General features: G+C 63.3%; 57 protein-coding genes (1 of these 57 only partly in view). 32 read left to right on the forward strand and 25 right to left on the reverse strand.

The features are described 5' to 3' along the window. From AB4Z53_RS12365 to AB4Z53_RS12375, 3 genes are all read left to right on the forward strand, one after another. Positions 1-258 (forward strand): sugar phosphate isomerase/epimerase family protein (locus AB4Z53_RS12365; protein WP_441596124.1); only part of this gene is annotated, 258 nt, incomplete at its 5' end. A gap of 177 nt (positions 259-435) precedes the next feature. After that, positions 436-1,617, forward strand: coding sequence for a Gfo/Idh/MocA family protein (locus AB4Z53_RS12370; protein WP_113541116.1), 1,182 nt, complete (start codon positions 436-438; stop codon positions 1,615-1,617). 149 nt (positions 1,618-1,766) lie between these two features. Continuing rightward, complete coding sequence (locus tag AB4Z53_RS12375; RefSeq protein WP_441596126.1) at positions 1,767-3,134, forward strand: GH1 family beta-glucosidase; 1,368 nt, start codon at positions 1,767-1,769, stop codon at positions 3,132-3,134. A gap of 54 nt (positions 3,135-3,188) precedes the next feature. On the opposite strand, the gene AB4Z53_RS12380 is transcribed toward AB4Z53_RS12375, so the two are convergent. After that, the gene (locus AB4Z53_RS12380) at positions 3,189-4,061 is read right to left on the reverse strand and encodes an NAD-dependent epimerase/dehydratase family protein (RefSeq protein ID WP_441596128.1); all 873 of its coding nucleotides are present in this window, start codon (positions 4,059-4,061) and stop codon (positions 3,189-3,191) included. Between the two features lie 414 nt (positions 4,062-4,475). Here AB4Z53_RS12380 and AB4Z53_RS12385 point away from each other — a divergent pair, with 414 nt between their 5' ends. The 4 genes from AB4Z53_RS12385 to AB4Z53_RS12400 all read left to right on the forward strand — a co-directional run bounded on the left by AB4Z53_RS12385 (position 4,476) and on the right by AB4Z53_RS12400 (position 7,547). After that, a complete protein-coding gene (locus tag AB4Z53_RS12385; protein WP_113541119.1) occupies positions 4,476-5,558 on the forward strand; it encodes a methionine ABC transporter ATP-binding protein in 1,083 nt (360 codons plus the stop codon). Then, complete coding sequence (locus AB4Z53_RS12390; protein ID WP_113541120.1) at positions 5,548-6,213, forward strand: methionine ABC transporter permease; 666 nt, start codon at positions 5,548-5,550, stop codon at positions 6,211-6,213. The genes AB4Z53_RS12385 and AB4Z53_RS12390 overlap by 11 nt, the downstream gene beginning before the upstream one ends. A gap of 38 nt (positions 6,214-6,251) precedes the next feature. Then, positions 6,252-7,028 (forward strand): MetQ/NlpA family ABC transporter substrate-binding protein, encoded by a 777-nt coding sequence (locus AB4Z53_RS12395; protein ID WP_113541121.1) that lies wholly within the window; start codon positions 6,252-6,254, stop codon positions 7,026-7,028. A 111-nt stretch (positions 7,029-7,139) separates the two neighbouring features. Beyond that, on the forward strand, positions 7,140-7,547 hold the full coding sequence (locus AB4Z53_RS12400) for a GFA family protein (RefSeq protein WP_291150759.1): 408 nt from the start codon (positions 7,140-7,142) through the stop codon (positions 7,545-7,547). 226 nt (positions 7,548-7,773) lie between these two features. Here AB4Z53_RS12400 and trhO read toward each other — a convergent pair whose 3' ends face one another. The 3 genes from trhO to AB4Z53_RS12415 all read right to left on the reverse strand — a co-directional run bounded on the left by trhO (position 7,774) and on the right by AB4Z53_RS12415 (position 10,205). Then, positions 7,774-8,730 (reverse strand): oxygen-dependent tRNA uridine(34) hydroxylase TrhO, encoded by a 957-nt coding sequence (gene trhO / locus AB4Z53_RS12405; RefSeq protein WP_441596131.1) that lies wholly within the window; start codon positions 8,728-8,730, stop codon positions 7,774-7,776. 96 nt (positions 8,731-8,826) lie between these two features. Then, on the reverse strand, positions 8,827-9,735 hold the full coding sequence (locus AB4Z53_RS12410) for a CHAD domain-containing protein (RefSeq protein ID WP_441596133.1): 909 nt from the start codon (positions 9,733-9,735) through the stop codon (positions 8,827-8,829). Next, entirely contained in the window at positions 9,732-10,205 is a 474-nt protein-coding gene (locus AB4Z53_RS12415) for a CYTH domain-containing protein (protein ID WP_113541124.1), read from the reverse strand. The genes AB4Z53_RS12410 and AB4Z53_RS12415 overlap by 4 nt, the downstream gene beginning before the upstream one ends. A gap of 202 nt (positions 10,206-10,407) precedes the next feature. Here AB4Z53_RS12415 and AB4Z53_RS12420 point away from each other — a divergent pair, with 202 nt between their 5' ends. The 4 genes from AB4Z53_RS12420 to AB4Z53_RS12435 all read left to right on the forward strand — a co-directional run bounded on the left by AB4Z53_RS12420 (position 10,408) and on the right by AB4Z53_RS12435 (position 13,018). Next, positions 10,408-11,046: a 2-dehydro-3-deoxy-phosphogluconate aldolase gene (locus AB4Z53_RS12420; protein WP_113541125.1), complete on the forward strand. Its 639-nt coding sequence runs from the start codon at positions 10,408-10,410 to the stop codon at positions 11,044-11,046. A 194-nt stretch (positions 11,047-11,240) separates the two neighbouring features. Next, a complete protein-coding gene (locus tag AB4Z53_RS12425; protein WP_113541126.1) occupies positions 11,241-11,954 on the forward strand; it encodes a tellurite resistance TerB family protein in 714 nt (237 codons plus the stop codon). 120 nt (positions 11,955-12,074) lie between these two features. Continuing rightward, positions 12,075-12,770, forward strand: coding sequence for a GNAT family N-acetyltransferase (locus AB4Z53_RS12430; protein WP_291150751.1), 696 nt, complete (start codon positions 12,075-12,077; stop codon positions 12,768-12,770). A 41-nt stretch (positions 12,771-12,811) separates the two neighbouring features. Continuing rightward, positions 12,812-13,018: a hypothetical protein gene (locus tag AB4Z53_RS12435; RefSeq protein ID WP_034786975.1), complete on the forward strand. Its 207-nt coding sequence runs from the start codon at positions 12,812-12,814 to the stop codon at positions 13,016-13,018. Positions 13,019-13,047: 29 nt separating this feature from the next. Here the strand turns inward: AB4Z53_RS12435 and AB4Z53_RS12440 are convergent, their stop codons facing one another. From AB4Z53_RS12440 to AB4Z53_RS12450, 3 genes are all read right to left on the reverse strand, one after another. Then, on the reverse strand, positions 13,048-14,088 hold the full coding sequence (locus tag AB4Z53_RS12440; RefSeq protein WP_113541128.1) for a nickel/cobalt transporter: 1,041 nt from the start codon (positions 14,086-14,088) through the stop codon (positions 13,048-13,050). Beyond that, positions 14,082-14,726, reverse strand: a complete 645-nt coding sequence (locus tag AB4Z53_RS12445; RefSeq protein ID WP_113541129.1) for a DUF1007 family protein — start codon at positions 14,724-14,726, stop codon at positions 14,082-14,084. Before AB4Z53_RS12445 ends, AB4Z53_RS12440 begins: the two co-directional genes overlap by 7 nt. 92 nt (positions 14,727-14,818) lie before the next feature. Continuing rightward, the gene (locus AB4Z53_RS12450) at positions 14,819-15,712 is read right to left on the reverse strand and encodes a LysR family transcriptional regulator (RefSeq protein WP_113541130.1); all 894 of its coding nucleotides are present in this window, start codon (positions 15,710-15,712) and stop codon (positions 14,819-14,821) included. Between AB4Z53_RS12450 and AB4Z53_RS12455 the strand changes: the two genes are divergently transcribed. The 4 genes from AB4Z53_RS12455 (at position 15,711) to AB4Z53_RS12470 (ending at position 19,049) form a co-directional block, all read left to right on the forward strand. Then, positions 15,711-15,944, forward strand: coding sequence for a hypothetical protein (locus tag AB4Z53_RS12455; protein ID WP_162768965.1), 234 nt, complete (start codon positions 15,711-15,713; stop codon positions 15,942-15,944). The two genes, AB4Z53_RS12450 and AB4Z53_RS12455, sit on opposite strands and share 2 nt — an antisense overlap. 462 nt (positions 15,945-16,406) lie before the next feature. Beyond that, on the forward strand, positions 16,407-17,546 hold the full coding sequence (gene odc2 / locus AB4Z53_RS12460; RefSeq protein WP_291150743.1) for an ornithine/lysine decarboxylase: 1,140 nt from the start codon (positions 16,407-16,409) through the stop codon (positions 17,544-17,546). A gap of 88 nt (positions 17,547-17,634) precedes the next feature. Further along, the gene (locus tag AB4Z53_RS12465) at positions 17,635-18,225 is read left to right on the forward strand and encodes a GNAT family N-acetyltransferase (protein WP_113541131.1); all 591 of its coding nucleotides are present in this window, start codon (positions 17,635-17,637) and stop codon (positions 18,223-18,225) included. A 197-nt stretch (positions 18,226-18,422) separates the two neighbouring features. Next, a complete protein-coding gene (locus tag AB4Z53_RS12470) occupies positions 18,423-19,049 on the forward strand; it encodes a LysE family translocator (RefSeq protein WP_113541132.1) in 627 nt (208 codons plus the stop codon). 20 nt (positions 19,050-19,069) lie between these two features. On the opposite strand, the gene AB4Z53_RS12475 is transcribed toward AB4Z53_RS12470, so the two are convergent. The 3 genes from AB4Z53_RS12475 to AB4Z53_RS12485 form a co-directional block, all read right to left on the reverse strand. After that, positions 19,070-19,477 (reverse strand): VOC family protein, encoded by a 408-nt coding sequence (locus AB4Z53_RS12475; protein ID WP_223725622.1) that lies wholly within the window; start codon positions 19,475-19,477, stop codon positions 19,070-19,072. 95 nt (positions 19,478-19,572) lie between these two features. Beyond that, positions 19,573-20,145: a hypothetical protein gene (locus tag AB4Z53_RS12480; RefSeq protein WP_441596139.1), complete on the reverse strand. Its 573-nt coding sequence runs from the start codon at positions 20,143-20,145 to the stop codon at positions 19,573-19,575. Position 20,146: 1 nt separating this feature from the next. After that, complete coding sequence (locus AB4Z53_RS12485) at positions 20,147-20,782, reverse strand: LysE family translocator (protein WP_441596140.1); 636 nt, start codon at positions 20,780-20,782, stop codon at positions 20,147-20,149. A gap of 276 nt (positions 20,783-21,058) precedes the next feature. Between AB4Z53_RS12485 and AB4Z53_RS12490 the strand changes: the two genes are divergently transcribed. The 3 genes from AB4Z53_RS12490 (at position 21,059) to AB4Z53_RS12500 (ending at position 24,117) form a co-directional block, all read left to right on the forward strand. Then, on the forward strand, positions 21,059-21,505 hold the full coding sequence (locus AB4Z53_RS12490; RefSeq protein WP_441596142.1) for a glyoxalase superfamily protein: 447 nt from the start codon (positions 21,059-21,061) through the stop codon (positions 21,503-21,505). Between the two features lie 300 nt (positions 21,506-21,805). Next, positions 21,806-22,933: a multicopper oxidase domain-containing protein gene (locus AB4Z53_RS12495; RefSeq protein ID WP_113541135.1), complete on the forward strand. Its 1,128-nt coding sequence runs from the start codon at positions 21,806-21,808 to the stop codon at positions 22,931-22,933. Next, positions 22,930-24,117: a metal transporter gene (locus tag AB4Z53_RS12500; protein ID WP_441596144.1), complete on the forward strand. Its 1,188-nt coding sequence runs from the start codon at positions 22,930-22,932 to the stop codon at positions 24,115-24,117. The genes AB4Z53_RS12495 and AB4Z53_RS12500 overlap by 4 nt, the downstream gene beginning before the upstream one ends. A 16-nt stretch (positions 24,118-24,133) precedes the next feature. Here the strand turns inward: AB4Z53_RS12500 and cysE are convergent, their stop codons facing one another. Genes cysE through AB4Z53_RS12515 form a run of 3 tightly spaced genes read right to left on the reverse strand, consistent with a single transcriptional unit; the run spans position 24,134 to position 27,076 of the window. Next, positions 24,134-24,961 (reverse strand): serine O-acetyltransferase, encoded by an 828-nt coding sequence (gene cysE / locus AB4Z53_RS12505; protein ID WP_441596146.1) that lies wholly within the window; start codon positions 24,959-24,961, stop codon positions 24,134-24,136. Positions 24,962-24,971: 10 nt separating this feature from the next. Continuing rightward, positions 24,972-25,961, reverse strand: a complete 990-nt coding sequence (locus tag AB4Z53_RS12510) for a WD40 repeat domain-containing protein (protein ID WP_441596147.1) — start codon at positions 25,959-25,961, stop codon at positions 24,972-24,974. Then, on the reverse strand, positions 25,961-27,076 hold the full coding sequence (locus tag AB4Z53_RS12515) for a CobW family GTP-binding protein (RefSeq protein ID WP_441596149.1): 1,116 nt from the start codon (positions 27,074-27,076) through the stop codon (positions 25,961-25,963). The genes AB4Z53_RS12510 and AB4Z53_RS12515 overlap by 1 nt, the downstream gene beginning before the upstream one ends. 188 nt (positions 27,077-27,264) lie before the next feature. Here AB4Z53_RS12515 and AB4Z53_RS12520 point away from each other — a divergent pair, with 188 nt between their 5' ends. Then, positions 27,265-28,356, forward strand: coding sequence for a glycosyltransferase family 4 protein (locus tag AB4Z53_RS12520; protein ID WP_441596151.1), 1,092 nt, complete (start codon positions 27,265-27,267; stop codon positions 28,354-28,356). 29 nt (positions 28,357-28,385) lie between these two features. Here AB4Z53_RS12520 and AB4Z53_RS12525 read toward each other — a convergent pair whose 3' ends face one another. From AB4Z53_RS12525 to AB4Z53_RS12535, 3 genes are all read right to left on the reverse strand, one after another. After that, on the reverse strand, positions 28,386-29,264 hold the full coding sequence (locus AB4Z53_RS12525) for a glycosyltransferase family 2 protein (RefSeq protein WP_113541141.1): 879 nt from the start codon (positions 29,262-29,264) through the stop codon (positions 28,386-28,388). A gap of 67 nt (positions 29,265-29,331) precedes the next feature. Beyond that, a complete protein-coding gene (locus tag AB4Z53_RS12530) occupies positions 29,332-30,735 on the reverse strand; it encodes a lipopolysaccharide biosynthesis protein (RefSeq protein WP_441596153.1) in 1,404 nt (467 codons plus the stop codon). A 75-nt stretch (positions 30,736-30,810) separates the two neighbouring features. Next, complete coding sequence (locus tag AB4Z53_RS12535) at positions 30,811-31,602, reverse strand: creatininase family protein (RefSeq protein WP_441596155.1); 792 nt, start codon at positions 31,600-31,602, stop codon at positions 30,811-30,813. A 114-nt stretch (positions 31,603-31,716) separates the two neighbouring features. On the opposite strand from AB4Z53_RS12535, the gene AB4Z53_RS12540 reads away from it, so the two are divergent. From AB4Z53_RS12540 to AB4Z53_RS12550, 3 genes are all read left to right on the forward strand, one after another. Further along, the gene (locus AB4Z53_RS12540) at positions 31,717-32,214 is read left to right on the forward strand and encodes a MarR family winged helix-turn-helix transcriptional regulator (protein WP_113541144.1); all 498 of its coding nucleotides are present in this window, start codon (positions 31,717-31,719) and stop codon (positions 32,212-32,214) included. 168 nt (positions 32,215-32,382) lie between these two features. Further along, the gene (locus tag AB4Z53_RS12545) at positions 32,383-33,405 is read left to right on the forward strand and encodes a LacI family DNA-binding transcriptional regulator (protein WP_057254582.1); all 1,023 of its coding nucleotides are present in this window, start codon (positions 32,383-32,385) and stop codon (positions 33,403-33,405) included. A 32-nt stretch (positions 33,406-33,437) separates the two neighbouring features. Beyond that, positions 33,438-34,400 (forward strand): 2-hydroxyacid dehydrogenase, encoded by a 963-nt coding sequence (locus tag AB4Z53_RS12550; protein ID WP_441596323.1) that lies wholly within the window; start codon positions 33,438-33,440, stop codon positions 34,398-34,400. A 41-nt stretch (positions 34,401-34,441) separates the two neighbouring features. On the opposite strand, the gene AB4Z53_RS12555 is transcribed toward AB4Z53_RS12550, so the two are convergent. Continuing rightward, positions 34,442-35,200, reverse strand: coding sequence for a gamma-glutamyl-gamma-aminobutyrate hydrolase family protein (locus AB4Z53_RS12555; protein WP_291150707.1), 759 nt, complete (start codon positions 35,198-35,200; stop codon positions 34,442-34,444). 431 nt (positions 35,201-35,631) lie between these two features. On the opposite strand from AB4Z53_RS12555, the gene AB4Z53_RS12560 reads away from it, so the two are divergent. The 6 genes from AB4Z53_RS12560 (at position 35,632) to AB4Z53_RS12585 (ending at position 42,761) form a co-directional block, all read left to right on the forward strand. Beyond that, positions 35,632-37,941 (forward strand): putative bifunctional diguanylate cyclase/phosphodiesterase, encoded by a 2,310-nt coding sequence (locus tag AB4Z53_RS12560; protein WP_441596158.1) that lies wholly within the window; start codon positions 35,632-35,634, stop codon positions 37,939-37,941. Between the two features lie 229 nt (positions 37,942-38,170). Continuing rightward, the gene (locus AB4Z53_RS12565; RefSeq protein ID WP_113541147.1) at positions 38,171-38,944 is read left to right on the forward strand and encodes an N-acyl amino acid synthase FeeM domain-containing protein; all 774 of its coding nucleotides are present in this window, start codon (positions 38,171-38,173) and stop codon (positions 38,942-38,944) included. A 235-nt stretch (positions 38,945-39,179) separates the two neighbouring features. Next, entirely contained in the window at positions 39,180-39,404 is a 225-nt protein-coding gene (locus tag AB4Z53_RS12570) for an aa3-type cytochrome c oxidase subunit IV (RefSeq protein ID WP_113541148.1), read from the forward strand. Positions 39,405-39,794: 390 nt separating this feature from the next. Further along, on the forward strand, positions 39,795-40,940 hold the full coding sequence (locus tag AB4Z53_RS12575; protein ID WP_441596159.1) for a Re/Si-specific NAD(P)(+) transhydrogenase subunit alpha: 1,146 nt from the start codon (positions 39,795-39,797) through the stop codon (positions 40,938-40,940). Continuing rightward, positions 40,940-41,350, forward strand: a complete 411-nt coding sequence (locus AB4Z53_RS12580; RefSeq protein WP_441596161.1) for a proton-translocating transhydrogenase family protein — start codon at positions 40,940-40,942, stop codon at positions 41,348-41,350. Before AB4Z53_RS12575 ends, AB4Z53_RS12580 begins: the two co-directional genes overlap by 1 nt. Positions 41,351-41,360: 10 nt before the next feature. Continuing rightward, positions 41,361-42,761 carry an NAD(P)(+) transhydrogenase (Re/Si-specific) subunit beta gene (locus AB4Z53_RS12585; RefSeq protein WP_441596162.1) on the forward strand — a complete coding sequence of 467 codons (1,401 nt, stop codon included), beginning with the start codon at positions 41,361-41,363 and terminating at the stop codon, positions 42,759-42,761. A gap of 104 nt (positions 42,762-42,865) precedes the next feature. Here AB4Z53_RS12585 and AB4Z53_RS12590 read toward each other — a convergent pair whose 3' ends face one another. From AB4Z53_RS12590 to rpsU, 3 genes are all read right to left on the reverse strand, one after another. Beyond that, a complete protein-coding gene (locus tag AB4Z53_RS12590) occupies positions 42,866-43,342 on the reverse strand; it encodes a DUF992 domain-containing protein (protein ID WP_223725604.1) in 477 nt (158 codons plus the stop codon). A 250-nt stretch (positions 43,343-43,592) separates the two neighbouring features. Continuing rightward, a complete protein-coding gene (locus AB4Z53_RS12595; protein WP_113541153.1) occupies positions 43,593-44,480 on the reverse strand; it encodes a tetratricopeptide repeat protein in 888 nt (295 codons plus the stop codon). Positions 44,481-44,846: 366 nt separating this feature from the next. Next, positions 44,847-45,059 (reverse strand): 30S ribosomal protein S21, encoded by a 213-nt coding sequence (rpsU, locus tag AB4Z53_RS12600; RefSeq protein ID WP_034786884.1) that lies wholly within the window; start codon positions 45,057-45,059, stop codon positions 44,847-44,849. Between the two features lie 325 nt (positions 45,060-45,384). Here rpsU and AB4Z53_RS12605 point away from each other — a divergent pair, with 325 nt between their 5' ends. From AB4Z53_RS12605 to AB4Z53_RS12620, 4 genes are read left to right on the forward strand one after another with little or no spacing between them, the layout of a single operon-like run. Next, entirely contained in the window at positions 45,385-46,638 is a 1,254-nt protein-coding gene (locus AB4Z53_RS12605) for a sarcosine oxidase subunit beta family protein (protein ID WP_113541154.1), read from the forward strand. Positions 46,639-46,648: 10 nt separating this feature from the next. Next, positions 46,649-46,969 (forward strand): sarcosine oxidase subunit delta, encoded by a 321-nt coding sequence (locus tag AB4Z53_RS12610; RefSeq protein ID WP_113541155.1) that lies wholly within the window; start codon positions 46,649-46,651, stop codon positions 46,967-46,969. Further along, the gene (locus AB4Z53_RS12615) at positions 46,966-49,959 is read left to right on the forward strand and encodes a sarcosine oxidase subunit alpha (protein ID WP_291150662.1); all 2,994 of its coding nucleotides are present in this window, start codon (positions 46,966-46,968) and stop codon (positions 49,957-49,959) included. Before AB4Z53_RS12610 ends, AB4Z53_RS12615 begins: the two co-directional genes overlap by 4 nt. Beyond that, the gene (locus tag AB4Z53_RS12620; protein WP_291150660.1) at positions 49,952-50,503 is read left to right on the forward strand and encodes a sarcosine oxidase subunit gamma; all 552 of its coding nucleotides are present in this window, start codon (positions 49,952-49,954) and stop codon (positions 50,501-50,503) included. The genes AB4Z53_RS12615 and AB4Z53_RS12620 overlap by 8 nt, the downstream gene beginning before the upstream one ends. 54 nt (positions 50,504-50,557) lie before the next feature. On the opposite strand, the gene nudI is transcribed toward AB4Z53_RS12620, so the two are convergent. The 5 genes from nudI to AB4Z53_RS12645 all read right to left on the reverse strand — a co-directional run. Continuing rightward, the gene (nudI, locus tag AB4Z53_RS12625) at positions 50,558-50,995 is read right to left on the reverse strand and encodes a nucleoside triphosphatase NudI (RefSeq protein ID WP_113541158.1); all 438 of its coding nucleotides are present in this window, start codon (positions 50,993-50,995) and stop codon (positions 50,558-50,560) included. A 143-nt stretch (positions 50,996-51,138) separates the two neighbouring features. After that, a complete protein-coding gene (locus AB4Z53_RS12630) occupies positions 51,139-51,678 on the reverse strand; it encodes a GNAT family N-acetyltransferase (protein ID WP_441596166.1) in 540 nt (179 codons plus the stop codon). A gap of 23 nt (positions 51,679-51,701) precedes the next feature. Continuing rightward, positions 51,702-52,190 carry a MaoC family dehydratase gene (locus AB4Z53_RS12635; protein ID WP_113541160.1) on the reverse strand — a complete coding sequence of 163 codons (489 nt, stop codon included), beginning with the start codon at positions 52,188-52,190 and terminating at the stop codon, positions 51,702-51,704. Between the two features lie 74 nt (positions 52,191-52,264). Then, positions 52,265-54,229, reverse strand: coding sequence for a glycogen debranching protein GlgX (gene glgX, locus AB4Z53_RS12640; RefSeq protein WP_441596168.1), 1,965 nt, complete (start codon positions 54,227-54,229; stop codon positions 52,265-52,267). Positions 54,230-54,512: 283 nt separating this feature from the next. After that, on the reverse strand, positions 54,513-55,275 hold the end of the coding sequence (locus AB4Z53_RS12645) for an alpha-D-glucose phosphate-specific phosphoglucomutase (RefSeq protein WP_113541162.1). It continues 866 nt past the right edge of the window; only the last 763 of its 1,629 coding nucleotides appear in the window; the start codon falls outside the window, past its right edge; its stop codon occupies positions 54,513-54,515.

The following is a 55,275-nucleotide window of genomic DNA, read 5'->3' on the forward strand; positions in this document are numbered from 1 at the left end:
AACCGCGCCGGCCGCTTCCGTTCGCTCGGCGATGGCCAGGTGGATTTCGGCGCGGTGTTTTCGAAGATGGCCGCCAATGATTTCGCCGGTTGGGCGGTGGTCGAATGGGAGTGCGCGCTGAAGCATCCCGAAGACGGTGCGCGCGAGGGTGCCGACTTCGTCAAGCACCACATCATCCGCGTCACCGAGAAGGCGTTCGACGATTTCGCCGGTGCAGGTACGGACGATGCCGCCAACCGGCGGATGCTGGGGATTTGAGGCAAGGTTGAGCCCTCACGGGGTTCGTGGCTAGCACCTCACTCTAACCTTCTCCCCGCAAGCGGGAAGAAGGTGCCGGCAGGCGCATGAGGGGCTAGGCCCTTACCGCGCGGATGAGGGGCGGCCCTTGCGCCAAGAAACAAACAAGCGAACGACACGGAAACAGGGGAGAATATTATGGCAATCGAAGGAACGAGCGAGAAGCGCGAGCGCCGCATCCGACTTGGCATGGTAGGCGGCGGCTCTGGCGCCTTCATCGGCGCGGTGCACCGCATCGCAGCCCGGCTCGACGATCACTATGAGCTGGTGGCCGGCGCGCTGTCGTCGACGCCGGAAAAGGCGGAAAGCTCGGGCCGCGAACTCGGGCTCGACCCGTCGCGGGTCTATTCCGACTTCAAGCAGATGGCGATCCGCGAGGCGAAGCTGAAGGACGGTATCGAGGCGGTGGCGATCGTCACGCCGAACCACGTGCACTACGCCGCGGCCAAGGAATTCCTGAAGCGCGGCATCCACGTGATCTGCGACAAGCCGCTGACCTCGACGCTTGGCGATGCCAAGAAGCTGAAGAAGGCGGCGGACGACAGCGATGCGCTGTTCGTGCTGACGCACAACTACACCGGCTATCCGATGGTACGGCAGGCGCGCGAGATGGTCGCCAATGGCGAGATCGGCGCGGTGCGGCTGGTGCAGATGGAATATCCGCAGGACTGGCTGACGGAAAACATCGAACAGTCCGGCCAGAAGCAGGCGGCCTGGCGCACCGATCCGGCGCGCTCGGGTGCCGGCGGCTCGACCGGCGATATCGGCACGCATGCCTACAATCTCGGTGCCTTCGTGTCCGGCCTCGAACTCGAAGAACTCGCTGCTGATCTCGACAGCTTCGTTGGCGGTCGCCAGCTCGACGACAATGCTCATGTGATGATGCGCTTCAAGGCAAAGGACGGTGAGCGCGCCAAGGGTCTGCTGTGGTGCAGCCAGGTGGCGCCCGGTCACGAAAACGGTCTGATGGTGCGCGTCTACGGCACCAAGGGCGGGCTCGAATGGACGCAGAAGGATCCGAACTATCTCTGGTACACGCCATTCGGCGAACCGAAGCGTCTCTTGACTCGGGCGGGTGCCGGAGCGGGGGCTGCCGCCAACCGCGTCAGCCGCATTCCGTCCGGTCATCCGGAAGGTTATCTCGAAGGCTTCGCCAACATCTACACGGAAGCAGCGCGTGCCATCTTTGCCAAGCGCAAGGGCGAAAAGATCGATCCGGCCGTCACCTATCCGACCATCGATGATGGCATGAAGGGCATGGTCTTCGTCGATGCCTGCGTCCAGTCATCCAAACGAAATGGGGCATGGGTAAAAGTATAGCCACAGGCCGATACCGGCGAAAGGGCGGGGCTTTCCCGCCCTTTTTCGCGAGTTGACATTTGCCGGCATGGTTCTAGGTCGGCCGATGACAAGACTGAAAACGAAAAGGCCCCACTGCCGGTGGGGCCGGAACGAGACGAGACAGAGAGATGACCGATCCCAAGATCCTGGCACAGCGCTTCCCGGGCGATTTCGTATTCGGGGTGGCGACGGCCTCCTTCCAGATCGAAGGCGCCACCAAGGCCGACGGGCGCAAGCCGTCGATCTGGGACGCCTTTTCCAACATGCCGGGGCGTGTCTTCGGGCGTCACAATGGCGACGTCGCCTGCGACCACTACAACAGGCTGGAAGACGATCTGGACCTGATCAAGAGCCTCGGGGTCGATGCCTATCGGTTCTCCATTGCCTGGCCGCGGATCATTCCGGAAGGGACCGGTCCGATCAACGAAAAGGGTCTCGACTTCTACGACCGCCTCGTCGACGGGCTGAAGGCGCGCAACATCAAGGCCTTCGCGACGCTCTATCACTGGGATCTGCCGCTGGCGCTGATGGGTGATGGCGGCTGGACGGCGCGCACGACGGCCTATGCCTTCCAGCGCTACGCCAAGACCGTGATCGCCCGCCTCGGCGACCGGCTCGATGCAGTTGCGACCTTCAACGAGCCCTGGTGCTCGGTTTGGCTCAGCCATCTCTACGGCATCCATGCGCCGGGCGAGCGCAACATGGACGCAGCCCTGCACGCGCTGCACTTTACCAATCTGGCGCATGGCCTCGGCGTCGACGCCATCCGCTCCGAGCGGGCCAACCTGACCGCAGGCATCGTCATCAATGCCCATTCGGTCTATCCGGGCAGCGACAGCAAGGCCGACAAGGCAGCCGCCGATCGTGCCTTCGACTTCCACAATGGCGTCTTCTTCGGCCCGATCTTTAAGGGGGAGTACCCCGACAGCTTCATGAGCGCGCTCGGGCACCGCATGCCGGCGATCGAAGACGGTGACATGGAGACGATCTCCCGGCCGCTCGACTGGTGGGGGCTCAACTACTACACGCCGATGCGGGTCAGCAACGATCCGGCCAAGGGCGCAGAGTACCCGGCGACCATCAATGCGAAGCCGGTGAGCGAGGTGAAGACGGATATCGGCTGGGAAGTCTATGCTCCAGCGCTCGGCAGCCTCGTCAAGACGCTGAACGCAAGGTACGAGCTGCCCGATTGCTACATCACCGAGAACGGCGCCTGCTACAACATGGGCGTCGAGAACGGTGTCGTCGACGATCAGCCGCGGCTCGACTACATCGCCGATCATCTGTCGGTGACCGCAGATCTGATCGCCGAGGGTTATCCGATGCGCGGCTATTTCGCCTGGAGCCTAATGGACAATTTCGAATGGGCCGAAGGTTACAAGATGCGCTTCGGCATCGTGCATGTCGACTACGACACCCAGGTGCGCACCATCAAGAAGAGCGGCCACTGGTACCAGGCGCTGGCCGAAGAGTTTCCCAAGGGTAACCACGTCTGACGATCGGGCGAGCGGGTTCAGCCCGCCCGGTGCTGCCCCCGGTGCTGTGCCATCTCACCGACGAACCGGCAGCACCTCAAGGCTCTGCCGGTCGAGCTGGGCCAGCACTTCCTTGAAGCCGTAACGCGGCTTCCATTCGAGTTTTTCGATCGCCGCGCTCGGGTCGTACACCCGGTCGATGGTTGCCGGCAGCGGCCAGTCGCGATAGGCGAAGGCTTGCGACAATCTTGGCGCGCGTTCACGCAAGAGCCCCGCCGCGTCCTCCGCCAGGCGGCGGCAATCGGTCGGAAGGAAGGGCGTCTCACCCGAAATGATGTAGCGCTGAAAGGCCGGGCCGCCATTGTCGAGCGCGGCCGCATGGGCGGCCGCGACGTCACGGACATCGATGCCGCGGTGCAGGCGGTAGCCCGCGACGCGATCGGCGGCCTCCGGGAAAGAGCGCGACATGCGCAGCACACGCACATGCAAAGCACGATCGGCGGCGTTTTCCAGCAGGGCTTCGGCCGCAAGCTTAGTGTGATGGTAGATGGTATGCGGCTTCGGCGGCGTTTCTTCGGTGATCCAGGCGCAGCCGCCTTCGGTGACCGCATGGCCGTAGAGTGCCGTCGTGCTGGTGAAGACGATGCGACCGACGCCGGCGGCCTGGGCTGCGGCGATTACCAGATGCGTGCCCATCACGTTGACGCGCTCGAATTCCTGGTCGGCAACCGCATCCACATGCGGCGCGTGCAGCGCAGCGGTATGGATCACCGCATCTGCACCCTCCATGACACGCTCCAGCAACTCGCCGTCGACGAGATCGCCGACAATTGCCGTCGTGCCGAAGGGCGCGCGGTCGATGCCGATGACATCATGGTCGGCAGCGGCGAGTGCGTTATAGATGGCCCGGCCGATGCGGCCGGAACTCCCGGTCAAGACGATGCGCATTTCTTACCTCGTAACCCTGTTGCTGCCCGTTAGCATGAAATTCGGTCGGGTGCAGTCGGTTCGAACAAGGATATCCAAGCTGACGATCTGCCGGATCTTGGCACGCCGGAGAGCAAAAGAGCATGGTTTTGCCAATCCTCTGCCTATTGCGGAAAATCATGCCTGTGAAATCCACCGGTAGTTCTCCATAAGAGCCGTAGATTATGTCGCATGCGGGCCATGCGGCGCAAAAGTTGAACTGACTGGTTGCTTGATGCTAGAGAAGTGCTCCCTGTTCCGAATGCGTTGTCGAATGTCGGCCTGACCGGACGCGCCTTCCATCCCGGCTTCCCCCGGGATCATGAGATTTGAACACCCGAGAGCACCTATGTACCCGCACATTCCGACTGCGCCTCTTTCGGGGGCACCCGAACGATGAGCGTTTCAGCCTTGAAAGCCACGCCATCGGCTGACGCGGCCGTCGTTTTCGACGGCGTTTCCAAACATTTTCCCGCCTCCGGCAACAGCGGCGCCTTCACCGCGCTCGATACCGTTTCGCTGACTGTCGATCGGGGCTCTATCACCGGCATCATCGGCCGGTCCGGCGCCGGCAAGTCGACGCTGATCCGGCTGGTCAACGGGCTTGAGAAACCGAGCAGCGGCAAGGTTCTGGTCGATGGCGTTGATGTCGGCGCACTCGACGAGGCGTCGCTGCGCACGCTTCGCCGCTCCGTCGGCATGATCTTCCAGCATTTCAACCTGCTCTCCTCGCGCACCGTGTTCGGCAATGTTGCACTGCCGCTCGAAATCGCGGGCATGGACAAGCGCGCCATCGAACAGCGCGTGCTGCCGCTGCTCGATCTCGTCGGCCTCGCCGACAAGCACGGGCGCTATCCGGCTGAGCTGTCGGGCGGCCAGAAGCAGCGCATCGGCATCGCCCGCGCGCTTGCGACCGAGCCGAAGCTCTTGCTCTCCGACGAGGCGACCTCGGCGCTCGATCCGGAAACGACGCAGTCGATCCTGGAGCTCCTGAAGCGCATCAATGCGGACCTCGGCCTGACGGTGCTGCTCATCACCCATGAGATGGAAGTGGTGAAGGCGGTGACCTCCGACGTCGCGGTCATCGATCACGGCCGCATCGTCGAGCGCGGCCACACCTTCGATGTCTTCACTCATCCGAAGCACGAAACGACGCGGGCGCTGCTTTCCGGCCTGCCGGGCTCGAAGCTTCCCGACGCGGTCGCCCGCGCCTTGAAGCCGGCGCCGGCTGCCGGCGATCGCGCCGTCGTGCGGCTCACCTTCTTCGGTGCGGCTGCAGAAAAGCCGTTGATCTCGCAGCTGATCAAGTCTGTCGGTGCTGAGGTCAACATCATCGCCGGCACGATCGACGAGATCGGCGGCGCGCCCTATGGCTCGCTGGTCGTCGCCTATGGTGCGGATCCGGAGACCTCCGGCCGTGCCGAACGCTTCTTTACCGAAAATGGTCTGGTCACGGAGGTGCTCGGCTATGTCGCCTGATCTTCTCCTGCGCATCGGCGGCGCGACCGTCGACACGATCTACATGGTCGCCATCGCCGGCTTGATCGGCTCGCTGATCGGCGGGCCAATCGGCATCTTCCTCGCCACCAGCGGCAAGGGCGAGCTTTTCCCGGCGCCGACGCTGAACCGCATCATCGGGCTGATCGTCAACGCCACGCGCTCGACGCCGTTCATCATCCTCGTCGTCGCGATCATCCCCTTCACCCGGCTCTTGACCGGCACGTCGATCGGCACAAAGGCCGCGATCGTGCCCTTGACGATCGCGACCATTCCCTTCGTTGCGCGTCTGGTGGAAGCGGCGATCCGCGAGATCGACAAGGGGCTGATCGAGGCAGCGCGCGCCATGGGCGCGACCCCGATGCAGATCGTCTTCAAGGTGCTGCTTGCCGAAGCGCGGCCGGCGCTGACGCTGGCGCTCACCATGACTGCCGTCAGCCTCATTGGCTATTCGGCCATGGTCGGCGCCGTCGGCGGCGGCGGGCTCGGCGACCTCGGTATCCGCTACGGCTACCAGCGCTTCATGCCCGACGTGATGCTCGTCGTCGTCATCGTGCTGATCGTGCTGGTGCAGCTCGTCCAGAGCGCCGGCGACGGGCTGGCGCGACGCTTCGACAAGAAGAACCGCAAGACCTGACTTCCTCCCAAGACTGAACGTGAACCAAGGAGACATCCATGAAGAAGCTCATCATCGCAGCGGCGATTGCCGCTCTTTCCGCCGGCACGGCGCTCGCTGAGACCATCAAGGTCGGCGTAACGCCGGGCGAACATGCCCAGATCATGGAGAAGGTGAAGGAAATCGCGGCACCCAAGGGTCTCGACATCGAGATCCTCGAGTTCTCCGACTACGTTGTTCCGAACCAGGCCCTGGCCGATGGCGACCTCAACGCCAACTCGTTCCAGCACCAGCCCTATCTCGACAACCAGATCGCCGATCGTGGCTTCGACATCGTCAGCGTTGGCACCACCATCACCACGCCGATGGGCGTCTATTCACAGAAGGTGAAGAGCCTCGACGAACTCCAGGACGGCGCCACGATCGCCATCCCGAACGACCCGACCAATGGCGGCCGCGCGCTGCTCGTTCTCGCGTCGAAGGGCCTGATCAAGGTCAAGGAAGAGGTTGGCCTCAAGGTGACGCCGGCCGACATCACCGAGAACCCGAAGAACATCACCTTCGCCGAGCTCGATGCGGCGCAGCTGCCGCGCTCGCTCCAGGACGTTGATGCGGCTGTCATCAACACCAACTACGCGATGGAAGCCGGCCTGCATCCGAAGAAGGATGCAATCGCGATCGAAAGCGAGAAGTCGCCCTACGCCAACGTCATTGCCGTCCGCAAGGCCGACAAGGATGCACCGTGGGTGAAGACGCTGGTCGAATCCTACCACGACGAAAAGGTGCGTGCGTTCATCAACGACACCTTCAAGGGCGCGCTGATCCCGAGCTGGTAAGCATCTCTGCCTAAGCAATCCATCGACCGCGCGCCGCACCCCGGCGCGCGGTTTTTCTTTGACCGCAAGACCCGCTTGGCTATCCTCCTGTCACTTCGAGGAGGATGGAACATGAGTGCGATGAAGGGCGGGTGTCTCTGCGGTGCGATCCGGTATGAGCTGAAGTCTCAACCTCTCTATTCCGGCTTCTGCCATTGCCGCGATTGCCAGCGCGCGACCGGAACCGGTCATTGCTGCTACATGATCTTCGACCGCGCCGATGTGACGATGTCGGGGGCGGGCCGCGGTTATGAGACGCGCGCCGAAAACGGCAATCCATCCGTTCGCTATTTCTGCGAAACCTGCGGCAGCCAGGTCTACGGCTCCGGCCCGCCAGAGGATCCACGCCTGTCGGTCTATGCCGGGACGCTCGACGACCCCTCGGTGTTTCGTCCGACCGATGCGATCTTCACCCGCAGTCGCCATGAATGGGACCGCAGTGCATTGGCACTTGAGGAATGCGAAGCGTTGCCGGGTTGAGCTTGGCCCTCATCCTAGCCCTCTCCCCGCAAGCGGGGCGAGGGGACGTGCCTTCGAGCGGCCGTCACGAGCGGGCCTTCGAGCCCGTCTGATGCGGTATTCCGCGAACTGGAGCTTGGTCACTGGCTGGGGCGGCGCTGCAGGCGGACGAGGGGCGCTTCCCTCACGGCACGGAAGAGGGGAGCTCACTCACCGCGTCAATGAGGGGCTTTCTCGGCGAAAAAAGTCAGCTTCCGAGGTGGCGCTCGCCGCGCTTCTTGGCCAGCAGGATCTGGCGCTGGCGCTGGCGGTAGCGTTCCCGGTCCTCGTCGGTGCGGACCTCGTGGCAATGGATGCAGGAGACGCCGTCCTCGTGGTGCGGCGACAGGAGGTCGGCCGGGGTCAGCGGCTGGCGGCAGGCGTGGCAGAGCGTGTGCTCGCCTTCTTCGAGGCCATGGGTGACGGAGACACGATCGTCGAAGACGAAGCAGGCGCCTTCCCACAGGCTTTCTTCCTGCGGCACTTCCTCGAGATATTTCAGGATGCCGCCCTTGAGGTGGTAGACCTCGTCGAAGCCCTGCTCCTTCATGAAGGCGGTCGCCTTCTCGCAGCGGATGCCGCCGGTGCAGTACATGGCGATCTTCGGCTTGTTGTGCAGGCCGGTGTTGTTGCGCACCCAGTCCGGGAACTCGCGGAAGGTCTTGGTCTGCGGATCGACCGCACCCTTGAAGATGCCGATGGCCGTCTCGTAGTCGTTGCGCGTGTCTATGACGATCGTCTCGGGATCGGAGATCAGCGCGTTCCAATCCTTCGGATCGACATAGGTGCCGACGATCTTGTTGGGGTCGATGTTCTCGACGCCCATGGTGACGATTTCCTTCTTCAGCCGCACTTTCATGCGCAGGAACGGCATGGAGGACGCCCGGCTCTCCTTGTGCTCCAAGGCCGCCAACTCCGGCTGCGCCCGCAAGTAGTCCAGCACGACGGCGATGCCGGCGTCGGTGCCGGCGATCGTGCCGTTGATGCCCTCATGGGCAAGCAGCAATGTGCCCTTGACGCCGTTTTCGTCGCAGACGGCCTGCAGCGGTTCGCGGAATTCGGCGAAGCGCGGGAAGCTTGCGAAATGATAGAGCGCGGCGACCAGAAACTGGCCATGCGTCTCGCCATGGGTCTGGGCGCGCGGGGTGGTGGAAATGTCGGTCATGGCCGCTGCAAATACAGCTTTCGCGGCGCAAGCGCAATCGCGGCGGGCGAGAGGGGCACTCTGTCGCGCTTTGGGTCGTTAGGCTGAGCCGCCTCGTCAGCGGGTGGCGTCGAGCCAGAGCAGCCGGATCGTCCGGCTTTCCTCGTCGGGCCGCTCCTGGAAGACCGTCGCTGCCAGCGCCAACGCTTCGTCCCGCAAGGTTTCCTGCCGCGCAATGACGGCGGCGATGAGATGGGCCTGATCCTGGCTGTTGCCGGCCAGTGCCGGATCTTCGTTGACGAGCTGGATCATGACGGCGAGATCGTTGAGGTGGCCGAGCGTGTCGACCAGCATCTTGGCCTCGTTCCGCTTGGCCTGCATGGCAGACGGCCAGGTCTCGCGCATCAGCCCCAGATGCATGCGGTAATCCTGTGCCCGCTTGCGCAATTCGTGGAAGGGATCCGCATCCGTGCTCGCGCCGCAAGCCTCCTTGGCGCGGGCGGCGCGCTTGAGTGTCCGTCGCCAGCCTTTCGTCAGCCGCGCTGCGGTCTTGCTGCGTCGATCGTCGAACGACACATGCGCCAGTGCCTGCAGCGCCTGTTCGCAATTGACGATGGTGCCGGCGACGCGATCCTCGATATCGGTCTCGCGGGCGGCGATGCCGTCGCGACGGGTCGTCAGCCGTTCGCAGACATGGGTGAGGGCGCGTTCTTCCTCTTCGTTGCATGCTGCTGCCCTGAGATAATGGGCGTTTTCGACGAGAGCGGCGGCATCGCGGACGATCGAGAGATTGCGGGCCATCTCTCGAATGCGGGCGTTCTCTTGCTTCTGGAACTGCGGCGCGTCGGCGGCGACAAATCGATAGAGCGAGCGCAGACGCTTGAAGTTCTTGCGGGCCTCATGGATGGCCTCGTGCAGGCCGCCAGGGCGGTCCTCGAGGGTCATGACCGCCTGGGTGAGCTGCTCGGCTGCGATGGCGCGAAAGTCGTCGGTGAACGGCCGTCCGGGCCGGAAGGCATAGGTCATGATTGGGGTTCCATCAGCCCCTCTGTGGCCAGCGACTGATTGGAGTAGCGGCGGTCGCCGGTCACTTCGCGGCCGATCCAGTTGGGGAGTGCCGGCATATCCGTTTCGCGCTTCATCTCCACTTCGGCGACGATCAGGCCCTTCAGCGCACCCTCGTAGACATCCACTTCCCAGACGAAGCCCTTGTGCGGCACGCGGTAGCGCCGCTTTTCGATGACGATGCCGACCGCCTGTGTCAGCATCTCGCGGGCATCATCCAGCGGTACGTCGTATTCATATTCGTTTCTGACGAGCGCCGACTTACCGATTTTGATGGTAAGACGCGCCCACTTGTTGCCATGGATACGCACGCGCAGCGAGCGGTCGTCCATGGTCACGACATAGGCCTGCCGGAGGTCTATGCCCTTGTCCGCATGCTCTCGCCACCCGTCGGAAGCGACCAGAAACTTGCGTTCTATTTCCTTCGCCATGGATAATCCGCCATTTCGATAGGCTTGCGGTCATCAAACTATCGCTTTCGTGTGAAGGCTCAAGTCATCTCTTTGTTGTAGGTAATATTTTATCTTCGACTTACATGAGAATGCCGCACACTTGCGCCCTTGGGTCTCGACAACCGGTGACCGGCGGAGTATGCGGAGGGCATATTCAATCGTTTTAAAAAGGACGATCGGCATGAGCGCGAAAACCGACAGGCTTCTTTCCACCCTCAAATTGCAGCCGGTCGTTCCGGTCCTCGTGATCGACGACGTCGCGACCGCCGTGCCGCTGGCGCGCGCTCTGGTTGCCGGTGGGTTGAGGGCGATCGAGATCACGCTGCGCACGCCTGCAGCACTCGAAGCGATCAGTGCGGTTGCCAACGAAGTCGAAGGTGCCGTTGCCGGTGCCGGCACGATCCTCAACGCCGCGCAGTTCGAAGCGGCGATCGAGGCCGGCTCGAAGTTCATCGTCAGCCCCGGCACGACGCAGGAACTGATCGACGTCGCCAACGACCACGAAGTGCCGCTGCTGCCGGGCGCTGCAACGGCCAGCGAAGTCATGGGACTGCGTGAAGAAGGCTACGAGGTCATGAAGTTCTTTCCGGCGGAACAGGCCGGAGGCGCAGCCTATCTCAAATCGTTGTCCTCTCCGCTCGCCGGCACGCTCTTCTGCCCGACCGGCGGGATCTCACTGTCCAACGCGCGCGACTATCTGACGCTGCCGAACGTCGTCTGCGTCGGCGGCTCCTGGGTCGCGCCGAAGGAACTGGTCGCCAAGGGAGACTGGGCCGGCATCACAAAGCTTGCGGCCGAAGCCTTCGCGCTCAAGGGCTGAGCAGGAAGAAACGGCTGCATTCATTTAGAGGCCGGGCCAAAGCCCGGCCTTTTTTGTTGGTCGCTCGTCTCCCGCGCGAGTTTGTATTTCCGCTGCAACGTTCCTATGTCTCATTCCATTCGACGGCGCGGTCGCGGGCGGCGCGCCGCTTCGTTCGTCCTCATACGCCCGGTACCGACAAGGAGCGAAACCCGATGTTCGACGCGAAGAAATTGCTGGATCAGTTTCTGGGATCGCAGGTGCCCGGTGCCGGCGGCACGGTGCGCGACCGCGCGACCCAGGCGACGCAGCTTGCCAAGGACAACCCGCTGGCGACCGGCGCCATCGCTGCTGTCCTGCTCGGCACCAAGTCGGGTCGCCAGCTTGCCGGTAATGCAGCCGTGCTCGGCGGTCTCGCTGCGATCGCGGGGCTCGGTTACCAGGCCTACAAGAACTATCAGGCCGGCAACACGCCGGGCGGCGCAACGGTCGCCAAGGGCGAACCGGAACTCCTGCCGCCCCCGGCCGATTCCGGCTTCGCCTCGGCTCCGGAGGCCGTCAGCCACGATTTCGCGCTGACGCTGGTGCGGGCGATGATCGCCGCCTCGCGCGCCGACGGCCATATCGACGAGACCGAGCGCCAGCACATCATGGACAAGCTGTCGGTTTCCGGCCTTTCGGCCGATGCCGCCGCCTTCCTGGAGAGCGAGCTTGCCAACCCTGTCGATATCGACGCGATCGTCGGCGCGGCAAAGACGGAGGAAGAGCGTGTCGAGGTCTATACCGCCTCGCGCCTGACGATCGAGCCGGAAACACGCGCCGAGCGCGGCTATCTCGACCTGCTCGCCGGCCGCCTCGGCCTTCCGGACGCACTGGTCGATCATATCGAGGCGACGGTCTCGGCTGCGAAGGTGCCGACCACGGCCTGACAAACCGTGCGACCCCGGATGGGGTCATCACCGATTTGAACTGAGTTCATAACCAGTTTGAATTTGTGTCGGCCGTTTCTCTGGCCTATGCCGGTGTAGCGAGGATTGGAGGAGCGGCCGATGCGTGATCTGAAGAACTGGAAAGGATGCCCGGCACCGAAGGGCGTCGCGCTCGAAGGACGTTTCGTCAAGCTCGAGGCCTATGAACGCGACCGGCACCTGCAGGACCTGTGGGACGGCCTCGGCGGCATGGCGATCAATCCGCTGCTGAAGTATTTCACGCAGCCCGATTTCAAAGGTATCGAAGATTTCGATGTCTGGCTGACCGCCGCGCAGGAGAAATCCGGCTGGGTCACTGAAGTGTTCCGCGATCAGGCGACCGGCATCGTCGTCGGCATGGCCAATTACATGCGTGCCGATCCTGCCAACGGTGTCGTCGAGGTCGGTGCCGTCGCCCATGGTGCCGCCATGGCGCGCTCGCCGCTGTCGACCGAGGTCCATTATCTGATGGCGAAACACGTCTTTGAGGATCTCGGTTATCGCCGCTACGAGTGGAAATGCCACAGCGAGAACATGGCCAGCCGCAACACGGCGGCGCGCCTCGGCTTCACCTTCGAGGGCATCTTCCGCCAACATATGATTTCCAAGGGCGAAAACCGCGATACGGCGTGGTTCTCGATGATCGACAGCGAATGGCCGCTGCTCAATGCCGCATTCGAAACCTGGCTCGCAGCTGATAATTTCGACGCGGATGGTCGCCAGAAACGGCGGCTTGAAGATATACGTGCGGACTTGGAGCGTCAGCCGTCCAGGTAAGTGCCGGACGCTCCGTCGCACCAGACAACAGCAGGGAAATCATGCAGAACAAGGAAAAGTCACCGGCGATCGCCGCTGCGATCATTCTCGTCGTCGCCGGCCTCGGCTTCTTCGTGCTGCCGTCGATCATGCTGAAGCTTGGCGACATCTCGCCCTGGCTTGCTGCCGCCTTTGGCGTGATCTTCGTGCTGGGCTTCTTCCTGCTCTTCTGGCTCAGGGCTCGCTACCAGCGCAAGCGCGGGCTGTAGCGGTCGCTACTTCTCAGGGCAGGCAAGCCTCAGCTCTGCAGCGCCGCGCCGAGCAGCACCAATCCAAGCAACAGAACCAGGGCCGCACCGGCGATCTCGATGCCGTTCGAGATACGGGCGGCGGCAGAGCCGCTTGACGCATAGCGCAGCGCAAAGCCTTTGGCGCTTACAGCCATGGTCGCGAGGATCGAGACGGTGATCGCGGTACCGATCGACATCGCAAAGACCGAGAGTACGCCGCCAAGATAGAGCCCGTTCAGGAGCGCGAAGGAAAGCACGATGAGCGCGCCGGAGCAGGGGCGCAGGCCGACGGCGATGACGGCCGACCAGGCTTCCCGGAGCGCGAAACGATCACCCCGAAGCATCGACGGATCGGGGGCGTGCGCATGCCCGCAGCTGGCGCAGACTTCGCCCGGGCCATGGCTGTGCCCATGGTGTCCACCGTGGTCGTGGTGATGATGGTGATCGTGATCGTGCGCGAGATGGATATGGCCGCCACCGGCGCCCGAGGCCACGGCGACCGGCCGCATCATGGAGCGCAGCTTGCGCAGCAACAGCCATCCGCCGAAAGCAGCGATCAGCGCGTAGCTGGCGATTTCCAGCCAGCGCGTTGCCGTGGTCATGTTGATCGACGTACCGCGCAGCAGCAGGTAGACGGCGCCGATCAGAAGGATCGCGACGATGCCCTGCAGGATCGACGAAAGGAACGACAGCATGACGCCGCGCTTGAGTTCCGTCTCGTTGGCGATCATGTAGGAGGAGATGACGGCCTTGCCATGGCCAGGGCCTGCGGCGTGAAGCACGCCATAGGTGAAGGAGAGCCCGACCAGCGACCAGAGCTGCCAGGGGTTTTCCCGCATGCCCTTCAGCGCGTTGGTCATCAGCCGGTAGAAACCCTGCTGCTCCATGTTCACCCAGGCAAAGAAACCGCCGAGGAAACCGGTCGTCTTGAACGAAGGCTCGGCCGTGCCGATGCCGAGCGGCGATTGGGCGGCGGCGAGCGTTGCGGAGAGCGCCGTAACGATGAGCGCTGCYGTGACCAGACGTCCGATCCTGCGGGTGTTCAGCATGTGATCTCTATCCTGGTTGCAAAGAGCTTCGACATGTCCGTGCCGGTCGGGTCGCTCCAGAAGGCATCGGTCAGCGTGTCCTTGTTCTCGGCGAGAACCTCGTCGGCATCAGGGCGGACGACCTTGTGTTCGCAGGCGCTGATCTTGTCGCCGACGACGGTCAGGTCGTTGTCGGTCGGGAAATCCATCGCCGTATACATGGTCGGATCGTAGACGCCGAAGGAGAGTTTGCCCTTGAGCGGCATCGGCTCAGCCGGCTTGACGGCGAACATCATCAGGAGCTGGCCGTCCTTGTAGTCGACGGTGATGCTCTCCGGCTTGTTGACCTTGATGGTTTTGCCGTTGTCGAAGATCGTCGTGTAGTAATTGTACTCCGCGAGCGACTCCAGCACGGTCTGGCCGACTTCCGCCAGTTCATCCGGATCGAGCGTCGCATTCGAGTTCTTGTCGAAATCGAGCACGACGCTGGATGAAAACAGCTCGTCGAAGCGCCAGACGTTCCGGAGTTCGCTGACTTCGGCCTTGTCGTCTGAAACCACCTCGAGGCGCGCTTCCGCGAAGATGTGCGGATGGGCAAAGGCCAGCGACGGCGCAAGCAGGGTGGCAAGGCCGGCCATGACGAGGCGCTTGATTCTCATGAGGCGGCAATCCTTTCGGCCGGGGACGATCTCCCCGCGATTCGTTTCCGGGAATGTACCGGAAATGGGACGGAATTGGGACTTGGCCGATGTCAGCGCGGCTTGCGGAACCAGGCGTGCAGGAAGTCGACGAGGGTTCTGACCTTGGCCGGCAGGTAGCGGCGGTGCGGATAGATCGCGTAGATGCCGCGGTCGCGCGGTAGGAAATCGTCGAAAAGCGTGACGAGTTCGCCCGTCGCAATCTTCGGGCGGGCGATAAAGTCCGGAATGATCGAGACGCCGATGCCGGAAACGGCGGCCCTGAGAGCGGCAAGGGGGCTGTTGACCTCGATCGGACCGCTGACAGGCACGGTGAAGGCCGAGCCGTCGGGCTCGACGAAACGCCAGTTGGAATAGGAGCGGCCGTTGGTGTCGAGAATGCAGGGGATCTTGGACAGGTCGGTCGGGTGTTCGATCGGTCCGGATCTTTCCAGGAACTCCGGGGCGGCGCAGATCAGCACCTGGAAGTCGTCGAGTTTGCGGGCGATCAGCGTCGAATCTTCCAGTCGGGTGATACGGATGGCGACGTCGAAGCCTTCTTCGACAAGATCGACGAAGCGGTCGTCGGAGACGATCTCGAGCGAGAGTTCCGGGTGCTGCTTGCCGAAATCCACGAGCGACTGGCCGATCTCGGCGTCGACGAAGGTGCGCGGCGCGGTGATGCGCAGCCGTCCCTTCAGGTCGGAGTTGTTGGCGCGTACGAGATCGGCGAGGTTATCGATCTCCTTCAGGATTTCCGACGCGGTGCGATAATAGGTGTGACCGGCTTCCGTCAGCGAGAACTGCCGCGTGGTGCGGTTGAGAAGCAGCGCACCGAGCTCGTCTTCGAGCTCGCGCACATATTTGGAAAGCAGTGCCTTCGACTTGCCGACGCGCCTGGCGGCGGCCGAGAACCCCTCGGCGTCCACGACATCGATAAAGGCGCGGATGCGGGTGAGTGTGTCCATGGCGATCTTTCTTTCGTGCTCTCAATTGCGTTCAGCCGATTCGCAGGCGAACGCCTCTTTTGCGTCCATGATACCGACGGCGGATTGTCCGTTGCTTGCGCCTGTCGCCCGGTTTCGAGGGGCGGCGGCGCATTCTCAAGATAATCGCATTTTTTCAAATACTTGCGGCGGTGATCGATCCGGCATTGATCGTTCAATGTTTGTGAACACCGCCAGTTTTGCCCGCCTGTAAAAAAATTCAACTGCTGGTGCGAAAAAACTCTTGATTACGACAGGCTTTTTTCTTACCTACGCCCTTGCCCAAAGTCGCACGTGCCTGTGGGTGTCCGCCGACCCTCGATTAGGTGAGGGTATCGGTAAGGTACCTGGAACTAACCCCTCCAGTCGCTATTCCGGCCAACCGGGAAATGCGAGGACATCTTGAAGCAACGACGGTGCGGGCCTTTCTGGTGTCTGCCGGCTTTCCAACAGCCGGGGTTACTGAAGAGGCACACCTTCATTGCCGGAAGTGCGGTTGGGTTACCCCCTCCAATCCATGGCAGACAAAGCCGAATTGAAGCCTAGGCGGGCTTTGATTCACCGTTCGCGCATCGAGCGCATGCTTGGTTCCGGGGTCTCCACCGGCTGGTTCCATCGCATGTGCGCGTATGCCCTTTGTCCTCCGCGAAAGCGGGGCATCTTGGATCAGGGGAATATGGCCATGACCACGGCTCGCATCATCGACTTCATCAACACCCGACGACCCGACGGCCCATGCCTCGTTGTCGACCTCGACGTCGTGCGCAACAATTTCAAGGCCTTCCGCCACGCGCTGCCCGACAGCTCGATCTACTACGCCGTCAAGGCAAACCCGGCGCCGGAAATCCTGCGCCTGCTCGCCGGCATGGGCTCCTCCTTCGATTGCGCGTCCGTCGCTGAAATCGAAATGGCGCTGGATGCTGGTGCGACCGCCAGCCGCATTTCCTATGGCAACACCATCAAGAAGGAGCGCGACATTGCCCGCGCTCATGCGCTTGGGATCAACCTGTTTGCCGTCGACAGCCACGAGGAAGTCGAGAAGATCGCCCGCGCCGCTCCCGGCGCCCGCGTGTTCTGCCGCGTCCTGACCGATGGCGAAGGTGCCGAATGGCCGCTGTCGCGCAAGTTCGGCTGCGTTCCGCAGATGGCCGTCGACGTGCTCGTCTATGCGCATCAGCACGGTCTCGTCTCCTACGGCGTCTCGTTCCATGTCGGTTCGCAGATGACGAAGCTCGACGCCTGGGACGCTGCCCTTGCCGATGCCAAGCGCGTCTTCGTGCAGCTGGCCAAGCAGGGCATCGAGCTCAAGATGGTCAACATGGGTGGTGGCTTCCCGACGAAGTACCTGAAGGACGTCCCGACGGCGGAAGCCTACGGCCAGGCGATCTTCGGCGCGCTGAAGAAGCACTTCGGCAACCACATCCCGGAAACGATCATCGAGCCGGGCCGCGGCATGGTCGGCAATGCCGGCGTGATCAAGGCGGAAGTCGTGCTCGTGTCGAAGAAGTCGGACAACGACGCCCATCGCTGGGTGTTCCTCGACATCGGCAAGTTCGGCGGTCTCGCCGAAACCATGGACGAGGCGATCCGCTACCCGATCCGCACGGCGCGCGATGCCGACGAAATGGAGCCTTGCGTGCTCGCCGGCCCGACCTGCGATTCGGCCGACGTGCTCTATGAGAAGAACATGTATCCGCTGCCGATCACGCTCTCGATCGGTGACGAGGTTCTGATCGAAGGCACCGGCGCCTATACGACGACCTACTCGGCCGTCGCCTTCAACGGCTTCGAGCCGCTGAAGGCCTATGTGATCTGATCCGGTCTGCTCCCGTCCTCGGGCGGGAGCGCCACTTCACAATTTTCGTTTGGTCCGCCTGAAGCGGTTTTGATGACGGGAGGCCCCGATGGCCGCTGTTGTTGACGCCCTGCGCGCGTTTTTCGCGCCCACTACATTTGTAATCGATGCCGAAAATCCGGGCGACGTCGTCGCTCGCGAGAACCTGCTCGACCGTGCCATGGGGCCGGAGCGCCGCCGCAAGTCTTCGGAAAAGCTGCGCAGCGGCCGGCTGCCGGCCGAAGGTCTCGCCTTCGTCGCACGGGATATCGACGGTCACGTGATCGGCACCGTGCGCCTCTGGAGCGTCGAAGCCGGCGTCAGCCGCGAAGGCCATGCCGTGCCGGCGCTGCTGCTCGGCCCGCTCGCCGTCGACCCGGCCCATGAGGGCAAGGGCATCGGCGCCATGCTGATGCGCGCTGCCATCGAAGAGGCCAAGAACCGTGGCCATGGGGCTGTCCTGCTCGTCGGCGACGCCGCCTATTACGAGCGCTTCGGCTTCTTTGCGAGCCGCACCCAGCACCTCGTCATGCCTGGTCCGTTCGAGCGCAACCGGTTCCTGGCGCTCGAGCTTCGCGACAACTGGCTTGAAGGCGCTGCCGGCCTGATCGTCGCCAGCGGCCGCAAGCTTGCCATGCCGCCGGTTCGCCGCGCCGCCTGAGACCGCTTTCCGCCTCCAACCCTGCGGGGGCGGATGTTTCGCTGCTCCCTCGCTGGTCCGATGCGATCGGTGAGGGGGCAGACACCGGTAAGCAGGGCGCTCTTTGCCGATGATCTCGTGATCTTCCTTGACAACGTCGCGCCGCTGACCTGTCCTTGCGGACAAGGCCTCGTTGCACGTGCATGGAAATCTCCCGCATGGATCCGTTCATTCTCGGGGCAGCGACCCTGCTGCCCTTTCTGCTGACATCCTTCATCATCGAACTGACACCCGGGCCGAATATGGCCTACCTCGCCATGGTTGCAGCCTCCGAGGGGCGGCGGCCCGGCATGGCGACCGTGGCCGGCGTGGCGCTCGGCCTGGCACTGGTGGGCTTTGCCGCCTCTTTCGGGGTTGCCGAGTTCGTCGGTCAGTCGGACATGCTTTATGGAGCGCTTCGCTGGGCAGGTGTCGGCTTCCTGCTCTATCTTGCCTTCGACGCCTGGAACGGCGATGGCGAAGAGGCCGGTCCAAGCGGCAAGCCCGCGTCCTTCTATTTCCGGCGCGGGCTGATCACCAATCTGCTCAATCCGAAAGCGGCCCTGTTTTTCGTCACCGTGTTGCCGACCTTTGTCGACGATGCCCGGCCGCTGCTGCCCCAGAACCTGACGCTTGCGGCGGTCTATGTGGGCGTCGCGACTGCGGTGCATGCCGCTATCGTGCTTCTGGCAGGCGCATTGCAGCCGGTCCTCAGCTCGCCGTCACGCGAACGGATGGTTCGGCGCGTGCTGGCGCTGATGCTTGCGGCGGTGGCGATCTGGTTCGGTTGGTCGACGCGCCGTTAGGCGCGCCGATGGAGGGCCAGCTAGGCTGGGACCTCGGCTGTCCGGGCGTCGTAGCAGACGAAGGCAAGCTTGTTGCCATCCGGATCACGCACGTAGGCGGCGTAAAAGCCTTCTCCGTACTGCGGGCGGAAACCGGGTTTCCCCTCCTCGTTACCTCCGCGCTCCATTGCGATCTCGAACAACCGGTCGATCAGCCCGGCGCTTTCCACCAGGAAAGCCGTCATCGCGCCGTTGCCGACCGAGGCGGGGCGCGTGTCGAAGGGATAGCAGGCGAAGAAACGCGGCGCCTTTCCGTCGTCCTTTCGGCCCCATGAGGAAACCTGCTCGTCGCAGTAACAGCGCTCCTGGCCGATCAGCGTCATCAACGGATCGTAGAAATGCTCCGCGCGCCTCAGGTCCGTTGTCCCAACCATCGTATAGCCGATCATGTCCTGTGTCCTCGTGTCTAAGGTTCGTCTTCAGGTGCGGATGATGCTCCTGCTGACATCCGCCGTGCTTGCCTATGGCGTTTCCGCTTGTCCCGCTATCGGTGCTCAAGATAGGCGTGGCCGCGCGCGGACAGGCGATAGCCGACCGTCAGGCTCTCCGTGAGGCCGAGTTCCTTCAGTTTTCGGATGCGCGCCTTGAGCTTCAGCTTTTCCATGCCGACGGCAGCACTCAGTTCGGCGGCGGTCGTGCCGTCGCGGGCAGCGATCAGTCGCAGGACCTGAAGCGTCCAGGCCATGCCCGCGCTGCGGTCGAAGCCCGCAAGCTTGCGCTCGATTTCCGTGCGCTCGTCGTTGTCGAGATCGGATGCTTGACGCAGCGCGATGCGTGGATCGTCGCCCTCACGGTGAAAGGCGGTGCGAAAGCAGCGGCCGTCCGGCCGTACGGCAAGCTCGTGCAAGAGGGCGTCGCGATCGGCGTAGCCGGCCTCTCGGGCGTCGTCTTCGGTAATCGCGGCTTCCTCAATTTCATCGACGGCATCGATCGCAAGCACACCGATTGCGGTGCGCAGCGTGCCGCCGGGCTTGACCGTCGGTTTTGTCCAGCGACGGAAGGCCAGGGTCACGCGGCCTTCGGCGATGCCCTCGAGAACCGCTTGTCGAAACAACATCTCAGGCAGTGGCGCGGCGGTAGAGGGCGAGCGAACCGGCGAGCGCCAGCAGCGCCCCGCCGCAGAGCCAGTCGAGCCAGACGGCGCCGGAGCGTTTGAGGAAGGCGGCTGCCTGTGCGCCGAGCAGCGCGTAACCGAACATCACGACCAAGTCGACCGAGGCGAAGACGAGCGCCAGGATGGCATACTGCGACGCTTGCGGTGCGGTCGCATCGATGAACTGGGGCAGGAAGGCGGTAAAGAACAGGTAGCCCTTGGGGTTTGTGACGGCGACCAGGAAGCTTTTGAGGAAGATCGCGGCGGAGGAAACGGAAGCCCCGGAACCGTTCTCATCGGCTGCGACCTGGATCGTTCCTTTCGACCGCAACAGCATGATGCCGAGGAAGGCGAGATAGGCAGCGCCCATCCATTTGACGACGGTGAACCAGAATTCGGAAGCGGCAAGCAACGCGCCGAGACCGAGGGCGACAGCACCGATCAGCACGAAATCGGAGAGCACGGCGCCGAGCATGCCGGCACTTGCGCGCTTCACGCCATAGCGCGAACCGTTGGTGAGCGCGAGCAGGACCGTCGGGCCTGGTGTCGCGATGCCGATGAAGGCAACCAGTGCGAATGCGAGTATCGTCATGTCGGTCATGAGGTCCTCCCTTCCGTCTTTCGTGCGGTAGTCGTCCCACAGCTTTTGCGCGTGTGCAATCACTTCTGCGCCCGTTCGAACGCCGTTTGCCCGCGAATTTGACAGTGCCGGCGGCATCCCCTATGGAAACGGCAGGGTGAAGGTCCCTGCCGTCCGCGAGCGTGATGCTTTGGTGAAATCCTTCTTCGAGACACGGTCAGCCGAAACGGCATGCGAACCGGTGGCAATGCGGGCTCCCATCTCTAATAAATGCATGCCGCTGCAGGAGACCCTCTCATGACGCGCGGATCAACCACGCTTCCCTCACTCGATGCCCTGAAGGATCAGGCCAAGCGCCTACGCACTCGCCTTGCTTCCGAAGGCGAAACCATCGGCCATTCCCGTTCGCTCGAACTGATCGCCGCCCAATACGGCTATCGCGACTGGAACACGCTGCACGCCGCCGTTGGCAATCGGCCCCCCTTCAATCCCTGGATGCTCGGCTCAAGGGTGAAGGGTCAATATCTCGGCCAACCGTTCGAGGGCGAGATATTGTCGGTGCAGGCGCTGACGGCGCAGCCGGGGCGCTATCGCCTGACGATGAAGTTCGACGAACCGGTGGATGTCGTTACCTTCGAGAGCTTCTCTGCCTTCCGTCAGCGGGTCACCGCGACGGTGGACGAGACCGGGCGGACGATCGAGAAGACCTCGAACGGCCTTCCGCAACTCGAACTCGAATGGTGAGATTGCCGCTGCCGGCCCTGGCGATATGGATGAGCCCACTTCCGCGGCCAGTGCGCCCGGTCCCGATAGACGTCCTCGATGCGAAAGCGTGCGGGGACGTTTCTTCTTCACGACCAATGTTCGAGTGTCGCGGACCGAGTGGGCTCGAACCATCGTTCGATTTGCGATCTAGTTGCGAATGAGATGCATTTGCATTATTGATGCAGTTGCGAATGATTCGCAAGGCGACCCATGACCTGCTGTCTGCAGCCGTCTAGCGCCGGATCGGTGCGTGTAATCCGATCGAATGAGGGGCCGACGATGGACAAGCCGACGAGACCGGATCTCATGCGAAGGCGGAGCTTGCTGATGGGCGGGCTGGCTGCAGCAGGTGGGACTGCAATCTGCACCAGCGCTGCTTTGGGACAACAGCCGGCGAGCCATACCGGTCATGCGGTTCCGGCCGGGACTGTTGTCGCGGACCCGATGCCCGATATGGGCCATGGCGCGATGATGACGGTCGGCGACGTCGACAGCGCCGTCAACGGTTTCGACCCGACGGATATGCTGACCGATTGGGATACGGGAACGGTTTCGACACTGCCGGACGGGCGGACACTGCGCACCTTCGAGATGACGGCGGAGGATCGGGAGATCGAGATCGCGCCCGGCATCAGGTTTCCCGCCTGGACGTATAACGGCCGCGTGCCCGGGCCAGCGCTCCGGGCCAAGGAGGGCGAGCGTTTGAGGATCGTTTTTCGCAACTACGCTTCGCACCCGCATTCGATCCATTTCCATGGCATCCATGCCGCGCGCATGGATGGCGTGCCGGGTGCCGGCATGGTCGATCCCGGCGACGAGTTCGTCTATGAATTCGATGCCAAGCCCTTCGGTTGCCACCTCTACCATTGCCATGCGATGCCGCTGCGTCGGCACATCCACAAGGGCATGTATGGCGCCTTCGTCATCGACCCGGATCCGGAGCGCCGGCCGGAACATGCGGAGGTCGCCCGCTCCAGGCTGCTCGGCACACCGGAAAATGCCGGCTGGCAGGAACTGGTGATGGTGATGAACGCTTTCGACACCAATTTCGATGCGGAAAACGAGTTCTATGCGGTCAACACTGTCGCTCACGCCTTCATGAAGCGGCCGATCCGGATCGTGAAGGACAAGCCGGTGCGCATCTACCTGATCAACGTCATCGAATTCGACCCGATCAACTCGTTCCACCTGCACGCCAATTTCTTCGACTATTACGACCAGGGCACGACGTTGACGCCGACCTTGAAAACCGTCGATCTCATCACCCAGTGCCAGGCGCAGCGCGGCATTCTCGAATTCACCTTCGCCGAGCACGAGCCTGGGCTTTACATGTTCCACCCGCACCAGACGGAATTTACCGAACTCGGCTGGGTCGGCATGTTCGATGTGGTGGAGGCGCTGGCATGAACGAAACCCTGCCGAGAGCTGCTATCCGCGCGGCAAAGACCAACCTGGTGTGGCTGGCGCTGCCTCTCATCGCCTTTGCCATTGCCGTTGCCTGGATTCTGTCGACCGATCCGTTGTCGGGCTTTCGCAATGGCGCGCCACCAATCGAAAACCTGACCTTCGAACGGACCGTGCTCGACGATAGCGGTCTTAGTCTGCTGGTTCGCGCCGGCGGATCGGAACCGATGACGGTGGCGCAGGTTCAGGTGGATGACGCCTATTGGCAATTCACCCAGGACCCGCCGGGTCCGATCGCGCGGGGCAGGGCAGCGTGGCTGAAGCTGCCATTCCCATGGATGCTGGGCGAGGCGCATGCGGTAAAGGTCGTGACCAGCACCGGCGCCACGTTTGCACACAACATCGCCGTTGCCGTGCCGACGCCGCAGGCGACGACTGGCCAGTTGCGACTGCAGGCGCTGGTCGGCGTCATCGTCGGTATCGTGCCGGTGGCCGTCGGCCTGATGTTCTACCCGGTGCTGCGCGGCGTCGGTCGCAAAGGGATGGACTTTCTGCTGTCGCTGACGATCGGCCTGCTCGGTTTCCTGCTGGTCGATGCAAGTGCAGAGGCACTGGAGCTTGCCGGCGAGGCGGCGGCGGTCTTCCAGGGACCCGTGATGGTGGTGCTGGCGGGGGTGGGCAGTTTCCTCATGCTGATGGCGATCGGGCGACGAAGCGGCGCGCCGACAGGGCTGGCGCTATCCACCTACATCGCGCTCGGCATCGGCCTGCACAATCTCGGCGAGGGGCTTGCGATCGGTGCGGCCTTTGCGGCCGGGTCGGCCGGTCTCGGCACGTTCCTCGTGCTCGGCTTTGCGCTCCACAACGTTACCGAGGGCATCGGCATTGCCGCGCCGATCCTGAAGCACAGGCCGCAGGCCTGGGTATTCGCCGGGCTGACGTTGCTTGCCGGCGGCCCGGCGGTGATCGGCATGTGGCTCGGAAGCCTTGCGACCTCGGCCCAGTGGTCGGCGCTGGCGCTCGCGGTCGGTGCGGGTGCGATCCTGCAGGTGATCGTCGAGGTCGGCGCCTATCTTATGCGCCAGGGCGATCGCCGCGGCGACATCTTCCTGACGCCGCCTGTCATGGCCGGTCTCGCGGCTGGCGCCACCTTCATGTATCTGACTGCCGCGCTGGTGAAGATCTGATGCGGATGCAGGTGGATCAGACGATCGTCTGGTCCATCTCGGCTGCCGGCACCTCGTCGACGCGGTGGATGCGCACGACTGTTGCCGGAACGCCTGCGACCGTGGTGCGCGGCGGCACGGGTTTCAGTACGACGCTGCCGGCGGCGACCTTGCTGTAGGCGCCCACTTCGATGTTGCCGAGGATCTTGGCGCCGGCGCCGATCATGACGCCGCGGCGGATCTTCGGGTGCCGGTCGCCGGTTTCCTTACCGGTGCCGCCGAGCGTGACGTTCTGCAGGATCGACACCTGGTCTTCGATGATCGAGGTCTCGCCGATGACGATGCCGGAGCCGTGGTCGAGCATGACGGCGCGGCCGATGGCCGCGGCCGGATGGATATCCGGTCCGAAGACGAGCGAGGCAAGGTTGGAGAGCCAGTTGGCAACGTCCCTGCGGCCATCGCTCCACAGCCAATGGGCAGCGCGATAGGTCTGCAGCGCCTGGAAACCCTTGAGGTTGAGGAGGACATGCAACAGTCCCGGGCAGGCGGGGTCACGCTCCATCACCGCCTGAAGGTCCGCCTCGGCGGCAAGGAGAGCTTCGGCGTCTGCCTCGAACACATCCGAAAGCAGTTGCGCCAAGGATTGTTCGTCGACGCGGGCGACGGAAAGATGGGAGGCGAGAACACCGGCAAGCACCGCCGCATCCGACGGCGCCTCGGCGATTGGCCGCAGGCTTTGCTCCATGACCGGCTCGCGTGTGGCGAGCGCACGCGCTTCCATACGGATACGGTTCCAGACTTCGCCGTCCGCCAGAGGCGCGACGGCAGTGTCAACGCAGAGAGGAGCTTCGGCGCCTGCGGTCATTGTTCGCCTGTTATCCCGCGATATCGACGACGCCGCAGTCGCCCTCGGCGGAGCCGAAGGCAAGCTGACGGCCATCCTTGTTCCAGGCCATGGCGGTGACAGCGCCCTTGCCGGGGCGGCGCAGCAGCACTTCCTTGCTGTCGGCAAAGCGGGTGCCGAGAATCATGCCGTCCTGGTAGCCGATGGCGACGATGTCTTCTGCCGGATGGCAGCACACGGATGTCACCATGATGTCGGCGCGGGTGCCAAGCTCCAGCGGCGCCTTGCCCATCGGTCCGTCCTTGCCCTGGAAGGGCCAGACGATGGCAGCCGGCGCTCCCGATGAGGCGAGCCACTTGCCCTTGGCCGACCAGGAAAGAGACTTTACCTTGGCCGGGTAGCCGGTCATGCGCATGTGGCGGGCTTCGGCGCCGGGCTTGGCGTCGAGCTTCCAGCCGTGCAGCGCGTTTTCCTGCATCGTGGTGACGAGGAAGCGACCATCGGGCGAGAAGGTGACGCCGGTATGGGCGCCCTTCCAGTCGAGATCGATCGGCTGGCCAGCGGTCGCGACCCAGTGCATCGACACGCCGTTGTAGCGGGCAGCGGCGATGCGCAGGCCCTTCGGCGCGAAGGCCAGGCCCTCGACGGTGCGTTCCTCGGTAAATTCCTTCGTCGTGCCATCCGCGAGGCGCACGTGCGTGGTCTTGCCATAGGCATAGGCGACAGCGCCCTGCGGGCCGGCGGCAACCTGCGCGATCCACTTGCGCGGTGCTTCGGCGACCAGCGACGTCGTTCCGTCGGCGGCCGTGCGCATGATCTTGCCGTCTTCGCCGCCGGTCAGCAGTGTGTCGTTGGCTTCATCGACGACGAACGACAGCAGGCCCTCGTGGACCTCCGTCGTCTTGTGGCCGAGGTCGAGGCGGTGAATGGCACCCGTGGCTTCGGCGAAGAAGGGGACGCCTTTGAGAAAGGCCACGCCGACGACGTGACCTTCGAGATCGAGAGGAGCGACAGTCGGCATCAGTTCGGCTGCGCCTCGCAGGCTTTGAAGGTGCGCTCGAGCTTTTCGCGGTCGAGATCACGGCCGATGAAGACGAGGCGGCTTTCGCGCTTCTCGCCATCCTTCCACGGACGCTGGTGGTCGCCCTCGATGATCATGTGCACGCCCTGGACGACATAACGCTCGGCGTCGCCGGCAAAGGCGATGATGCCCTTCAGGCGCAGGATGTTCGGGCCGTCCGTCTGGGTGATCTTCTGGATCCAGGGGAAAAAGCGGTCGGCGTTCATCTCGCCGCCACGCAGCGAGATCGACTGCACCGTCACGTCATGGATCGGCGAGGGCGCGTGATCATGGTGATGGTGGTCGTGATCGTGATCGTGGTCATGATCATGGTGATGATCCTGATCATGATCATGATGGTGGTGATGGTCATGGTCGCAACCCGGACCGCAGACGTGATCATGGTCATGATCGTCCTGGTCGAGGAAGTGCGGGTCGTTTTCCAGCGCCCTTTCCAGGTTGAAGGCGCCCTGGTCGAGAACCTTGGCCAGATCGATGTCTGAACGCTGGGTGCGGTAGATGCGCGCCGACGGATTGATGACGCGCACGGTCGCTTCGATGCGCTCCAGTTCCTCGGGGGTGACGAGATCGGTCTTGTTGAGCAGCACGACGTCGGCGAAGGCGATCTGGTCTTCCGCCTCGCGGCTGTCCTTGAGGCGCAGCGGCAGATGCTTGGCGTCGACGAGGGCGACGACGGCGTCGAGCTCGGTCTTGGCGCGCACGTCATCGTCCATGAAGAAGGTCTGGGCGACGGGCACCGGATCGGCAAGGCCGGTGGTCTCGACGATGATCGCGTCGAAACGGCCGGGGCGGCGCATCAGGCCCTCGACGACGCGGATCAGGTCGCCGCGCACGGTGCAGCAGACGCAGCCGTTGTTCATCTCGTAGATTTCCTCGTCGGATTCCACGATCAGGTCGTTGTCGATGCCGATCTCGCCGAACTCGTTGACGATGACCGCGTATTTGCGGCCGTGGTTCTCGCTGAGAATGCGGTTGAGCAGCGTCGTCTTGCCGGCGCCGAGATAGCCGGTGAGCACGGTGACGGGGATCGGCTTCTGCGGGGATGTTTCGGTCATGGGAACCTCTGGGATTTCCGGATGCGGGAGCAGGCATCCTAGTCGGGTTTTCATATAGGAGATGCGGCGGCGATGCGCAAATGGCGCGGGTGATTTTGCCGGTCGGGCGACGTTGATCGCTGCGATCCCGATAACCCTCCTTTCATCAAGATCGGCGAGAGTGCGGAGCACATTGAAGGGGTGCGCGCGTGAAGACGATATCCATCAACGGCCGGTTCCTGACCCAACCGCTTACCGGCGTGCAGCGCTTTGCCCGCGAGATGACCCGGGCGCTGGACGCGCGAATTGCTTCCGGCCAGGTGCCGCATGCCCTGAAGGGCGTGCGCTGGCGGCTGCTCGCGCCGGGCAAGGCGGCTGACGATCTCGGCCTCAAGGCGATTTCGGTCGAGGCTTTCGGATCCGGTCCGGGCCATGTCTGGGAGCAGCGCGCGCTCTACTGGCGCGCGCGGCGTGACAGGCTCATCGGCTTCGGCGGCAGCGGTCCGGTGCTGCACGGAAACCAGGTCGTGGTGATCCACGACGTCACCCTGTTTCGCCATCCGGCCTCGTTCGGTCGCGGCTATCGGCTGTTCCATGGAACGCTCGGCTATCTCCTCACGCGGCGCGCGAAGATCGGCACGGTCTCGAGTTTCTCGCGCAAGGAACTCGCCGATGTCTTTCGTGTGCCTTCAGCCGGCATCGACGTGATCTACAATGCGACGGACCATTTCGCAGCGCTTCGGCCGGACGAGGGGATCATCGAACGACTGGGGCTTGCCGATACGCCGTTCTTCCTGCTGGTCGGCACGCTGAAGCCCAACAAGAACGTCGAGTTTGCAGTGCGTGCCTTCGAGGCGCTTGGCGGCGATCACAAGCTCGTCGTCGTGGGCGGCACCGATCCGACGGTGTTTCGTGATATCGCGCCGACATCGAAGGGCAACCTGATCTTTCCGGGACGCCTGACCGACGAGGAGATCGCCGGGTTGCAGCGGCGCGCCGTCGCGTTCGTCTTTCCCAGCCTCTATGAAGGCTTCGGCATCCCGCCGCTGGAAGCGATGACCCAGGGCTGTCCGGTGCTTGCCGCCGATATCCCTCCGGTGCGCGAGGCCTGCGGTGACGCAGTCCACTACTTCGATCCGCTGAAGGCGGACACCCTGGTCGAGGCGATGCGGACGATTTCCGCCGACGCAGCTTTACGGCGCGAACTGACGCGCGCCGGCTTCGACAACGCCAAGCGCTTTTCCTGGGATGGAAGTGCTGTCGTGCTGCTCAACATGCTGGCGGCGGACCAGGCGGCCTAATTCGGTGCGGACGATGGCAAGGGGAACGATCAGAGTTCCAGCATGCGCAGCGGATCCATCCGGCCGCGCAGCAGATCGAGAAACGCGATCACGTTGCCCTTGAGGCGCCCACGCCGGTCGACAAGGCCCTGTGGCTTCAGGCTGCCCGCGAGGTTGGCGGCGATGTTGCCGCCCATCAGGCGCAGCACCCATTTCAGGCTGACGGTGCCTTTGCGGAAGAGGTAGAGCGGGTTGGCAACCTGAGAGTAGCCGAACCGAAGCCCCGAGGTCCGGCCGCGCTTGTTGCCGAGATGTACGCCGCGCAAGGCATCGGACTTCACGATCCGCCCATGCTGGCTCAGGCGACGGCAGAAATCGACATCCTCCTGCCATCCATAGAGCGGCAGACGCTCGTCGAACTGCGTTCTGTCGGCCTGAACGGTGGCGAAACGGAAGACCATGTTGCAGCCGTAGGCGTTGTAAACCGGGGTCGGCGGGCTGCCCGCCGTCGTCCCGCCGTCGCGTCGCAGGATTTCCAATCCATCCGCCACCGATATGCCGGGGCCGTGAATGCCGTCGGCGAGAACGAGGCCGGTCGCGACGACGATATCGGGCTCCGACCGGAAGAGCTTTTCGGCCTGGGCCAGAAAATCGCTGCGCGGCAGGAAATCGTCGTCGAAAAAGACGAGCAGATCGGAGGATCCGATGGACGCGAGAATGGCGTTCCGTTGTTTCGTCAGCCCGCGTTCTCCCGCAACGATCGTGACCGGGACCGGCAGCGTGCGGGCGAAAGCTTCGTCGACATCGTCGGACGCGCTCGGGCAGACGAAGATCGCATCGGGCCGACGTTCCAGCCGCGTCAGGTGCAGCAAGGTCTGCGAGAGGACCTCGCGACGGCCTGCGGTCGCTATACCGACGACGATGTTCATGGGGCGATCTCCGCTCGTTTCGGCGGCGATCTAACCGGAAAATCGTGCAGTATTTGTTAGCGTCTCGCTAGGCTGCGCTTGGCTTCGCCGCCCGCATCATCAGTCGTAACTGGTTGAGCGCAAGCAGGCAGAGGAGGCCGCCGACGACAATGCCGACAGCGATCGTGACGTAGCTGTTTTCGCCGGAAAGGGAGAAGGCGAGCACGGCCGCGCCAAGTCCGGCGGCGGCGAAGAGCACGGGCGGCCAGGAAAAATCGAAGGCGAGCGAGGACATCAGGCGCAGGCCGACCAGGGCGGCGAGGGTCGCGCCGATGGTGCTGCCCCAGGCGAGTGCCGCGTCGTCCGCTCCGGCCAGGGTGAGGGCTGCCAACGCGCCGAGGCTCAGAAGCACACAGTCGGCAACGGCGAGGAGCAGGATCAGTGCAAGGCGCTGCCTCAGGTGCAACGGCGTTGGCAACATGATCTGCGTCAGCGTGCGAACGAGCGAAAGCACGATGATGGCGGGCGCGGTTGCGAGGAAACCTTGTTGCAGATCCGGGCTGATGACGAGCCAGGCGGCCGGCAGAAGGACGGCGAAAATGCCGGCTGCCATCATCAGTGCGAAGCTCGTCAACAGCGCGTAATAGTGCCCGAGTTGACGGGCAAGGTCGGCGCGATCTTCAGCCTGGTCATGCGCGGCGACGATCTCGGGATACTGGATCGCCTGCAGTGCGGAAACGATAAGCACGAACGGGCGTTGCAACAGGTCGAGTGCCAGGAGGGCACCGGCAGCACCTGTCGCGCCGAGCGCTGAGGTGAGGATCGCCTTCAGCGCCAGCGGCGCAAACATGGCGGCGGCGGCGGCCCCGGCCGAGACACTGCCATAGACGAGATGCTTGCGGATGCGGGCACTGTCGAGTGCGGCTCGGGGGCGCGTGAAGGCGCGGCGGGAAAGAAGGAATGCGAGCAGCCCATAGGCGATGTAGCCGGCGAGAAGACCCGTAACGGTCGACAGGAAACCTGGCGAGATGAGCGCGCCGAGAAGCGTGCCTGCGGCGAGAATGGTGGCGCGCGAACCCTGCAGCACGGAGAAAGCGCGAAAATCCTGACGGAAACGCAGCATGGTCAGATGCAGGTCGCTGCCGCCTTGCGCGATCGAAACCAGGCCGCCGACAAGCGCCACGACCGGCGGCACGCCAAAAAGCAGCGACACGCCCGCCGCGATCAGGCACAGGACCGCGCAGGCAAGGGCTTCGCTCAGGATCGCCCGTCGTTCCGCTGCCTCACTTTCCCTGTCTGGCCCCGGATAAAAACGGGTGCAGGCGAAGCGCACCCATTCGAAGGCGGCGATGGCGGCAAACTGGCAGATGGAGATGAAGAGCGAATAGCTGGCGTAATCCGCCGGCGTCAGCCAATGGGCGACGATGATCAGCAGGCCGAAGGCGATGACCGCCTGGTAGAAATAGGCGCCGAGCGCGATGATCTTCGCCATGGGTTTCTCTGTCGGACGCTGTCAGCTTAGACGTTCTGATAGCGCAAAAGCGCAAACAAAGTGTTTGCCGGCTTTTCAGGCCAGGTCGCCCGGATCGAAATCCCGGATGTCTTCGAGAAGTTCGAGAAATCCTTGGACAGCATGGGCGATCAGGATTTCGCCGCGTGCTGCCGTTGCAGCGGCCGCATTGCCGGCGACCCCATCGCTACTCAGGTCGCGCATCTTCCAGCCGAAGGCGTGGGGGCCATAGGCACGCAGATGCTTGAAGCGCGCGGCAAATTCGGCTTGGCGCGAGGAGAAGTGTGCGGCCTTGGCCATTTCGACCTTGTCCGGATGGAGCGCCAGCATCACCGATGTCTCGATGTCGCCGCCGTGGATGTCCAGCGCCTTGTCCTCCGGTGCGATCCAGCCCTCCGGCTGGCCGAAGCGGGTCCAGCTTGTCGCAACCGCCAGCATGTTGAAGCAAACACGCGCTTCGGTGGCGACGATGGTCGTCAACGGCGAGTTGCCGCCATGGGCGTTCAGCATCACGAATTTGCGGATGCCCAGCCCATGAAGATCACGGGCAATGCCGAGCCAGCGCTCGATCGCCTCGTCATAGCCAAGGGTCTGGCTGCCGGCGACATCCATGTGCTCGACGGAATAGCCGACCGGTTCCACCGGCAGGAATGTTACCGGCAGGTCGGCGGGCAATGCAGCGATCGTGCGGGAGACGATGCCCTGCGCAATCAGCGTATCGGTTTCGAAGGGGAGATGGGGTCCGTGCTGTTCATGGGCGCCGAGCGGGAGCACGGCGATCCAGTTGCAGCGGGCACCGGGCGGAAGGTCGGCCGGATTGTCCTGCCATCGCGGCTCAGGCATCGACATTTCTCTTCGATCCTCCACGTCAATTGTCGTAAAATTGTTATTTGAGTCATACAGTTCGTAATCGCAAGCTGTATTGTTATAAGTGTTCGTTGTGGGGATTCGGCAGGAGGTCCAATGGGCAAGAAGAGCAAGGCCGAAAAGAAGGGCAAGAACGGCAAGAAGAAGGACGAGATCCTGATTGAGCCGCACGATCTTCCCGCTATCCTTGTCCAGGCTGCGCGCTCCATGCGCACCGTGCTCTCCCGCAATCTGCTCGAAAGTGGTCTCTACGCCGGACAGGACGGCGTGATGCTGGCGCTGGCCGAGACCGACGGCATGACCGCAGGTGGTCTCGCGGCCAGGCTTGGGGTCAAGGCGCCGACCATGACCCGCACGATCGGGCGGATGGAAGCACAGGGCTTCCTCGAGCGCCGTCCGGACGAGGACGATGCGCGGCTCACCAAGGTTTATCTCACCGAGCCCGGCCGCAACCGGCTGCAGACCATCGCCGAGGCGGGTCAGCACTCGGAAAAGCTCGCGACACGCGGCCTGACCGACAAGCAGGTGCGCACGCTGATGAAACTGCTGCGCGCGGTCGACAGCAATCTCCAGGCCGCCCGGGCCGCCGACTGAGCCTTGTTCGCTGCATATTGCCGTGGCGATTTAAACAGTTTAAAAGGGATTTAAATTCATGGCACGCGTGCGTCTGCTGAGGCGTGCGAAGGTGTCGGACGGTTTGCTGCATCACCCGCGCCCGGATCTGATGCGGCAGGGGGCAAAATAGGGCTCACAGGGGGTATCGTGGCGCAAAAGGTCAAGCTTTCGACGATCGCGGAAACACTCGGTCTTTCGACGGCAACGGTTTCCCTGGCCCTGCGTGACAGCCCATTGGTGGCGACCGTCACCCGCGACAAGATCAAGGAGCAGGCGCGGGCGCTCGGCTACATCTACAACCGCCGCGCCGCCAGCCTCAGAACGTCCCGTTCGGGCATCATCGGCGTCGTCGTGCACGACATCATGAACCCGTTCTATGGGGAAATCCTGAAGGCGATCGAGGCGGAACTCGACCGCGACAAGCAGACCTTCATTCTCTCCAACCATTACGACTCGGTCGATAAGCAGCGCGATTTCATCGAGACGCTGCTGCAGCTCGGCGGCGACGGCGTGATCATGTCGCCGGCGATCGGCACGCCGCTGGAAGACATCCAGCTTGCCGAGGATAATGGCATGCCGGCGATCCTGATCGCCCGTTCGATCGAGGGCGTGGACGTGCCGATTTTCCGCGGCGACGACGCCTATGGCATTTCGCTGGCGACCAACCATCTGATCGGCCTTGGCCACCGTTGCATCGCCATGGTTGGCGGCACCGACCAGACCTCGACCGGCCGCGATCGCTATCAGGGTTATGTAAACGCGCTGCGCAAGGCCAATATCGAGGTCGATCCGGAGCTGCGCATTCCCGGCCCGCGCACGAAGCAGGGCGGCTTCGAGGCGGCGGTGCATCTGCTCTCCCTACCACAGAAGCCGACCGCGGTCGTCTGCTGGAACGACCTGGTGGCGATCGGCATGATGAACGGCATCGCGCGCGCCGGCCTCGTACCCGGCGTCGATATCTCGGTCACCGGCTACGACGATCTCGAGGAGGCGTCGATCGCCACGCCGGCGCTCACCACCGTGTGGAACGGCCAGGCCGATGTCGGCCGCAGTGCAGCCCGCGCGCTCCTCGACAAGCTTTCGGGCAGCCACGAGCCCGACGGTATCCATCTGATCAAGCCGGAAATGCGCATCCGGCAATCGACCGGTCCTTTGCGCGTCATCGCCTGAGACCTTCCTCCCGACAGGAGCTGCCCATGTCTGTGCACCGCACGCGCGTTCTCGTGCCCGGAAAGATCAACCAGCGGATCATCGATCGACTGGCTGACGCGTTCGAAGTGGTCAGGATCGAGAGCGCCGACCCGGTATTGGTGACGCCCGATATGCGGGACGTGAAAGCGGTAGCTGTTGCCGGCCGGTTGCCCGCAGCGCTGATGGATGTCCTGCCGCAACTCGAGATCATCGCCAATTTCGGCGTCGGCTACGACGGCGTCGAGGTCGCGCGTGCCGCCGCCAAGGGCATCACCGTCAGCAATACGCCCGACGTGTTGACTGAAGAGGTGGCCGATACTGCGATCGGCCTGCTGCTGAACACGCTCCGCCAGCTTCCGCGAGCAGAAGAATACTTGCGCCAGGGGCGCTGGAGCCGTGACGGCGCGTTTCCGCTGTCGCCGCTTTCCCTGCGTGGCCGCAGCGTCGGTCTATACGGCCTCGGGCGCATCGGTCTTTCGATCGCCAGACGGCTGGAAGCCTTCGGTGTCTCGATTGCCTATCACACGCGCAGTCCGCGCGAAGGCCTGTCCTATGTCTATCATCCGACGCTGACCGGCCTCGCGACCGCAGTCGATACGCTCGTTGTCATTGTGCCCGGAACAGAGGCGACGCGGCGAACCGTCAACGCGGAGGTGCTTGCGGCGCTCGGCGGCAATGGCGTGCTGATCAATGTCGGCCGCGGCTCCACTGTCGACGAACCGGCGCTGATCGCGGCGCTTCAGGGCGGGGTGATTGCCGGTGCGGGCCTCGACGTCTTTGAAAACGAACCGCAGGTACCGGATGCGCTGATGGCGCTGCCGAATGTCTCGCTGCTGCCACATGTGGCCTCGGCTTCAGTGGTGACACGCAACGCCATGGCCGATCTCGTCGCCGACAACATCGCAGCCTGGTTCGCGACCGGGAAGGCGCTGACGCCAGTGCCGGAAACGCCGTTCACGCGTCGCGCGGTCTGACGACTCGCGTCGTTGCCTTAGGCAGCGAAACAGTAAGGGTCTCAGGCGGCCAAGCGGCCGGCGGCGTAGGTCCGCACGGCGTCGCCGAAAGCCTTGAACAGGCTGGCCGAGGGCGTGTCCGTTCGCACCCAATACTCCGGATGCCATTGCACGCCGACGGCAAAGGCCTTGGCGCCGATCACTGACACCGCTTCGATCGTGCCGTCATCGGCGACAGCTTCGACTGCGAGGCGGGGGGCTGCGGCGCCGATTGCCTGGCGATGCAGCGAGTTGACGCGGATGCGGCCGGCGCCAAGCACCGGAGCGAGGCAGCTACCTTCGTTGACGATGACGTCCTGACGGATGCCATAGGCGACGTCGAGTTCCTTCACGTCGGGCTTACGATGATCCCAGATTCCAGGCTGGTCCTGGATTTCGGATGCGAGCGTGCCGCCGAGCGCAACGTTCAGTTCCTGAATGCCGCGACAGATGGCGAGCAACGGCACGCCGCGCTCCAGCGCCCGGGTGATCAGCGGCAGGCTCGTGGCGTCGCGGCCGGGATCGAAGGGGCCATCCGTGTCCCTGGCCTCCTGGCCATAGAGCGACGGGTGCACGTTCGAGCGGGCGCCGCTTGCAAGCACGCCATCGACGCGATCGAGGATTTCGTCGACGTCGTTGCCGGATTCGAGAGCTGGAATGAGGAAGGGCATGACGCCTGCGCCTTCAACCGCGGCGCGCACATATTGATGGGCGACGACATGCCAGACATTGCCGTCGAATTCGCGGAAATCGCAGGGGATGGCAACGACAGGCTTCGACATCATCAGGCTCCGTAACACGCTCCAGAAAAGCCTTGCCTTCAGTTGCGGATGAAAGTCAACTGAGAAGCGAGTGAACGTGATCACTGCGTCGATCCAAGGGCGGAGCGGCAGCGAACACGACCAGAAAACGGCAGGAAGTTGCAGGTAATTCTTTAGATTCGGGTAACCATCCCGCACGCAAATTTGGGATCGTCCGCCGCAATCGTAGAATTGCTGGAGTTGCAGCGGGGCCCTTTTATTGTGCTGATACCTATGTTCGGTTGCAGAAACCGAGTACTGTTCAGCGCGGTTCGCACTACTGAGTTGAACTCTTCGGTCCTGCCGGCACGACCCGGTGGCTTTTCTGGGATTCGGTACTTTTTTCGGGGCGTTAGACGAAATCATTCGTTAAGTCATCACCCCTAACAATCCGGTAAACCGGAGCTTGGTTCATGATGCGACTTGGACAGAGCGCTCTTCCGACTGACGTGTATCTGTCATCCGTGAGCTCGCTCTACGAACATCGCAAAACGTTGCTGATCGGCATGTTGTCGCATGTCGTGACGTTCCTGCTCGTCTATCTGAAGACCAGCGATCCGCTTTACCTTGCCTGCTCCGGCGTGATCTTCGTGCTTTGGGCGCTGCGCAATCTCGACATGGCGCGGTTCGACCGGCAGGACTTCTCCAATGCCGACCGGGCGATGGTTCGAAAATGGGAGAACCGCTACATCGTCGGCGGTGTCAGCGTCACGCTCACCTGCGGCATCGCCTGCGGTTATGYCATCGCCGTCAGCCAGGATTCCTTTTCCGAGCTCGCCACCATATCGGTGACGCTGGCCTCGATGATTTCGCTCGTTGGGCGCAATTATGGCTCCGAGCGGGCCGTACTTCTCCTGTCTTCGTCGGCGTGCCTGCCGATCGTGATCGGCCTGATCACGCTGCAGGACGTGTTCATGCTGGCGCTGGCTTTGCTGATCTTGCCGTTCATCCTTTCCACCTGGATGATGGCCAACAATGTGCGCGCCTTCCTCTATGAGAACGTGTTGGCCGCACGGGAAATCGCGACCATTGCCGGCCAGTTCGACGCCGCGCTCAACAACATGACGCACGGCCTGTTCATGCTGGATGGCGACGGCCRCGTGGTGGTGGCCAATGAGCGCGCCAGCGAGTTGCTGGCGCTTGGCGACAGGACCGAGCTCAAGGACTGGCTGCTTGACGACGTGATCCGGCGTGGCGCGCGGCGCATGCGGCTCGATGCCGACAAGACCAAGGCGATCTCGCGCCAGCTCGATCTCCTGCTCAAGGGCAAGCGCCCGCAAGTGTTGATCCCGGTGAGCGAGGAACTGCATCTCGAGTTTTCCGCCAGCCGCCGCGACAATGGCGATATCGTGCTGATCTTCGAGGACGTGACGGCGCGTGTGCAGGCAGACAAGCAGATCCTACACATGGTGCGGTTCGACAAGCTGACGGAGCTGCCGAGCCGTGACTATTTCGGGGAACTGGTCGTGGCCGCCGCAAGCGGTGACGAGAGGGAGGGGCGCCCCGTTGGTCTAATGGTTCTCGACGTCACCGAGTTCAAGCATGTCAACGACATGCGCGGCCATATCGTCGGCGACAAGCTGCTGCAGGCGCTCGCCGGCCGGCTGAAAGCGCTGGTCGGCGACGATGCGATTGCCGCGCGGCTGATGGGCGACGAGTTTGTCGTGTTCTTTCCGAACACAGCCGATGTGGCCGACCTGGAAGAACGGATGCGTGGCCTGCATTCGGATCTGCGCGGCACCTATGTGGCCGGCGGCTTCACTTTCAATATGACCATGAGCGCTGGCTTCGTCATCGCGTCGAACGTGGATGTGAAACTCGAAGACCTGCAGATCAAGGCGGATCTTGCGCTTTCGGAAACCAAGCTGCGCAACCGGGGCGGCTGCACCGCGTTCGAAGTCGAGATGGATGCCCGCTACGTCGACCGTCAGAAGCTGAAGGCGGATTTGCGCGAGGCGATCAATGCCCGCAACCTGACACTCTCCTACCAACCGATGTTCGCGCCGAACGGCGGCCGGGTCGAGTGCTGTGAAGCATTGGCCCGCTGGACGCATCCGGAGCGCGGGCCGGTACCGCCGAACGTGTTCATCCAGCTTGCCGAGGAGTTGGGGCTGGTCACGGAAATCACGCGCTTCATGCTCGATCACGCATGCCGGGACTGCATGGACTGGCCGAATGAGGTGTCCGTCTCCGTCAATCTCTCGGTTCTCGACCTGCGCAGCAGCGAGATCGTCACGATGGCGACGGATGCGCTGCAGGCCACCGGCCTCGATGCGTCGCGGCTGCATCTGGAGGTAACCGAAAGCTGCCTGATGGATGAGCCGCTCAAGGCGCAGGCGATCCTGCGCGAGCTGAGGGGCCTCGGCATCACCATTGCCATCGATGATTTTGGCACCGGCTATTCGAGCCTCAGCTACCTCGATGCCCTGCCGGTCGACATCATCAAGATCGATCGCTCCTTCGTGCGTAACATCCGCGAGGACTCGCGCCGATTCAAGCTCCTGCGCGGTACGGCAAATCTCGCCCGCGCGCTCGGCTTGCGCATCGTCGTCGAGGGCGTCGAGACGACCGATCAGTTGCAGCTTATCACCGAACACAATTGTGCTGATTTGATACAGGGGTTCGTCTTCGCCGCCCCCATGCCCGCTTCCGCAATTGCGACGCTATGCAAGAATGGTGTGCCAAAACGAGGCGCCAAACCCACCAGCAAGCGCATCGCCTGACGCTGACACCCCCGATTCCGTCCTGTTTTGACGCTGCCCTTCCGGCGGCAAGCCGTTGATTAGGCGGCGCAAACGCGTCCCGCTTTGGTGCTCATTGCTCCAAGTCGATCGAATAAATTTACGAATTTTTAGGGTTAACAAAAAGTTAACGGTGAACTGTTCCGTTTTGCGGTTGCCGCCCCATTTTCCGTCAATAGGTTAACGATTTGTTAACCATGAGGTTTGGAATATGGGTGAGACGGCACAACAGGCGGAGCCTGGGCGTTTTTCTGAAAAGCTGATGCAATTGCTCGATCGTGTCGAATACCGACGGGTCGAGACCGGCGAGGATATGGAGGACATCGCGCGGCTGCGCTACAAGGCGTACAAGTCCGTCAATCTCATGGAGTTGACGGGCTCGACGCTGGTCGACGATCTCGACTTCGATAGCCACGCCTATGTTTTCGGGATCTATCTGGACGAGAGCCTCGTCAGCACCGTGCGCGTGCATCACGTCACGCCGGAGCATCGCGCAAGCACATCGGGCCTGATCTTCGGCACCGAGATCGACGCGTTCCTCGATGCCGGGATGGTTCTGGTCGATCCGGGCCGCCTTGCGGTCGATCCTGATGTCATGGGCGATGAGATGCGGGCGCTGCCCTACCTCACGCTGCGTCCCGTAGCGATGGCTTGCGAATACTTCTCCGCAGACCGTTGCCTGACGGCTTGCCGGCCGCGCCATACCGCCTTCTACAAGCGCATCTTCGCCTCGGAGACCGTTGTCGCCAAGCGCGAGAACCTGGGGGTATACAATGCCGATGGCGCCCTGCTCGTTGCGCAGGTGCGGGGGCAGCGGCCTTCTATCCTCGACCGTTACCCCGTTTTCGATTCGGAGCCCTTCGAGCGCCGCATGATGTTTGCCGATCGCAGCGAGGTCCCGTTCGCGCCGCTGACGATCCTGCCGACCGCGCGTATGGCGCAAACCGGCTATGGTCGTTCCTACCGCACCTCCGTCTTCCGCTAACAGTCTTCAGGGCGGGTACCGATGGCGAGGCGCGCTCGTGCGCGCCATCCTTGCCGCCGGCCGTGACATATCGCCCCAACAGGTAGGTCGAAGGGACGGGTTTTCGTTGCGCCGACCCCGCGCATTGTGTAAGGGCAGCTATAGGGGTTTTCGCGACTTTTCGCGAGAGCCATGCTTCGATTACGGGCGGTGACGATCAAGGGTCGCGCCGTGGCATTCAGGGAGAATTTGAACGATGGCTGAGCATCATTCTGGACCGGTCGATGTGGGCGCTCCGATGGACTATCCGGAGCACGAGAAGACCTATCTCATGTTCCTGAGTGCATCGAAGTACGGCACGATGTTCTGCGTGGCGCTGCTGATTGCCATGGCTGCCGCTTTCTTCACGACGATGGGCTTCTTCTCCTCGCTCGTGCTCTTCATTCTGCTTAACGTCGCCGGTTTCTTCTTCCTTCGCTAATCGGCGCGACCGAACCGACCGTTGAGGGAGCGCGCTGACCGTGCTTCCTCGGCGACCGGGCGTTTGCCCGGAAGAAGCTGCATGCCGCCGGCTGGAGGTGCCGACGCATATGGCTTGAAGCCCGGATGCCCATCAAAGGGCGGGGGCGGATAATCCTCACCCGCGTGAGGGAGGAGCTGACAGCAGGCCCGCAGAGCCCGATCTTGGCTCGATGCCGGTGGATCGCCCAAGGTCCCGCATTCAGGCGGATGGCTTGCTCCAGAAGATTGCGCCGGGCACACGTGTGCCGCGCACATGAGGGCGTGTCGGCCCGATAGGCCCACCCGCTTTGCAGTCGGAGAGAATGCCCGCATTCCGGCTTTGGCTCGATTGCGGCCAGGAGGGGGACTTGTGAGCGAGATCATCTTTGTCGCCAAGGAAACAGATCCGAACGAGGGTCGCGTTGCCGCATCACCGGATACTGTGAAGAAACTGAGAGGTCTCGGCTTCGACGTCGTCGTCGAGGCGGGCGCCGGATTTCTGTCGCGTATTCCGGACGCCGAGTTCGAAAAGGCCGGAGCCAGGATCGGCACCAACGCAGACGCCAAGACGGCGGATGCCGTGCTCAAGGTCCGTCGACCGACGACTGCCGAAATCGGTGGCTACAAGTCGGGTGCGATCGTCATCGCCATCATGGATCCCTATGGCAACGAGGCGGCAATCGCCGAGATGGCCAAGGCGCGCTTGACCGCCTTTGCAATGGAACTGATGCCGCGCATCACCCGTGCACAGTCGATGGACGTGCTCTCGAGCCAGGCGAACCTCGCCGGCTATCAGGCGGTGATCGACGCGGCCTACGAATACGATCGGGCATTGCCGATGATGATGACGGCGGCCGGTACGGTTCCTGCCGCCAAGGTCTTCGTCATGGGTGCCGGTGTTGCTGGACTTCAGGCGATCGCGACGGCCCGCCGTCTCGGCGCCGTGGTCTCAGCGACGGACGTGCGTCCGGCAGCCAAGGAACAGGTCGCCTCGCTCGGGGCCAAGTTCATCGCCGTCGAGGACGAGGAGTTCAAGGCGGCAGAAACCGCTGGCGGCTACGCCAAGGAAATGTCCAAGGAGTATCAGGCGAAACAGGCGGCACTCGTTGCCGAGCATATCGCCAAGCAGGACATCGTCATCACCACAGCGCTCATCCCCGGTCGTCCAGCGCCGCGGCTTGTTACCCGCGACATGCTGAAAAGCATGAAGCCGGGCTCGATCGCCGTCGACCTTGCTGTCGAGCGTGGCGGCAACGTCGAAGGTGCGGAGGCCGGCAAGGTTGCCGAGGTCGAGGGTGTCAAGGTCATCGGCCATCTGAACGTTCCGGGACGCATCGCGGCTTCCGCATCAGGCCTCTATGCCAAGAACCTTGTCACTTTCCTGGAGACGATGGTCTCCAAGGAGACCAAGGCGCTTGCGGTCAATATGGAGGACGAGCTCGTCAAGGCGACGGCGCTCACCCATGGCGGTGAGGTCGTGCATCCGAACTTCGGTGCCAGCAAGGGGGATAAGTGATGGCGAATGAACTTCTCGACAAGGCGCTCGCCGATCTCGACCGGGCAGTGGAGGCGGTCCGCACCGCCGCGGAATACGTTCCGGAATCGGCCGGCGTTATTGCCCACGGCGCCACCGGCGGAGCGATCGATCCCTTCGTCTTTCGCCTGGCGATCTTCGTTCTGGCGATTTTCGTCGGCTACTACGTGGTCTGGTCGGTGACGCCGGCGCTGCACACGCCGCTGATGGCGGTTACCAACGCGATTTCCTCGGTCATCGTCGTCGGCGCCCTGCTCGCCGTCGGCATCTCGGCCTCGGGCCTGGCGACTGGCTTCGGCTTCGTGGCGCTGGTGCTTGCCTCCGTCAACATCTTCGGCGGCTTCCTCGTCACCCAGCGCATGCTGGCCATGTACAAGAAAAAAGACAAGTGAGGCCGGCCCGATGAACGCGAACTTCGCAGCCTTCCTCTACCTGGTCTCCGGCGTCCTGTTCATCATGGCGCTGCGCGGCCTCTCGCACCCGACCACCAGCCGCAAGGGCAACACCTACGGCATGATCGGCATGGGCATTGCCATCGTCACGACGCTGCTGCTCGCCAAGCCGAGCTTCGGTGGCCTGATGCTGATCGTGCTCGGCCTCGCGATCGGCGGTGGTGTCGGCGCGGTGATTGCCCGTCGCATCGCTATGACGTCGATGCCGCAGCTCGTCGCCGCCTTTCACTCGCTGGTCGGTCTTGCCGCCGTCATGGTGGCGGCCGCCGCCATGTATGCGCCCGAGAGTTTCGGCATCGGCACCGTCGGCGACATCCATGCGCAGGCGCTGGTCGAAATGTCGCTCGGTGTTGCCATCGGCGCGATCACCTTTACCGGCTCGGTCATCGCCTTCCTGAAGCTCGACGGTCGCATGTCCGGCAAACCGATCATGCTTTCGGGTCGTCACGCCATCAATGCGGGCCTGGCGATCGCGCTCGTCGTCCTGGTGATCATGCTGGTGCTGACGCAGAGCACGACGGTGTTCTGGCTGATCGTCGTGCTGTCGCTGGCGCTTGGCGTGCTGATCATCATCCCGATCGGCGGCGCGGACATGCCGGTGGTGGTGTCGATGCTCAACTCCTATTCGGGTTGGGCTGCGGCCGGCATCGGCTTCACGCTCGGTAACCTGGCCCTGATCATCACCGGTGCGCTCGTCGGCTCCTCCGGTGCGATCCTTTCCTACATCATGTGCAAGGGCATGAACCGCTCGTTCATCTCGGTCATCCTCGGCGGCTTCGGCGGAGAGACCGCGGCGGCTGGCAGCGACGATGGTGTCCAGCGCACCGTCAAGCAGGGTTCCGCAGACGACGCGGCCTTCCTGATGGCAAACGCCACCAAGGTGATCATCGTGCCGGGCTACGGCATGGCAGTCGCCCAGGCCCAGCATGCGCTGCGTGAAATGGCCGACCAGCTGAAGGCGGCGGGCGTCGAGGTGAAATACGCGATCCACCCGGTCGCGGGCCGCATGCCCGGCCACATGAACGTGCTGCTCGCGGAAGCGAATGTGCCCTATGACGAAGTGTTCGAACTCGAGGACATCAACTCCGAGTTCGCGCAGGCCGACGTCGCCTATGTCATCGGTGCCAACGACGTCACCAACCCGGCGGCGCGCGATGACAAGTCCTCGCCGATCTATGGCATGCCGATCCTCGACGTCGACAAGGCCAAGACCTGCCTCTTCGTCAAGCGCTCGCTTGGCTCCGGCTATGCCGGCATCGACAACACGCTGTTCTACAAGGACGGCACGATGATGCTGCTCGGCGACGCCAAGAAGGTGACGGAAGATATCGTCAAGGCGCTGCACGCTTAAGCGCCACTTGGAGCTGGTCGACATGGAACGCCCGCCTTTCGGCGGGCGTTTTGCGTTGGGGCGTATTCCAATGAAGCGCTTTGTCGCGTCGTCCTGGAATTGACTTAGCCGGCCGGTGCCAACGTCAGTTCGTCGACGCCGACCGCGACGTTTAGCCCCTCCTGGACCTGGACGTTGACCGGCTGCAGCATGAAGGCCTTGTTGGTGCCGCCGCCGATCACCTTGGCACCGCCGCCGACCGCGAGGCTCGCATCGGCGCCGACGCCGTAGTATTCGCCCGCAAGGGCGAATTCGCTGGCCGGCGTTCCGGTCTTGGCAAAGACATCCCAGACCATCGTGCTCTTCCCGGTCTTGCCGATGTCGATGCCGATCTTTCGGATGGAGCCGGCATAGACGGCTTTCGGTCCGCCATTGGTTGGCGTGAAGGTGCACATCAGGTTCTTGGTCGAGGTCACGATCATGCCGGTGCCGCCTTCCGAACCGCAGACGAGACGGCCGAACGCGACATAGTTCTCGGCGGCTGCCGGGCCCGTGGCAAGCGCGGCCAGTGCCAGCGCAGTGACGAGGGTTCGTTTGATCATTGCTTGCTCTCCGTTCTTGCCGCGCTGCGCCTTCTTCAAGGCGCGCCAGAGGCGCGGTAGCACTTTGAATAGCTGCATGTTTTTCCATGGTTCGGAGCCGATCCATGGGAACAGGCAGTGACGCCTTTGGCAAACGGATGATGACCGGGAAGGTTCCGCCGTGGCGGAACGGGCAGGGTGGCAAACGGCACAAATGGAAACGCCCGCGAGGCAATCGCGGGCGTTTCCAAAACCATGATCGGTGAGGCGGTTAGGACGCCTTGACGCGCGCCAGGCCTGCACGCGCCGGCTCGTATTTTGGATCGAGCTGCAATGCGTGCGAATAGGACTTCGACGCCTTGGCCTTGTCGCCCTTGCGCTCGTAGATCAGCGCCTGGTTGGCCCAGGATTCGGCGACCTTGCCGTTGAGGTTGATCGCGGTGTTGAAGTCGGAGAAGGCGTTGTCGTCGTCGCCCTGGGCGACGTAGGAAATACCGCGGCCGTTGTAGGGCTCCGGCGAGCTCGGCGACAGCGAGATCGCCGTCGAGAAATCTTCGATCGCCTGGCCGTGCTGGTTGCGTGCCTGATAGATCAGGCCGCGATTGTGGTAGGCGCGGGGATCGGTCGTATCGAGCTGGATCGCCTTGTTGAAATCGTTGAAGGCGGAATCGAGCTGGCCGGCCTGGCGATAGAGGTTGCCGCGGCCGATATAGGCGACGTCGTAGCTGCCGTTGAGCTGCAGTGCCATGTTGTAGTCGGCGAGAGCCGCCTGGGTGTTGCCCATGTTACGGTGAACGAGCGCCCGGTTGGCATAGGCCTGGTAGAAGCGCGGATTGAGCTGGATCGCCTGGTCGAAATCGGCGATCGCCCGGCGATATTCGCCGGCGCGGCCGTAGGCGGAACCTCGGACGTTATAGCCTTCCGGGTCGCTCGGGTTCGAGGCGATCACGCTTGAGAGCGAAGCGATGTTTTCCTGCGAGCCCTGTTCGCGCTCGACCTTGTTGGTCATCGAGTCGGGGCCGTCGGTCGTGCAGCCTGCGAGAAGAAGGGCCGAACCCAGGAGAAGCATGGCAGCAAGCCTTGGCTTACGCTGGTGGCGGCGAGACGCCTCATGGACAGTAGAACCGGAGACGTCCGCAGTCATGGCAGCAAGTGTCAAAGGTTGATCCCTCAAATCGACAAGGTCTCGAAAGCCGTCGGCTTTCCGTTCCTACAGCGCCGCGCGTCTTTCAGGACGCACTCAGGTCACTGTAACGGGTTGATTTTCTGCACAATTCTGCCCCCAAATCGACCCCGATCCAAGGAATTATGCAGTAGAGCCGCTGAAACTCCCCGCGGGCTCCGCAGCCGGGCTTCATCGGGCCTCGGCAAACCGTCCGGTCAAACGCTCCGGCCAGCCATCCGTCACCGGTAGCGTCGATCACGCTAGCCTGTTGGCGGAAAAGATGTCCATACCAAAAAAAGGCGGTGGCGATATTTCGCCCCCGCCACGACTTACATTAGATAACGTCGAAAAAACGACAAATCAGCGGGCCAGGAGGCCTTCGCGCTGTGCACGCTTGCGTGCCAGCTTGCGGACGCGGCGAACGGCTTCGGCCTTTTCGCGGGCGCGCTTCTGGGACGGCTTTTCATAATAGTCGCGCATCTTCATTTCGCGGAAAATGCCTTCGCGCTGCATCTTCTTCTTGAGAGCGCGGAGCGCCTGATCGACATTGTTATCGCGGACAAGTACCTGCACGTGAAATCCCGTTCCTTTGGTTCGAGTTGTTTGTGACTCCGTCAGGTGCCGGAGGCAAAAGAATGACATTCGCTAAGCTGGAAGCTTTACGATTAGGGGAGCGGATACCAGATCATCAGGTAAAAGTCCAGTGACGACATGAGGAAGTGCTGAAAAATCCTAGGATGTCGGGGCCGTGCCTGTTCCCGCACTGGAAGTAACCGATCGGCGACCATGTCGCAACAGCGCGCAAGTCCACGCAATTGCGTCGCAAAAGAAACGTTGCGCAGGCTTCGGATTTGCGATTTCTAACGGCAATGAGAACGGGGTTCATGGAGTGAGGCCGATGCGCAAATATTCAGTTTTCGCCGTGGCGCGCGAGGCGTTGCGCGGCCACAAGGGGTGGGGCCCGCATTGGGCTTCGCCCGAGCCGCGCAAGGAATACGACGTGATCATCATCGGTGGCGGCGGCCACGGCCTCGGCGCTGCCTACTATCTCGCCAAGGAACACGGCATCACCAATGTCGCGGTGCTGGAAAAGGGATGGATCGGCGGCGGCAATACCGGCCGTAACACGACGATCATCCGGTCCAACTATCTCTACGAAGAGAGCATGGACATCTACGAGCATTCGCTGAAGCTCTGGGAAAACCTGTCGCAGGATCTGAACTACAACGTCATGTATTCGCCGCGCGGCGTGATGATGCTGTCGCACAACATCCACGACCAGCAATCGTTCAAGCGCCACATCAATGCCAACCGCCTCTATGGTATCGACAACGAGTGGCTGACACCGGAGCAGGCCAAGGCCTATTGCCCRCCGCTCGATATCGCCAAGACGGCGCGTTACCCGATCAACGGCGCAGCACTCCAGCGCCGCGGCGGCACTGCCCGCCACGACGCGGTTGCCTGGGGCTATGCGCGTGCGGCCTCCGACCGCGGCGTCCACATCATCCAGAACTGCGAAGTGACCGGTATCCGCCGCGACGAGACCGGCCGGGTCGTCGGCGTCGACACCAACCGCGGCTATATCGGCGCCAAGAAGGTCGGCATTTCGGCTGCCGGTCATACCTCGGTGCTCATGCAGATGGCCGACGTGCGCGTGCCGCTGCAGAGCCAGCCGCTGCAGGCGCTGGTTTCCGAACCGCTGAAGCCGATCTTCCCCTGCGTCGTCATGTCGAACTCGGTGCATGCCTATATCTCGCAGTCCGACAAGGGCGAGTTCGTCATCGGTGCCGGCACCGACCAGTACAATTCCTATTCGCAGACGGGCGGCCTGCAGATCATCACCCATACACTCGATGCGATCTGCGAACTCTTCCCGATGTTCCGCCGCGTCAAGATGATGCGGCAGTGGGGCGGCATCGTCGACGTCACCCAGGACCGCTCGCCGATCCAGGGCGTCACGCCGGTACCGGGCCTGTTCCTGAACGCCGGCTGGGGTACGGGCGGCTTCAAGGCGACGCCGGGCTCGGCCAACCTCTTCGCCCATCTGATCGCCAAGGGCGAACCGCACCGTCTGGCCGCCGGGCTGACGCTGGAGCGCTTCCGCACCGGTCGGCTCATCGACGAGGCGGCTGCCGCCGCCGTTGCGCACTGAGGATTTCGAGATGCTTCTGATCTACTGCCCCTATTGCGAGGAAGAGCGCTCCGAGCTCGAATTCCGCGGCGCCGGCGATGCCCACATTGCCCGACCGGAGAACATCGCCGACATCACCGATGAACAGTTCGAGGAATACTTCTTCCTGCGTCAGAACCCGAAGGGTCTGATCTTCGAGCGTTGGCGCCATATCCACGGCTGCGGCCGTTTCTTCAACGCCGCCCGCGACACGGTCAGCGACCGCTTCTACACCACCTACAAGGCCGGCGAGCCGAAGCCTGACGTCGCCGCCATTCTTCAGAGCGAGCAGGATAAGGGAGCCGCGAAATGATGGGTGCCAATCGCATTCCAGGCGTCGGCCGCCTGACACCGGCACGCACGGCGCGCTTCACCTTCGACGGCCGCACGCTGACGGCGCTCGAAGGCGATACGGTCGCCTCGGCGCTTCTCGCCAACGGCATTCACTTGGTCGGCCGCTCGTTCAAGTATCACCGCCCGCGCGGCATTCTTTCGGCCGGTGCCGAGGAGCCGAACGCGCTGCTCGACGTTTCGCGGGATGCCGCCCGTCGTCAGCCGAACGTGCGCGCCACGGTGCAGGAAGTCTTCGACGGCATGAAGGTGGAATCGCAGAACCGCTGGCCGTCGCTCGCCTTCGACGTCGGCGGCATCAACGATCTCATGTCGCCGTTCTTCGCCGCCGGCTTCTACTACAAGACCTTCATGTGGCCGAAGGCTGCCTGGCATGCGATCTACGAACCCTTCATCCGCCGCGCGGCAGGCCTCGGCGTCGCGCCGACGGAGGCCGATCCTGACCACTATGCGAGCCGCTACGCTCATTGCGACGTGCTCGTCATCGGTGGCGGCGTTGCCGGTCTTTCGGCGGCACTTGCCGCCGCCAAGGCCGGTGCCAAGGTGATCATCTGCGACGAGCAGCCGGAAATGGGCGGTGCGCTTCGCTATGAAAGCGGCACGACGATCGACGGCAAGGACGGCTGGGACTGGGCGCAGGAGACTGCAAGGACCTTGGCCGAAATGGACAATGTCACGGTGCTCACCCGCACCACCGGCTTCGGCTACTACAACCACAATTTCGTCGGCCTCGTCGAGCGCGTGACCGATCATCTGGCGGCCCTCGACAAGTCGCTGCCGCGCGAGCGGCTGTGGCAGGTGCGCGCCAAGAAGGTGATCCTCGCCAACGGCCAGATCGAGCGGCACATGGTGTTCGCCAATAACGACCGTCCGGGCATCATGCTCGCTTCGGCCGGCCGCACCTATCTCAACCATTTCGGCGTCGCCGTCGGCTCCAAGGTCGGCGTCTATACCGCGCACGACTCTGCCTATGAGGCGGCCTTCGATTTGAAGCGCGCCGGTGTTTCGGTGGCGGCCATCGTCGACTGCCGCGAAAACCCGGGCGAGGCGGTGCTTGCCGAAGCGCACAAGCTCGGCATCGAAGTGCTGACCGGGCACTCGGTCATCAAGGCCGGCGGCAAGCTGCGGGTCAACTCGATCAGCGTCGCCCGCAATGGCGGCGGCTCGGCGCGCAAGATCGCGGTCGATGCGCTGCTGGTCTCGGCCGGCTGGACGCCGTCGGTGCACCTCTTCTCGCAGTCGCGCGGCAAGGTGAAGTTCGATGCGACGACGCAGCGCTTCCTGCCCGGCACCTATCTGCAGGATTGCCTGTCTATCGGCGCCTGCAACGGCACCGACGATCTGCAGGCCACGATCGACGAGGCGCTTGCCGCCGGCGAACTGACCGCACGGGCGGCCGGTGCAGAAGGCGGAGCGCAGGTGGCGCTTTCGGGCGAAAACCGCTTCGGCTGGACCGGCGGCATGATCGGCGCTGCGGAAGGTGCCGGTCCGGACACGACCGTCAAGGCCTTCATCGACTTCCAGCACGACGTCTGTGCCAAGGACATCCGTCTCGCGGTGCGCGAAGGCATGCACTCGATCGAGCACATCAAGCGCTTCACCACCAACGGTATGGCGTCCGACCAGGGCAAGCTTTCCAACATGCACGGTCTGGCGATCGCCGCCGAAGCGCTCGGCAAGGACATTCCGCAGGTGGGTCTGACGACCTTCCGCCAGCCCTATACGCCGGTGACCTTCGGCACGATCGTCAACCACTCCCGCGGCGCACTTTTCGACCCGGCGCGCAAGACGCCCGTTCACGCCTGGGAGGAGGCGCATGGCGCCGAGTTTGAGGATGTCGGCAACTGGAAGCGCGCCTGGTTCTACCCGCGTGCCGGCGAAGACATGCATGAGGCGGTCGCGCGCGAATGCAAGACGGTGCGTGATGTGGCGGGTGTCTTCGATGCCTCGACGCTCGGCAAGATCGAGGTCGTCGGCCCGGATGCTGCCCAGTTCCTCAATCTCATGTACACCAACGCCTGGGACAACCTGAAGCCCGGCCGCTGCCGCTACGGCATCATGCTGCGCGACGACGGCTTCGTCTATGACGACGGCGTGGTCGGTCGCTTGGCAGAGGACCGCTTCCACGTGACGACGACGACCGGCGGAGCGCCGCGCGTCATGAACCACATGGAAGACTATCTGCAGACCGAGTTCCCGCATCTGAAGGTCTGGCTGACCTCGACGACCGAGCAATGGGCGGTCATCGCCGTCCAGGGACCGAAGGCGCGCGAGATCATCGCGCCGCTCGTCGAAGGCATCGACCTCTCCAACGAGGCCTTCCCGCACATGAGCGTCGCCGAAGGCAAGATCTGCGGCGTGCCGACACGGCTCTTCCGCATGTCGTTCACCGGCGAGCTGGGCTTCGAAGTCAACGTGCCGGCCGACTACGGCCAGGCGGTCTGGGAGGCGATCTGGGCGCGGGCCGAGCCGATGGGCGCTTGCGCCTATGGCACGGAAACCATGCACGTGCTGCGCGCCGAGAAGGGCTACATCATCGTCGGCCAGGACACGGACGGTACGCTGACGCCCGACGATGCCGGCCTCTCCTGGGCCGTCTCCAAGAAGAAGCCCGATTTCGTCGGCATCCGCGGCCTGAAACGTCCGGATCTCGTCAAGGATGGCCGTAAGCAGCTCGTCGGCCTTCTCACCAAGGATCCGAAGGTGGTGCTGGAGGAAGGCGCGCAGATCGTCGCCGACCCGAACCAACCGAAGCCGATGACCATGCTCGGTCATGTGACGTCGTCCTACTGGTCGGCAAACTGCGGTCGCTCGATTGCGCTGGCCATGGTGGCCGGCGGCCGCGAGCGCCTCGGCCAGACGCTCTACGTGCCGATGACCGATCGTACCATCGCCGTCGAAGTGAGCGACATGGTGTTCTTTGACAAGGAAGGGGGCCGCCTCCATGGCTGACCAGGCAATTGCAAGCCGCAGGGCGGCGCTCACCTCACGCGGCGGTTCGGCCGAAGCGATCCTGACGCCGGCATCGACGGCAACCCGCATCTCGCTGCGCGCTGGTGCCGACGCGCTGCCGGCACTCTCGGCCGCTCTCGGCGTGACGCTGCCGACACGGCCGAAGACCTCGGCCTCCTCCGGCCAGCGCCATGCGCTGTGGATCGGTCCTGACGAGTGGCTGGTCATCGACGAAAGCGAAGCCGACCTGATGGCGGCGGCGGCGTCGAGCGGCACGCTGCATTCGGCGGTCGACATTTCGCATCGCAACGTCGCCGTCATCGTCAGCGGCCCTGGTGCGGACGTGGCTATCAACAGCGGCTGCCCGCAGGATCTGTCCTTGGCGATCTTCCCAGTCGGCGGCTGCTCGCGCACGATCCTCGGCAAGGCCGAGATCATCCTCTTCCGCACGGCTGAGGATCAGTTCCGGGTCGAGTGCTGGCGGTCGTTCTCGCCCTTCGTCTTCGGGCTGTTGTCCGAGGGCGCTGCCGACGCCGGCCACTAATTGAAACAGCCGGGAGGTGCACGCAGCACCTCCCGGCATTCGCAGGGCTCGCGCTCATTGCCGAGCGAGCAAGATGCCTTTTTCGAGGAGCGTGCGCTTCGTCGCTTCGTTCAGGTCGTAATCCTGCAGGCGCTCGGGTTCGACCCAGGCATGTTCGACGAACTCGTCGTTCAGGGTCACTTCGCGATTTTCCGCCTCGCAGTCAAAAATCAAGTAGATCATGTGGAGCTGTTCGGTTGAGCCGTCGGTATAGGACTTTGTCCTGATGTCGTCCCGGAAGGTCCAGGGTTTGATCACTCCGATCTCCAGACGGTCTCCAAGCTCTTCCCGTATTTCACGGCGCAGGCCTTCCTCCAGCCGTTCCCCCGGCTCGAGGCCGCCGCCGGAGAGTGCCCATTGCCCGGGAAACACGCCGCGATCGGGCGGCATCTTGCAGAGCAAATACGCACCTTTGTTCTGAATGAGTGGGCACACGATCACACGCTGACGCAATTACTTCTCCATTCGCTGACTGGGCGACCAAGAGTGCCGCTTCCAAGATCATGATCGTTCATGCCATGGCGCAGCGCTCTAGAACAGATCGCGCGCAAAGATTGCGTCGTCATCCATTGAGAGGGTTATGGAGCTCTGACTTTTCAGGCGAAGCGCAAGTACCCGTAGAGCGCGATCTCGCGTGTTCCAGGCGTCAGCGCGGAATAGAGATGCCGGTCGTAGCCGGCGAGTTCGAAGCCGTAACGTTCGTAGAAGCGGCAGGCCCCGACATTGTTCGACTGGGTCTCGAGCCGGATACCCGGCAGGCCCTGTTCCCTTGCCCATGATACCGCCCGGTCCACGAGGGCTCTGGCGACGCCGGCCCGTCGCGCGGCTTTGTCGACCGCGATGTCGTCGACTTCGGCAAAGCCATTCCACGCCTTCGACGGCGCGATGTAGCCGGCGAGCTTGCCATCGATGCGCGCAGCAAAAAGGGCCGCCCCCGGCTCCATGGCGGCCTCCGCAAGCTCTTCCGGATCGGTTTCGCAGCTCTTGCTGTAGCTCTCAAGGGGAGCAACAGCGCCAAGACCGGGGCCGAGGAAGGGTGGCAGCGCCTCCGCCGTGATCTCGAAGGAGAAGTCGCAGCCGGCAAAGTCGCTGACGAAACGCGCGTCGGCCGGCTCCACGGATACGATTTCGCTCATTGGGGGTCGTCGCTCACGCCGCTTCAGGCATCGGCGGGGCGATCCTTGGGGTCGAACTGGATGATGGTCTGCCAGGTCGCAGTCAGCGCCGGCTTGCGCTCGCCTTCGATTTCGACGCTGACATCGTAGGTAATCATCAGCATGCTGGCGCCACGGAAGCGTGCATCCGCCATGGTGAAATGGCCGCGCACCTTGGCGCCGCTCTTCACCGGCGCGACGAATCGCATTTTCTCGAAGCCGTAATTGATGCCCATCGTCTGCTCGCGGATCTTCGGCAGGCAATTGTAGTTCATCGCCGAGAGCAGCGAGAGCGACAGGAAGCCGTGCGCGATGGTGCCGCCGAAGGGCGTCTCGGCAGCAGCGCGGACCGGGTCGACGTGGATGTACTGATAGTCGCCGGTTGCCTCGGCGAACTTGTCGATCGTTTCCTGAGTGACTGTGATCCAGTCGGAAACGCCGACCTCTTTGCCGACGAGGTCCTTGATCTCAGAAAGTGAAATGTCCTGCAGCATGTGAACGCCTCGAAGCAAGCCCCCCGAGCGATCTATAGGCTCGCCCGTTGCAACCTGCAAGTGGTGGAAAAGCTTTAGAAAACCTCGACGAAGAAGGCGACCGAGCGCGGTGCGACGTGATCGGCGGGAACTGACGCCGTCAGCGCATCCTGCCATTTTCCATCGACACTGTCGGGCAAGCGGACGGGATGCGGCGCATGGCTGCGATTGTGGACGACGGCAAGCCGCGTCGCCCGTTTCTGGGTGCGGTCTCGGGTTGCGAGCACCATCATCAGATTGTCCGTCGCTGGATGCTCCCAGTCGCCGGTCGCCATTGGCTGACCGTCAAGGCGGCGCCATTCGACATCGCCCTTTCCGGTCAGGAAGGCGGTCTCGTCGAAGACCCCGAAGCGCCGGCGCATGGCCGAAAGTGCTGCCGTGTGGGAAACGATCTCGTCGTCCATCGCCGCCCAGTCGAGCCAGGTAATCGTGTTGTCCTGGCAATAGGCGTTGTTGTTGCCCTTCTGGCTCCGCCCGCCTTCGTCGCCCGCCGTCAGCATGATCGAGCCGCGGGAGGAAAACAGTGTGCCGATCAGCGCCATCACGTCATGGCGGCGGGCCGCCAGAATTTCCGCATCGGCTGTCGGACCTTCCGCGCCGTTGTTCCAGGAGTGGTTTTCGTTGTGGCCGTCGCGGTTTTCTTCGCCGTTCGCCTCGTTGTGTTTGCCCGCATAGGAAACGAGGTCGGCAAGTGTGAAGCCGTCATGGGCGGCGATGAAGTTGACCGTCCTGGTCGCGCTTTCGCCCCAGCGGGCAAAGCTCCCCGAAGAGCCGGCGAGAGCCGTCGCCAGGGCGCCCACCGAATGCCGGTCTCCGCGCCAGTAGATGCGGATGTCGTCTCGGGCGCGGTCGTTCCATTCGAGGAACGGGGCGGGGAAGTTGCCGAGCTGGTAGCCGCCCGGGCCGACGTCCCAGGGCTCAGCGATCAGCACCCGGTCTGCAAGCAGGGCGTCGGCTGAAATCGCTTGGAAAAGCCGGGCATCGCGATGGAAGCCACCCATGTCGCGCCCAAGGATCGAGGCAAGATCGAAGCGGAAGCCGTCGACGCCGGCAGCGCGAACGAAATGGCGCAGACTGTCGAGGATCAGTGCCTCGACCACCGGGTGGTCGCAGGCGATCGTGTTGCCACAGCCGGTATCGTTGATCAGTTCGCCCGGGCGACCCGTGACATGGCGGTAATAGGTGAGGTTGTCGAGGCCGCGCATCGACAAGGTTGTGCCGAAGCGATCGCTTTCGCCGGAGTGGTTGAAGACGAGATCGAGGATGACGCCGATGCCTTCCTTGCGCAGCGCTTCGACCGTCTTGCGCAATTCCTTGATGCCGCCGGGCACGAGGCGTGGATCGAGCGCCATCGGGGCGATCGGATTGTAGCCCCAGCCGTTCTTTAGCCCGAGCGGTGGCAGATGGCGCTCATCGATCCAGGTAACGATCGGCATCAGCTCGACCGCCGAGACGCCAAGGCGCTTCAGGTGCTGGATGATGGCGGGCTCGGCAAGCGCCGCCACCGTGCCGCGTTTGGCTTCGGGCACGTCGGGGTGGAGGATGGTGAAAGGCTTGACGGCGATTTCGTAAACGAGACCGCCGGTGCGAAAGAGCGGCGCCTTTACCTTGGCTGGCTTTGCCTCGGTGACGATGGCCTTCGGCACGAGGTCGGCGGTGTCTTCGCCAAGGATAGTCAGTCGCGGATCGTGGCGGAACGGGCGGTCGAGTTCCAAGGCATAGGGATCAACGAGAAGCTTGGATGGATCGAACCAGAGACCGTGATCGGGCGAATAGACGCCATCGGCGCGAAAGCCGTAGCGCGTTCCCTTCGGTGCGTCGACAACCGTCACGCTGTGGACGTCRCCGCTCCGTGTCATCGGCAGCTGGCGCAGTTGTTTGGCGCCTGATTTGTCGAACAGGCAGAGATCGATACGGGCGGCGTTGTGCGACCAGACCGAAAACACGGTGCCGTCAGAGGTAACGGTGGCACCGAGGGGTGGGTTTCCGATCGTCGGCATGAAAGCGTCCCTCTTCCTGGTGTCGTCGGTGTGTGTGGCTTACCCCCCACTGCCCTGCCGGACATCTCCCCATAAGGGGGAGTTGTTCGCGGCACGGCTTTGCCCTGAGATGGCGTTGACGGTGCGGTGCCTCGTCGCCCGCGAGCCAATACATCGGTTTGGCGGTGGGACGGGAGGCTGCCACAAGTCGATTTCCCCCTTGTGGGGAGATGCCCGGCAGGGCAGTGGGGCTAAGCGGCAAACGAAAGAGGGCCGCATCAAGCGGCCCCGATAATGCGGTATCTCAGGTAATGACGCTCGGCTCGGTGCGGCCGGTGCGGGTCTTGATGCCGGCGATCTCGTCGGCGACGGCGATGAGATCGGCGAGCGCCGTCTGCGTCTCGATATCGTGACGCGAAGCGTCCGGCTCGAAGCGCTCGATATAGACGCGCAGCGTCGCGCCAGATGTACCGGTGCCCGACAGACGGAAGACGACGCGGGAGCCGCCTTCGAACAGGATGCGGATGCCCTGGTTCTTGCTGACGGAATGGTCGACCGGGTCGTTGTAGGCGAAGTCGTCTGCTGTCGCGACCTTGAGTGCGCCGAAGGACTTGCCGGGCAGCGTGGCAAGCTGGTCGCGCAAATTGGCGATCAGGCCGTTGGCCGCATCGCTGTCGACCTCCTCGTAGTCATGGCGCGAATAGTAGTTGCGGCCATAGGTCGCCCAATGGTTCTTGACGATGTCGAGGGCGCTTTCCTTGCGCACGGCGAGGATGTTGAGCCAGAGCAGCACGGCCCAGAGCCCGTCCTTCTCGCGCACGTGGTTGGAGCCGGTGCCGGCACTTTCCTCGCCGCAGATCGTCGCCATGCCTTCGTCGAGCAGGTTGCCGAAGAATTTCCAGCCGGTTGGCGTCTCGTAGAGGCCGATGCCGAGCTTCTCGGCCACGCGGTCAGCGGCACCGCTGGTCGGCATCGAGCGTGCGATACCGGCGATGCCTTTGGCATAGCCAGGTGCCAGATGCGCATTGGCGGCAAGCATCGCCAGGCTGTCGGATGGGGTGATGAAG

The organism is Ensifer sp. 2TAB8 (assembly GCF_052115125.1).
Lineage (GTDB): Bacteria > Pseudomonadota > Alphaproteobacteria > Rhizobiales > Rhizobiaceae > Ensifer.

Bases quoted from the DNA above. Each gene is read 5' to 3' on its own strand.
- AB4Z53_RS12370 (WP_113541116.1), top strand. From the start codon at position 436: ATGGCAATCGAAGGAACGAGCGAGAAGCGCGAGCGCCGCATCCGACTT.
- AB4Z53_RS12375 (WP_441596126.1), top strand. From the start codon at position 1,767: ATGACCGATCCCAAGATCCTGGCACAGCGCTTCCCGGGCGATTTCGTA.
- AB4Z53_RS12380 (WP_441596128.1), bottom strand. From the start codon at position 4,061: ATGCGCATCGTCTTGACCGGGAGTTCCGGCCGCATCGGCCGGGCCATC.
- AB4Z53_RS12385 (WP_113541119.1), top strand. From the start codon at position 4,476: ATGAGCGTTTCAGCCTTGAAAGCCACGCCATCGGCTGACGCGGCCGTC.
- AB4Z53_RS12390 (WP_113541120.1), top strand. From the start codon at position 5,548: ATGTCGCCTGATCTTCTCCTGCGCATCGGCGGCGCGACCGTCGACACG.
- AB4Z53_RS12395 (WP_113541121.1), top strand. From the start codon at position 6,252: ATGAAGAAGCTCATCATCGCAGCGGCGATTGCCGCTCTTTCCGCCGGC.
- AB4Z53_RS12400 (WP_291150759.1), top strand. From the start codon at position 7,140: ATGAGTGCGATGAAGGGCGGGTGTCTCTGCGGTGCGATCCGGTATGAG.
- trhO (WP_441596131.1), bottom strand. From the start codon at position 8,730: ATGACCGACATTTCCACCACCCCGCGCGCCCAGACCCATGGCGAGACG.
- AB4Z53_RS12410 (WP_441596133.1), bottom strand. From the start codon at position 9,735: ATGACCTATGCCTTCCGGCCCGGACGGCCGTTCACCGACGACTTTCGC.
- AB4Z53_RS12415 (WP_113541124.1), bottom strand. From the start codon at position 10,205: ATGGCGAAGGAAATAGAACGCAAGTTTCTGGTCGCTTCCGACGGGTGG.
- AB4Z53_RS12420 (WP_113541125.1), top strand. From the start codon at position 10,408: ATGAGCGCGAAAACCGACAGGCTTCTTTCCACCCTCAAATTGCAGCCG.
- AB4Z53_RS12425 (WP_113541126.1), top strand. From the start codon at position 11,241: ATGTTCGACGCGAAGAAATTGCTGGATCAGTTTCTGGGATCGCAGGTG.
- AB4Z53_RS12430 (WP_291150751.1), top strand. From the start codon at position 12,075: ATGCGTGATCTGAAGAACTGGAAAGGATGCCCGGCACCGAAGGGCGTC.
- AB4Z53_RS12435 (WP_034786975.1), top strand. From the start codon at position 12,812: ATGCAGAACAAGGAAAAGTCACCGGCGATCGCCGCTGCGATCATTCTC.
- AB4Z53_RS12445 (WP_113541129.1), bottom strand. From the start codon at position 14,726: ATGAGAATCAAGCGCCTCGTCATGGCCGGCCTTGCCACCCTGCTTGCG.
- AB4Z53_RS12455 (WP_162768965.1), top strand. From the start codon at position 15,711: ATGGCGATCTTTCTTTCGTGCTCTCAATTGCGTTCAGCCGATTCGCAG.
- AB4Z53_RS12450 (WP_113541130.1), bottom strand. From the start codon at position 15,712: ATGGACACACTCACCCGCATCCGCGCCTTTATCGATGTCGTGGACGCC.
- odc2 (WP_291150743.1), top strand. From the start codon at position 16,407: ATGGCCATGACCACGGCTCGCATCATCGACTTCATCAACACCCGACGA.
- AB4Z53_RS12465 (WP_113541131.1), top strand. From the start codon at position 17,635: ATGGCCGCTGTTGTTGACGCCCTGCGCGCGTTTTTCGCGCCCACTACA.
- AB4Z53_RS12470 (WP_113541132.1), top strand. From the start codon at position 18,423: ATGGATCCGTTCATTCTCGGGGCAGCGACCCTGCTGCCCTTTCTGCTG.
- AB4Z53_RS12475 (WP_223725622.1), bottom strand. From the start codon at position 19,477: ATGATCGGCTATACGATGGTTGGGACAACGGACCTGAGGCGCGCGGAG.
- AB4Z53_RS12480 (WP_441596139.1), bottom strand. From the start codon at position 20,145: ATGTTGTTTCGACAAGCGGTTCTCGAGGGCATCGCCGAAGGCCGCGTG.
- AB4Z53_RS12485 (WP_441596140.1), bottom strand. From the start codon at position 20,782: ATGACCGACATGACGATACTCGCATTCGCACTGGTTGCCTTCATCGGC.
- AB4Z53_RS12490 (WP_441596142.1), top strand. From the start codon at position 21,059: ATGACGCGCGGATCAACCACGCTTCCCTCACTCGATGCCCTGAAGGAT.
- AB4Z53_RS12495 (WP_113541135.1), top strand. From the start codon at position 21,806: ATGGACAAGCCGACGAGACCGGATCTCATGCGAAGGCGGAGCTTGCTG.
- AB4Z53_RS12500 (WP_441596144.1), top strand. From the start codon at position 22,930: ATGAACGAAACCCTGCCGAGAGCTGCTATCCGCGCGGCAAAGACCAAC.
- cysE (WP_441596146.1), bottom strand. From the start codon at position 24,961: ATGACCGCAGGCGCCGAAGCTCCTCTCTGCGTTGACACTGCCGTCGCG.
- AB4Z53_RS12510 (WP_441596147.1), bottom strand. From the start codon at position 25,961: ATGCCGACTGTCGCTCCTCTCGATCTCGAAGGTCACGTCGTCGGCGTG.
- AB4Z53_RS12515 (WP_441596149.1), bottom strand. From the start codon at position 27,076: ATGACCGAAACATCCCCGCAGAAGCCGATCCCCGTCACCGTGCTCACC.
- AB4Z53_RS12525 (WP_113541141.1), bottom strand. From the start codon at position 29,264: ATGAACATCGTCGTCGGTATAGCGACCGCAGGCCGTCGCGAGGTCCTC.
- AB4Z53_RS12530 (WP_441596153.1), bottom strand. From the start codon at position 30,735: ATGGCGAAGATCATCGCGCTCGGCGCCTATTTCTACCAGGCGGTCATC.
- AB4Z53_RS12535 (WP_441596155.1), bottom strand. From the start codon at position 31,602: ATGTCGATGCCTGAGCCGCGATGGCAGGACAATCCGGCCGACCTTCCG.
- AB4Z53_RS12540 (WP_113541144.1), top strand. From the start codon at position 31,717: ATGGGCAAGAAGAGCAAGGCCGAAAAGAAGGGCAAGAACGGCAAGAAG.
- AB4Z53_RS12555 (WP_291150707.1), bottom strand. From the start codon at position 35,200: ATGTCGAAGCCTGTCGTTGCCATCCCCTGCGATTTCCGCGAATTCGAC.
- AB4Z53_RS12565 (WP_113541147.1), top strand. From the start codon at position 38,171: ATGGGTGAGACGGCACAACAGGCGGAGCCTGGGCGTTTTTCTGAAAAG.
- AB4Z53_RS12570 (WP_113541148.1), top strand. From the start codon at position 39,180: ATGGCTGAGCATCATTCTGGACCGGTCGATGTGGGCGCTCCGATGGAC.
- AB4Z53_RS12580 (WP_441596161.1), top strand. From the start codon at position 40,940: ATGGCGAATGAACTTCTCGACAAGGCGCTCGCCGATCTCGACCGGGCA.
- AB4Z53_RS12585 (WP_441596162.1), top strand. From the start codon at position 41,361: ATGAACGCGAACTTCGCAGCCTTCCTCTACCTGGTCTCCGGCGTCCTG.
- AB4Z53_RS12590 (WP_223725604.1), bottom strand. From the start codon at position 43,342: ATGATCAAACGAACCCTCGTCACTGCGCTGGCACTGGCCGCGCTTGCC.
- AB4Z53_RS12610 (WP_113541155.1), top strand. From the start codon at position 46,649: ATGCTTCTGATCTACTGCCCCTATTGCGAGGAAGAGCGCTCCGAGCTC.
- AB4Z53_RS12615 (WP_291150662.1), top strand. From the start codon at position 46,966: ATGATGGGTGCCAATCGCATTCCAGGCGTCGGCCGCCTGACACCGGCA.
- AB4Z53_RS12620 (WP_291150660.1), top strand. From the start codon at position 49,952: ATGGCTGACCAGGCAATTGCAAGCCGCAGGGCGGCGCTCACCTCACGC.
- AB4Z53_RS12630 (WP_441596166.1), bottom strand. From the start codon at position 51,678: ATGAGCGAAATCGTATCCGTGGAGCCGGCCGACGCGCGTTTCGTCAGC.
- AB4Z53_RS12635 (WP_113541160.1), bottom strand. From the start codon at position 52,190: ATGCTGCAGGACATTTCACTTTCTGAGATCAAGGACCTCGTCGGCAAA.